This window comes from Ruegeria sp. BHSA162 (assembly GCF_059613385.1).
Map to the genome: position 1 here is coordinate 1 of NZ_JBXWSK010000008.1, position 53,815 is coordinate 53,815.

The 53,815-nt window shown below is 60.7% G+C and carries 60 protein-coding genes, 1 tRNA gene and 1 pseudogene (1 of these 62 cut by a window edge); 34 read left to right on the forward strand and 28 right to left on the reverse strand.

Translation table 11 applies throughout. The features are described from left to right. On the forward strand, positions 1-479 hold a 479-nt coding region (locus AC2FM5_RS04410; protein WP_496734104.1), incomplete at its 5' end, for a M3 family metallopeptidase. A 36-nt stretch (positions 480-515) separates the two neighbouring features. Here the strand turns inward: AC2FM5_RS04410 and AC2FM5_RS04415 are convergent. From AC2FM5_RS04415 to AC2FM5_RS04440, 6 genes are all read right to left on the reverse strand, one after another. Then, entirely contained in the window at positions 516-1,448 is a 933-nt protein-coding gene (locus tag AC2FM5_RS04415) for a 2-hydroxyacid dehydrogenase (RefSeq protein WP_496734105.1), read from the reverse strand. A 15-nt stretch (positions 1,449-1,463) separates the two neighbouring features. Beyond that, a complete protein-coding gene (gene rodA, locus AC2FM5_RS04420) occupies positions 1,464-2,603 on the reverse strand; it encodes a rod shape-determining protein RodA (protein WP_170343283.1) in 1,140 nt (379 codons plus the stop codon). Further along, entirely contained in the window at positions 2,600-4,546 is a 1,947-nt protein-coding gene (gene mrdA / locus AC2FM5_RS04425) for a penicillin-binding protein 2 (protein ID WP_170445636.1), read from the reverse strand. Before mrdA ends, rodA begins: the two co-directional genes overlap by 4 nt. Continuing rightward, entirely contained in the window at positions 4,543-5,079 is a 537-nt protein-coding gene (locus AC2FM5_RS04430) for a rod shape-determining protein MreD (protein WP_170342115.1), read from the reverse strand. Before AC2FM5_RS04430 ends, mrdA begins: the two co-directional genes overlap by 4 nt. Then, positions 5,072-5,974 (reverse strand): rod shape-determining protein MreC, encoded by a 903-nt coding sequence (gene mreC / locus AC2FM5_RS04435; protein ID WP_170365324.1) that lies wholly within the window; start codon positions 5,972-5,974, stop codon positions 5,072-5,074. The genes AC2FM5_RS04430 and mreC overlap by 8 nt, the downstream gene beginning before the upstream one ends. A gap of 61 nt (positions 5,975-6,035) precedes the next feature. After that, a complete protein-coding gene (locus AC2FM5_RS04440) occupies positions 6,036-7,082 on the reverse strand; it encodes a rod shape-determining protein (protein ID WP_093963423.1) in 1,047 nt (348 codons plus the stop codon). 156 nt (positions 7,083-7,238) lie between these two features. Between AC2FM5_RS04440 and AC2FM5_RS04445 the strand changes: the two genes are divergently transcribed. Further along, positions 7,239-8,024 carry a 23S rRNA (adenine(2030)-N(6))-methyltransferase RlmJ gene (locus AC2FM5_RS04445; RefSeq protein WP_170360211.1) on the forward strand — a complete coding sequence of 262 codons (786 nt, stop codon included), beginning with the start codon at positions 7,239-7,241 and terminating at the stop codon, positions 8,022-8,024. A 170-nt stretch (positions 8,025-8,194) separates the two neighbouring features. On the opposite strand, the gene AC2FM5_RS04450 is transcribed toward AC2FM5_RS04445, so the two are convergent. Next, positions 8,195-9,766, reverse strand: a complete 1,572-nt coding sequence (locus tag AC2FM5_RS04450; protein WP_496734106.1) for a 2-isopropylmalate synthase — start codon at positions 9,764-9,766, stop codon at positions 8,195-8,197. Between the two features lie 287 nt (positions 9,767-10,053). Between AC2FM5_RS04450 and AC2FM5_RS04455 the strand changes: the two genes are divergently transcribed. Beyond that, on the forward strand, positions 10,054-10,719 hold the full coding sequence (locus tag AC2FM5_RS04455) for an SDR family NAD(P)-dependent oxidoreductase (RefSeq protein WP_496734108.1): 666 nt from the start codon (positions 10,054-10,056) through the stop codon (positions 10,717-10,719). Between the two features lie 4 nt (positions 10,720-10,723). Here AC2FM5_RS04455 and AC2FM5_RS04460 read toward each other — a convergent pair whose 3' ends face one another. Beyond that, a complete protein-coding gene (locus AC2FM5_RS04460; RefSeq protein ID WP_496734109.1) occupies positions 10,724-12,196 on the reverse strand; it encodes an MORN repeat-containing protein in 1,473 nt (490 codons plus the stop codon). Between the two features lie 156 nt (positions 12,197-12,352). On the opposite strand from AC2FM5_RS04460, the gene AC2FM5_RS04465 reads away from it, so the two are divergent. The 3 genes from AC2FM5_RS04465 (at position 12,353) to AC2FM5_RS04475 (ending at position 16,063) form a co-directional block, all read left to right on the forward strand. Further along, positions 12,353-14,011: an NAD+ synthase gene (locus tag AC2FM5_RS04465; RefSeq protein ID WP_496734110.1), complete on the forward strand. Its 1,659-nt coding sequence runs from the start codon at positions 12,353-12,355 to the stop codon at positions 14,009-14,011. A 300-nt stretch (positions 14,012-14,311) separates the two neighbouring features. Then, positions 14,312-14,587: a hypothetical protein gene (locus tag AC2FM5_RS04470; RefSeq protein WP_496734111.1), complete on the forward strand. Its 276-nt coding sequence runs from the start codon at positions 14,312-14,314 to the stop codon at positions 14,585-14,587. A 144-nt stretch (positions 14,588-14,731) separates the two neighbouring features. Then, positions 14,732-16,063: an NAD(P)/FAD-dependent oxidoreductase gene (locus AC2FM5_RS04475; protein WP_496734112.1), complete on the forward strand. Its 1,332-nt coding sequence runs from the start codon at positions 14,732-14,734 to the stop codon at positions 16,061-16,063. Here AC2FM5_RS04475 and AC2FM5_RS04480 read toward each other — a convergent pair whose 3' ends face one another. Further along, entirely contained in the window at positions 16,064-16,996 is a 933-nt protein-coding gene (locus tag AC2FM5_RS04480) for an MBL fold metallo-hydrolase (RefSeq protein WP_496734113.1), read from the reverse strand. Between the two features lie 115 nt (positions 16,997-17,111). Between AC2FM5_RS04480 and AC2FM5_RS04485 the strand changes: the two genes are divergently transcribed. Then, positions 17,112-17,546, forward strand: a complete 435-nt coding sequence (locus tag AC2FM5_RS04485) for a DUF1801 domain-containing protein (protein WP_496734115.1) — start codon at positions 17,112-17,114, stop codon at positions 17,544-17,546. Between the two features lie 74 nt (positions 17,547-17,620). Then, on the forward strand, positions 17,621-18,946 hold the full coding sequence (gene gltX / locus AC2FM5_RS04490; RefSeq protein WP_496734117.1) for a glutamate--tRNA ligase: 1,326 nt from the start codon (positions 17,621-17,623) through the stop codon (positions 18,944-18,946). 71 nt (positions 18,947-19,017) lie between these two features. Here the strand turns inward: gltX and AC2FM5_RS04495 are convergent, their stop codons facing one another. Beyond that, complete coding sequence (locus AC2FM5_RS04495) at positions 19,018-19,587, reverse strand: gamma-glutamylcyclotransferase family protein (RefSeq protein ID WP_170601232.1); 570 nt, start codon at positions 19,585-19,587, stop codon at positions 19,018-19,020. A 97-nt stretch (positions 19,588-19,684) separates the two neighbouring features. Between AC2FM5_RS04495 and AC2FM5_RS04500 the strand changes: the two genes are divergently transcribed. Further along, a complete protein-coding gene (locus AC2FM5_RS04500) occupies positions 19,685-20,131 on the forward strand; it encodes an RrF2 family transcriptional regulator (RefSeq protein WP_170360231.1) in 447 nt (148 codons plus the stop codon). A 2-nt stretch (positions 20,132-20,133) separates the two neighbouring features. Here AC2FM5_RS04500 and AC2FM5_RS04505 read toward each other — a convergent pair whose 3' ends face one another. Further along, complete coding sequence (locus tag AC2FM5_RS04505; protein ID WP_496734120.1) at positions 20,134-22,659, reverse strand: ABC transporter permease; 2,526 nt, start codon at positions 22,657-22,659, stop codon at positions 20,134-20,136. Beyond that, positions 22,656-23,351 carry an ABC transporter ATP-binding protein gene (locus tag AC2FM5_RS04510; protein ID WP_170372157.1) on the reverse strand — a complete coding sequence of 232 codons (696 nt, stop codon included), beginning with the start codon at positions 23,349-23,351 and terminating at the stop codon, positions 22,656-22,658. Before AC2FM5_RS04510 ends, AC2FM5_RS04505 begins: the two co-directional genes overlap by 4 nt. 49 nt (positions 23,352-23,400) lie before the next feature. Between AC2FM5_RS04510 and AC2FM5_RS04515 the strand changes: the two genes are divergently transcribed. Continuing rightward, complete coding sequence (locus AC2FM5_RS04515; protein ID WP_496734123.1) at positions 23,401-24,042, forward strand: arylesterase; 642 nt, start codon at positions 23,401-23,403, stop codon at positions 24,040-24,042. Positions 24,043-24,045: 3 nt separating this feature from the next. Continuing rightward, positions 24,046-24,660 carry an SOS response-associated peptidase gene (locus AC2FM5_RS04520; RefSeq protein ID WP_496734124.1) on the forward strand — a complete coding sequence of 205 codons (615 nt, stop codon included), beginning with the start codon at positions 24,046-24,048 and terminating at the stop codon, positions 24,658-24,660. Positions 24,661-24,668: 8 nt separating this feature from the next. Here the strand turns inward: AC2FM5_RS04520 and AC2FM5_RS04525 are convergent, their stop codons facing one another. The 4 genes from AC2FM5_RS04525 to ettA all read right to left on the reverse strand — a co-directional run bounded on the left by AC2FM5_RS04525 (position 24,669) and on the right by ettA (position 28,167). After that, positions 24,669-25,229, reverse strand: a complete 561-nt coding sequence (locus tag AC2FM5_RS04525; RefSeq protein WP_496734126.1) for a L,D-transpeptidase — start codon at positions 25,227-25,229, stop codon at positions 24,669-24,671. A gap of 190 nt (positions 25,230-25,419) precedes the next feature. Beyond that, positions 25,420-25,626: a cold-shock protein gene (locus tag AC2FM5_RS04530; protein WP_170360243.1), complete on the reverse strand. Its 207-nt coding sequence runs from the start codon at positions 25,624-25,626 to the stop codon at positions 25,420-25,422. Between the two features lie 480 nt (positions 25,627-26,106). Then, on the reverse strand, positions 26,107-26,472 hold the full coding sequence (locus AC2FM5_RS04535; RefSeq protein ID WP_496734129.1) for a hypothetical protein: 366 nt from the start codon (positions 26,470-26,472) through the stop codon (positions 26,107-26,109). Between the two features lie 27 nt (positions 26,473-26,499). Continuing rightward, on the reverse strand, positions 26,500-28,167 hold the full coding sequence (gene ettA, locus AC2FM5_RS04540; RefSeq protein ID WP_496734131.1) for an energy-dependent translational throttle protein EttA: 1,668 nt from the start codon (positions 28,165-28,167) through the stop codon (positions 26,500-26,502). 136 nt (positions 28,168-28,303) lie between these two features. Between ettA and AC2FM5_RS04545 the strand changes: the two genes are divergently transcribed. The 3 genes from AC2FM5_RS04545 to dacB all read left to right on the forward strand — a co-directional run bounded on the left by AC2FM5_RS04545 (position 28,304) and on the right by dacB (position 30,972). Then, a complete protein-coding gene (locus AC2FM5_RS04545; protein ID WP_170365291.1) occupies positions 28,304-28,774 on the forward strand; it encodes an MOSC domain-containing protein in 471 nt (156 codons plus the stop codon). Between the two features lie 32 nt (positions 28,775-28,806). Beyond that, the gene (locus AC2FM5_RS04550) at positions 28,807-29,409 is read left to right on the forward strand and encodes a nicotinate-nucleotide adenylyltransferase (protein ID WP_170460865.1); all 603 of its coding nucleotides are present in this window, start codon (positions 28,807-28,809) and stop codon (positions 29,407-29,409) included. 84 nt (positions 29,410-29,493) lie between these two features. After that, positions 29,494-30,972 (forward strand): D-alanyl-D-alanine carboxypeptidase/D-alanyl-D-alanine endopeptidase, encoded by a 1,479-nt coding sequence (dacB, locus tag AC2FM5_RS04555; RefSeq protein WP_170436177.1) that lies wholly within the window; start codon positions 29,494-29,496, stop codon positions 30,970-30,972. A 6-nt stretch (positions 30,973-30,978) separates the two neighbouring features. On the opposite strand, the gene AC2FM5_RS04560 is transcribed toward dacB, so the two are convergent. Further along, on the reverse strand, positions 30,979-31,401 hold the full coding sequence (locus tag AC2FM5_RS04560; protein WP_093963405.1) for a tellurite resistance TerB family protein: 423 nt from the start codon (positions 31,399-31,401) through the stop codon (positions 30,979-30,981). A gap of 232 nt (positions 31,402-31,633) precedes the next feature. Here AC2FM5_RS04560 and AC2FM5_RS04565 point away from each other — a divergent pair, with 232 nt between their 5' ends. From AC2FM5_RS04565 to AC2FM5_RS04580, 4 genes are all read left to right on the forward strand, one after another. Further along, complete coding sequence (locus AC2FM5_RS04565; protein WP_496734134.1) at positions 31,634-32,248, forward strand: class I SAM-dependent methyltransferase; 615 nt, start codon at positions 31,634-31,636, stop codon at positions 32,246-32,248. Positions 32,249-32,363: 115 nt separating this feature from the next. Continuing rightward, the gene (locus AC2FM5_RS04570) at positions 32,364-33,938 is read left to right on the forward strand and encodes a lysine--tRNA ligase (RefSeq protein ID WP_170530034.1); all 1,575 of its coding nucleotides are present in this window, start codon (positions 32,364-32,366) and stop codon (positions 33,936-33,938) included. Positions 33,939-33,986: 48 nt separating this feature from the next. Then, positions 33,987-34,388 carry a DUF4864 domain-containing protein gene (locus tag AC2FM5_RS04575; RefSeq protein WP_170436180.1) on the forward strand — a complete coding sequence of 134 codons (402 nt, stop codon included), beginning with the start codon at positions 33,987-33,989 and terminating at the stop codon, positions 34,386-34,388. 142 nt (positions 34,389-34,530) lie between these two features. Beyond that, positions 34,531-36,816, forward strand: a complete 2,286-nt coding sequence (locus AC2FM5_RS04580) for a glycosyl hydrolase family 28-related protein (RefSeq protein ID WP_496734137.1) — start codon at positions 34,531-34,533, stop codon at positions 36,814-36,816. A 43-nt stretch (positions 36,817-36,859) separates the two neighbouring features. On the opposite strand, the gene AC2FM5_RS04585 is transcribed toward AC2FM5_RS04580, so the two are convergent. Further along, the gene (locus AC2FM5_RS04585; protein WP_496734139.1) at positions 36,860-37,525 is read right to left on the reverse strand and encodes a hypothetical protein; all 666 of its coding nucleotides are present in this window, start codon (positions 37,523-37,525) and stop codon (positions 36,860-36,862) included. 139 nt (positions 37,526-37,664) lie between these two features. Here AC2FM5_RS04585 and AC2FM5_RS04590 point away from each other — a divergent pair, with 139 nt between their 5' ends. Further along, positions 37,665-37,985, forward strand: coding sequence for an antibiotic biosynthesis monooxygenase family protein (locus AC2FM5_RS04590; RefSeq protein ID WP_093963400.1), 321 nt, complete (start codon positions 37,665-37,667; stop codon positions 37,983-37,985). Between the two features lie 72 nt (positions 37,986-38,057). Next, positions 38,058-38,465: a universal stress protein gene (locus AC2FM5_RS04595; protein ID WP_093963399.1), complete on the forward strand. Its 408-nt coding sequence runs from the start codon at positions 38,058-38,060 to the stop codon at positions 38,463-38,465. Here AC2FM5_RS04595 and AC2FM5_RS04600 read toward each other — a convergent pair. Further along, positions 38,450-38,959, reverse strand: coding sequence for a HugZ family pyridoxamine 5'-phosphate oxidase (locus tag AC2FM5_RS04600; RefSeq protein ID WP_496734142.1), 510 nt, complete (start codon positions 38,957-38,959; stop codon positions 38,450-38,452). The two genes, AC2FM5_RS04595 and AC2FM5_RS04600, sit on opposite strands and share 16 nt — an antisense overlap. Before the next feature lie 71 nt (positions 38,960-39,030). Between AC2FM5_RS04600 and AC2FM5_RS04605 the strand changes: the two genes are divergently transcribed. From AC2FM5_RS04605 to AC2FM5_RS04620, 4 genes are all read left to right on the forward strand, one after another. Next, positions 39,031-39,471: an excalibur calcium-binding domain-containing protein gene (locus tag AC2FM5_RS04605; RefSeq protein ID WP_170342067.1), complete on the forward strand. Its 441-nt coding sequence runs from the start codon at positions 39,031-39,033 to the stop codon at positions 39,469-39,471. A 160-nt stretch (positions 39,472-39,631) separates the two neighbouring features. Beyond that, on the forward strand, positions 39,632-39,922 hold the full coding sequence (locus AC2FM5_RS04610; RefSeq protein WP_170360267.1) for an NIPSNAP family protein: 291 nt from the start codon (positions 39,632-39,634) through the stop codon (positions 39,920-39,922). A 27-nt stretch (positions 39,923-39,949) separates the two neighbouring features. Beyond that, positions 39,950-40,507 (forward strand): lysozyme, encoded by a 558-nt coding sequence (locus AC2FM5_RS04615; protein ID WP_170343256.1) that lies wholly within the window; start codon positions 39,950-39,952, stop codon positions 40,505-40,507. A gap of 56 nt (positions 40,508-40,563) precedes the next feature. Continuing rightward, complete coding sequence (locus AC2FM5_RS04620; protein WP_496734145.1) at positions 40,564-40,917, forward strand: MmcQ/YjbR family DNA-binding protein; 354 nt, start codon at positions 40,564-40,566, stop codon at positions 40,915-40,917. Here the strand turns inward: AC2FM5_RS04620 and AC2FM5_RS04625 are convergent. Then, the gene (locus tag AC2FM5_RS04625; protein ID WP_496734147.1) at positions 40,914-41,621 is read right to left on the reverse strand and encodes an ORF6N domain-containing protein; all 708 of its coding nucleotides are present in this window, start codon (positions 41,619-41,621) and stop codon (positions 40,914-40,916) included. The genes AC2FM5_RS04620 and AC2FM5_RS04625 overlap by 4 nt on opposite strands. Positions 41,622-41,874: 253 nt before the next feature. Between AC2FM5_RS04625 and AC2FM5_RS04630 the strand changes: the two genes are divergently transcribed. After that, positions 41,875-42,081 carry a hypothetical protein gene (locus AC2FM5_RS04630; protein ID WP_496734149.1) on the forward strand — a complete coding sequence of 69 codons (207 nt, stop codon included), beginning with the start codon at positions 41,875-41,877 and terminating at the stop codon, positions 42,079-42,081. 479 nt (positions 42,082-42,560) lie between these two features. Here AC2FM5_RS04630 and uvrB read toward each other — a convergent pair whose 3' ends face one another. Continuing rightward, positions 42,561-44,747: an excinuclease ABC subunit UvrB gene (gene uvrB / locus AC2FM5_RS04635; protein WP_170526026.1), complete on the reverse strand. Its 2,187-nt coding sequence runs from the start codon at positions 44,745-44,747 to the stop codon at positions 42,561-42,563. A gap of 160 nt (positions 44,748-44,907) precedes the next feature. Between uvrB and AC2FM5_RS04640 the strand changes: the two genes are divergently transcribed. The 6 genes and pseudogenes from AC2FM5_RS04640 to AC2FM5_RS04665 form a co-directional block, all read left to right on the forward strand. Beyond that, positions 44,908-45,219: an ETC complex I subunit gene (locus AC2FM5_RS04640; RefSeq protein WP_093963390.1), complete on the forward strand. Its 312-nt coding sequence runs from the start codon at positions 44,908-44,910 to the stop codon at positions 45,217-45,219. Further along, on the forward strand, positions 45,220-45,696 hold the full coding sequence (locus tag AC2FM5_RS04645; RefSeq protein ID WP_170343251.1) for a GNAT family N-acetyltransferase: 477 nt from the start codon (positions 45,220-45,222) through the stop codon (positions 45,694-45,696). Positions 45,697-45,717: 21 nt separating this feature from the next. Next, positions 45,718-45,794, forward strand: a tRNA-Arg gene (locus tag AC2FM5_RS04650). 309 nt (positions 45,795-46,103) lie between these two features. Continuing rightward, complete coding sequence (locus tag AC2FM5_RS04655; protein WP_496734152.1) at positions 46,104-47,204, forward strand: AAA family ATPase; 1,101 nt, start codon at positions 46,104-46,106, stop codon at positions 47,202-47,204. A gap of 48 nt (positions 47,205-47,252) precedes the next feature. After that, positions 47,253-47,405, forward strand: coding sequence for a hypothetical protein (locus tag AC2FM5_RS04660; RefSeq protein ID WP_244952476.1), 153 nt, complete (start codon positions 47,253-47,255; stop codon positions 47,403-47,405). Then, positions 47,353-47,615, forward strand: a pseudogene (locus tag AC2FM5_RS04665) (integrase core domain-containing protein); the annotation flags it as partial. The gene AC2FM5_RS04660 and the pseudogene AC2FM5_RS04665, both read left to right, overlap by 53 nt. Here AC2FM5_RS04665 and AC2FM5_RS04670 read toward each other — a convergent pair. The 4 genes from AC2FM5_RS04670 to AC2FM5_RS04685 all read right to left on the reverse strand — a co-directional run bounded on the left by AC2FM5_RS04670 (position 47,612) and on the right by AC2FM5_RS04685 (position 50,519). Beyond that, on the reverse strand, positions 47,612-47,986 hold the full coding sequence (locus AC2FM5_RS04670) for a YidH family protein (protein ID WP_170360284.1): 375 nt from the start codon (positions 47,984-47,986) through the stop codon (positions 47,612-47,614). The pseudogene AC2FM5_RS04665 and the gene AC2FM5_RS04670 sit on opposite strands and share 4 nt — an antisense overlap. Positions 47,987-48,110: 124 nt before the next feature. Then, positions 48,111-48,611: a Dps family protein gene (locus AC2FM5_RS04675; RefSeq protein WP_496734154.1), complete on the reverse strand. Its 501-nt coding sequence runs from the start codon at positions 48,609-48,611 to the stop codon at positions 48,111-48,113. Between the two features lie 69 nt (positions 48,612-48,680). Continuing rightward, positions 48,681-50,306 carry an acetolactate synthase large subunit gene (locus AC2FM5_RS04680; protein ID WP_496734156.1) on the reverse strand — a complete coding sequence of 542 codons (1,626 nt, stop codon included), beginning with the start codon at positions 50,304-50,306 and terminating at the stop codon, positions 48,681-48,683. A gap of 51 nt (positions 50,307-50,357) precedes the next feature. Next, positions 50,358-50,519, reverse strand: coding sequence for a DUF1328 domain-containing protein (locus tag AC2FM5_RS04685; protein ID WP_170339293.1), 162 nt, complete (start codon positions 50,517-50,519; stop codon positions 50,358-50,360). 123 nt (positions 50,520-50,642) lie between these two features. Here AC2FM5_RS04685 and AC2FM5_RS04690 point away from each other — a divergent pair, with 123 nt between their 5' ends. Then, positions 50,643-50,927: a DUF883 family protein gene (locus tag AC2FM5_RS04690; RefSeq protein WP_170367725.1), complete on the forward strand. Its 285-nt coding sequence runs from the start codon at positions 50,643-50,645 to the stop codon at positions 50,925-50,927. 166 nt (positions 50,928-51,093) lie between these two features. Here the strand turns inward: AC2FM5_RS04690 and AC2FM5_RS04695 are convergent, their stop codons facing one another. Beyond that, the gene (locus AC2FM5_RS04695; RefSeq protein WP_170360292.1) at positions 51,094-51,948 is read right to left on the reverse strand and encodes a formate/nitrite transporter family protein; all 855 of its coding nucleotides are present in this window, start codon (positions 51,946-51,948) and stop codon (positions 51,094-51,096) included. Positions 51,949-52,135: 187 nt separating this feature from the next. Here AC2FM5_RS04695 and AC2FM5_RS04700 point away from each other — a divergent pair, with 187 nt between their 5' ends. After that, positions 52,136-52,327 (forward strand): PLD nuclease N-terminal domain-containing protein, encoded by a 192-nt coding sequence (locus AC2FM5_RS04700; protein WP_496734159.1) that lies wholly within the window; start codon positions 52,136-52,138, stop codon positions 52,325-52,327. Between the two features lie 95 nt (positions 52,328-52,422). Here AC2FM5_RS04700 and AC2FM5_RS04705 read toward each other — a convergent pair whose 3' ends face one another. Further along, on the reverse strand, positions 52,423-52,821 hold the full coding sequence (locus tag AC2FM5_RS04705; protein WP_496734161.1) for a hypothetical protein: 399 nt from the start codon (positions 52,819-52,821) through the stop codon (positions 52,423-52,425). Between the two features lie 63 nt (positions 52,822-52,884). On the opposite strand from AC2FM5_RS04705, the gene AC2FM5_RS04710 reads away from it, so the two are divergent. Further along, positions 52,885-53,634 (forward strand): Crp/Fnr family transcriptional regulator, encoded by a 750-nt coding sequence (locus AC2FM5_RS04710; RefSeq protein ID WP_170373029.1) that lies wholly within the window; start codon positions 52,885-52,887, stop codon positions 53,632-53,634. A gap of 86 nt (positions 53,635-53,720) precedes the next feature. Here AC2FM5_RS04710 and AC2FM5_RS04715 read toward each other — a convergent pair whose 3' ends face one another. Beyond that, positions 53,721-53,815, reverse strand: partial view of a PRC-barrel domain-containing protein gene (locus AC2FM5_RS04715; RefSeq protein ID WP_170373028.1) — the end only. The gene runs 475 nt beyond the window's last position; 95 of the gene's 570 nt are visible here — the last part of the coding sequence; the start codon falls outside the window, past its right edge — the gene reads right to left on this strand; the stop codon is at positions 53,721-53,723.

Consider the following 53,815-nt stretch of genomic DNA (forward strand, 5'->3'; position numbering starts at 1 on the left):
CCGAAACCGGAGCTCCGATGCCACCGCAACTGCTGGACAGAGTTCTGGGTGCCGCCAATTTCGATCAGGGTTTTCAGACGGTCGAATATGTCGCCTCGGCGCTGGTCGACCTGGCCTTTCACGACGGTCCGACCCCGGCGGACCCCATGGCGAAGCAGGCTGAGGTTCTGGCCGAGATCGGGATGCCGCTTGCCATCGGTATGCGCCACGCGACGCCGCATTTCGCTCATGTATTTGCAGGTGATGGCTACAGCTCGGGTTACTACAGCTACATGTGGTCCGAAGTGATGGATGCCGACGCGTTTGCTGCCTTCGAAGAGGCAGGAGGCGCGTTTGATCCCGAGCGGGCGCAGGCTCTGGAGGACAACATTCTGTCCAAAGGAGGCTCGAAGGAGGCCGAAGATCTCTATCTGGCGTTCCGGGGCCGGTTGCCGGGTGTCGAAGCCCTGCTGAAAGGTCGGGGACTGGTGGACGCATAGCGCTCGGCAAGACGGGGGCGGCGGTCCCCGATGGCCCTAGTACCCGAGTGCGCGGTCGACGAGATGCAGCAGCGGCCGTCCGGATTCGCTGCGTTGGATGTTTTCGCAGATCACCTGCGCAGCCGTTTCGGGCCGGGTTTCCGACGCGATATGCGGCGTGACGGTCACATTTGGATGCGCCCAGTACGGATGATCGGGGGGCAGCGGCTCGGCGCGGAACACATCCAGCGTGGCATGCCCCACTTGGCCGGTGTTCAGCGCTTGCAACAGCGCTTCGTCGTCAATCAGCGGGCCTCGGCCGGGGTTCAGTATGCGCGCACCTTTTGGCAGAAGTGCCAGAGTGTCCGCGTTCAGAGTGTTCTCCGTGGCTACCGTTTCAGGCAGCAGCAGGACGAGTATCTCGGCCTGGCTCAGGGCCACGCGCAGCCCGTCTGGTCCGTGCAGGCACGTGACACCAGACACGTCCTTGGCCGAACGGCTCCACCCTGTCATGTTGAAGCTCAACGCCGCCAGCGCCCGTGCCGCAGCTCGGCCCAAGGCGCCAAGTCCCAAAACGCAGACCGATCGCTGTGTGGCGAGCGGAGGCGGATCCGGGGCCCATACCCCATCCTGGACCGTGATGTGTCGATCCATGCCCAGATGGTAGCGCAGAACGTGCCCCACGACCCATTCGGTCATGCCCTGGGTAAGACCGTGATCGACCATCCGGGCCAACGGCACGGTCAGCGTGTCGTTCGAGGCTATCTTCTCGACACCGGCCCATAGGCTGAGCACGGCCTTCGCGCGCGTGTAGGACGTGAAATCAAGCAGCCCGCCATTGGGTGCATAGACGATGTAATCCACCTGATCGGGCGGCAGGTCGGTGGCGATAGTGGCTTTGATCCCCGCATCGGCCAGCCCGTTGTTCAGCAAGGGCTCGTAAACCGGCCAAAGTGTCGGGCGGGCGGAAAACAGGACGTTCACGGACATGGTCGGCCTTTCGGATCAACGAGGACGGTGAATATGCGCGCTTTGCACGATGCCGAAGGCGGCCATCAGAACCAACATGGCCGAGCCCCCATAGCTGACCATCGGCAACGGAACACCGACCACCGGCGCCAGCCCCATGACCATCGACATGTTGACGGCGAAGAACAGGAAGAAGTTCAGCGAAATGCCCAGTGTCACCAACGATGAGTACCTGTCCTTGGTCGACAGCGCCGTGACGAGGCAGAAGATCAGGATCAGTCCGTAAAGCAGCAACAAGGTTGTGCCCCCGACAAAACCGAACTCTTCGGCCAGTGTCGTGAAGATGAAGTCGGTGTGCTTTTCGGGCAGGAAGTTCAGGCGTGACTGGGTGCCTTGCATGAAGCCTCGACCGTTCCAGCCGCCGGATCCCAGGGCAATCTTGGACTGGGTGATGTGATACCCCGCGCCCAACGGATCGGTCGAGGGGTCAAGGAATGTGTCGATGCGCCGGAACTGATAGTCCTTAAGCAACTGCCAATCGGTGCCACGGCTTTTGAACACCGTTGAAACCAAGCCGACACCCGCCGCGATGACCGCTGCGAAATAGGCCCAATGCACGCCCGCCAGAAACATCAGGCCTCCTCCGGCCGCCAACAGCAGGATTGCGGTTCCCAGATCGGGCTGGCGCAGCACCATGAAGGTCGGGATCAGGATCAGGACAACCGGGATCAAGACCCAAAGCGGGCGCGAGGTTTTGTAGGAGGGAAGCCAATCGTAGTAGGCCGCCAGCAACATGACCAAAGTCACCTTTGCCAGTTCTGAGGGCTGCAGGCGCATGAACCCCAGGTCGATCCAGCGTTGCGCGCCCATGCCGATGGTGCCGAACAGTTCGACGAACAGCAGAAGCCCCAAAGAAACAAGATAGGCGACGACGGACATGTTGCGCCAGAACCAGATCGGAACCAATGCGACGATGAACATGACCGTCAGGCCCAGGCCAAACCGTTCCATCTGTGGTTCCGCCCACGGCGACCACGAGCCGCCGGCCACCGAATACAGCATCAGAAAACCGGCACTTGCGACGCTGATCAGCAAAAGCGTCAGCGGCCAGTTCATGTACAGAACCTTGCGGATCCCCGTCGGCGTGGTCTTGACCGCATATTCAAGATAGCTCATGCGCGGTCCTTTTCGTCAGGGCGCGCTTTCGGGCGGCGATCACCTTCCAGACGTTTCTGCTGTTCCTTGATGCGGTCGCGGTCGGCCACGGGATATGCTTCCAGCGGCGGGGTGCCGTTGTACAGAGCCTGCAGCATCACGTCCCGGGCCACGGGGGCTGCAGCCTTCGAACCGCCGCCGCCATGTTCGACCACGACGGCCACCGCATATTTCGGATTGTCGTAAGGGGCAAAGCTGACATACAGCGCGTGGTCCCGCCGTTCCCAGGGCAGGTCTTCGTTGCGGATGACCCCGGCGGCCCGTTCGGCCTTGGTGATGTTGCGCACCTGGCTGGTGCCCGTCTTGCCGGCCATGCGGAATTCGTCTGCGATGATCCGGCTGCGATAAGCGGTGCCGCGACGGTCGTTCGAGACCTTGTACATCGCGTTGCGCACCTGTTCCAAGTTGGCCGGATTGACGTCCAGCGGCTCGCCCGCGCCCGTAGGCTGTTCGACCCCGTCGACACTGCGGATCAGACGCGGTGTCACCGATCGGCCGGTCGCGATGCGTGCAGTCATGACGGCCAGTTGCATCGGCGAGGCCAACATGAAGCCCTGCCCAATCGAGGCATTTGCCGTGTCGCCGACCAGCCAGTCCTGTCCGTGGGTGGTCTGTTTCCATTCCTGGTTCGGCGCAAGGCCAGCCGCCACGGCGGACATCGGCAGGTCGTGTTTGATGCCGAGGCCGAATTTGCGCGCCATGTCCGAAATCTTGTCGATCCCGACCCGCAGGGCGACGTCGTAATAGTAGACGTCGCAACTGCGCTTCAACGAGGTCTCCAGATCGACCATCCCGTGTCCGCCGCGCTTCCAGCAGTGGAATCGACGGCTGCCCACCTTCAGGTAGCCGGGACAATAGACGGTGTTGCCCGGACCGACGACGCCGGCCTCGAGCGCGGCCAGCGCGGTGATCATCTTGAAGGTCGAACCGGGCGGGTAGGTGCCCTGAACCGTCTTGTTGGCCAACGGGCGGTGGTTGTCCTGGGTCAGGGCCTGGTAATCCGCCACCGAGATCCCGCGCACGAACAGGTTGGGGTCGAAGCTGGGGGTCGAACTGATGGCCCGCAGATCGCCCGTCTCACAGTCGATCACGACCGCAGCGGCGCTTTCGCCGGCCAGCCGGGCCTGCGCGTATTCCTGCAGGTCGGCATCGATGGTCAATTGCAGGTCGGCGCCGGGCTGGCCCTCGCGGCGGTCAAGTTCCCGCATCACCCGGCCAGTCGCGTTGACCTCGACCCGCTTGGCGCCCGCCTTGCCGCGCAGCAGGTCTTCCTTCTTGGCCTCAAGCCCGACCTTGCCGATCTGAAAGCGCGGGATCATCAGAACCGGCTCGGGGTCTTCCATCTTGCTCAGGTCATAGTCGCTGACAGGTCCGACATACCCGACCACATGGGCGAAATCCTCGTAGCGGGGATATTGGCGGGTCAGTCCGACTTCGGGCGTGACGCCGGGAAGGGCGGGGGCATTGATCGCCACCTTCGAGATATCTTCCCAGGTGACCTGGTCGGCCAGCGTAACCGGCAGAAACGGCGCTGTACGTTTCATCTCGGCTTTGGCCCGCTCGATCTCGTCTTCGTTCAGCGGAATCAGTTGTGACAGTTTGGCAATGACCTTGTCGACGTCGCCCGCATCCTCGCGCACGATCACGATGCGGTAGGACGGCGCATTCTGCCCGATGATCTGACCATTGCGGTCATAAATGCGCCCTCGGGTTGGCGGAATGAGCCGGATGTTGATGCGGTTTTCTTCGGCCAACAGGCGATATTGGTCGGCCTGATCGACCTGCATGTAACGCATGCGGGCCGCCAGGCCGCCGACGAATGCGAATTGCATGCCACCCAGCACCAGCGCGCGCCGGGTCAGCCTTTTGTATGCGGCACCTTGTGTTTTGGGTGTGCGTTTCATGAGCGTGTTCCCACAGTGGCAACATCTACCGCAGATGGCCTGCGGACGCCAAATATGGTTTGGCTGAATGCAACGACAAGCGGGTAGGCGAGGACCGTGAAGACCACTTGGACAAATACCGGGCCAATGCTGGCCTGACTGACGGACAGCAGCGCCAGAACTGTCCGGTTGAAGGCAAAGATTGCCGCGATGACGACGCCCACCGTCGTCCACTCGCCCACGAATCCGACGTCGCGCATTCCGGGGCCTGCCGATCGCAGATAGGCAGAACCGATGACGACGGATGCCGCCAGCAGTCCCGGCGGCCGTTGCAGCAACAGGTCGGCCATCAGCATGACCGCAGCTATGCTGAGTGTCGGTACATATTCCGGCCGCCTGAGGACCCATGCAAAGGTCAGGCAGATCAGGAAGTCAGGAAAGGGCAGACGACCCGGTTGCGTGTTCAGAGGCAACAGGTGAAAGAACATCACCGTCAGAGCGAGGAACAGGTACAGGCCCCGCATCAGCCATAGACGTGACGCGGCGCTATCCATCGGCGGCCTCCTCGGTCGGGAGAAGAGCCTCGGGGCGCGGAGGTCCGACGATGCCGCCCGGGTCTCGGATCGGGGCGGCCGAGTGGTAGCGCAGGACGCGCAGGAATTCCAAACGCTCGAAATCCGCGGACAGTCGGACGCGCAGACGCCCCCCTGGATCGGCGGCGATCTGGCCGATCAGAAGGCCCGCAGGAAATACGCCGCCGTCGCCTGAGGTCACCACACGGTCGCCGGGTCGCACCAGTTCACGGCTTTCAAGAAACTCGACGGCTGGGGCAGGGGTATTGTCACCGGTAATCAGCGCGGTCTGGCCCGAGGGCTGGATCGTGGCGGGAATCGCGCTCGAGGCGTCGGTCAACAGGATGACCCGCGCGGTATCCGGGCCAACGCCAGAAATCCGGCCCACCAGCCCGATGCCGTCCATTGCGGCCCAGCCGTCGACGATCCCGTCACGCTCGCCGACGTTCAGCAAGACAGATTGCCGAAATGGCGAGCCGCTGTCGGCCATGACGACCCCGGTAATATAAGTCAGACGCGGATCCAGTCGAACGTTGTTCAGGTCCAGAAGCCGCGCGTTTTCCTGCTCCAGCTGCAGGGCCGCCTCTTTCCAGGCGCGCATGCGGCGCAGTTCACTGCGCAGTTCCTGGTTCTGCTCGCTCAGCCTTTGGTAGCTTTGGAAATCCCGTACGAGGTTAATCGCGGCCGTGACCGGAACCATCGCCCATTCCATCGAGGGCACAACGGCATCCACCACTTGGGCCCGGAACCTTTCGACCCGCGGGCTGTCGATGCGCCAAATCAGGAATATGCCCAGCAGACACAGAACAAGGATCCCCATGAACAAGCGGCGCAAGGGGGTGGTGTAGTCGTCGCGCTGTGCTCGGTCTTTTGCCACAGGACTCCTTCCCGTGCTGCTCGTGCCCGATCTTGAATCCTCAGATCAGAGGGTGCGCGCCTTAGCTTTCGTAGTCAATCGCGTGGCGCAGCTGTTTTTCGTATTCCAGTGCCTTGCCGGTGCCCAAAGCCACACAATTCAGGCTTTCGTCGGCAATCGACACGGCCAATCCGGTCTGTTCGCGCAGGGCCAGGTCCAGATCACCCAGCAGCGCGCCGCCACCGGTCAGCATCACGCCCCGGTCCACGATGTCCGCGGCCAGATCCGGCGGGGTGGTTTCCAGCGCGGTCATCACCGCCTCGCAGATCTGCTGGACGGGTTCCGACAGCGCCTCGGCCACCTGGGCCTGGCTGATCTCGATTTCTTTGGGAACACCGTTCAGAAGGTCGCGCCCGCGGATGTGCATCGACTGCCCGCGCCCGTCATCGGGCATCCGGGCGGTGCCGATGGTGGTCTTGATCCGCTCGGCGGTGGATTCGCCCACCAGCAGGTTCTGCTGACGACGCAGGTACGAGATGATCGCCTCGTCCATGCGGTCGCCCCCCACGCGGACTGAGCGAGCATAGACGATGTCTCCCAGCGACAGGACAGCCACTTCGGTGGTTCCGCCGCCGATATCCACGACCATGTTGCCGGTGGGATCGGTGATCGGCATCCCGGCTCCGATGGCGGCGGCAATCGGCTCGGCGATCAGACCCGCGCGCCGCGCGCCTGCTGACAGAACCGATTGACGGATTGCGCGCTTTTCAACCGGCGTTGCACCATGGGGAACGCAGACGATGATCTTGGGCTTCGAGAAGGTCGAACGCTTGTGCACCTTGCGGATGAAGTGCTTGATCATCTCCTCCGCGGTGTCGAAATCGGCGATCACCCCTTCGCGCATGGGGCGGATGGCCTCGATCGAGCCGGGGGTGCGGCCCAGCATCAGCTTGGCGTCCTCGCCCACGGCCAGAACCTTCTTGACCCCATCCTTGACATGGTAGGCAACAACCGAGGGTTCCGACAGGATCACGCCACGCCCCTTGACGTAGACCAGCGTGTTGGCCGTCCCGAGGTCGATGGCCATATCCGCTGTGAACAGGCCGCCCAAACTGTCAAAGATCCCCATATTCCCCTGATCCTGTCTGTCAGATGTTTTCTACTGCCCGCGACTCGACGGTTCCGGGACGGATGACTTATAGGGTGCCATGACGCCCGGTTAAAGGCCTGATTCCGCGTAAATCAGCACCTTTCCGCCTCTTTGACAGGGACTTTAGAAGGCAACATGCTCTCATATCAACACATTTACCACGCGGGAAATCTGGCGGACGTGCAAAAGCACGCTTTGTTGGCATGGATGCTGGACTACATGACCCGCAAGGACAAGCCGATCAGCTATCTAGAGACCCATTCGGGGCGTGGTCTGTACCACCTCGATGCGGCCGAGGCCGTGCAGACCGGAGAGGCGGCGGCAGGGATCGGGCGCGCGCTGAGCAACGGGTGGTTTGCCGACGATCACCCGCTGGCACGCGCGTTGCACGCGGTCCAGGCGCAGTTTGGCGAAACGGCCTACCCGGGCTCGCCGATGATTGCGGCAAGCCTGCTGCGTCCGCAGGACAGTCTGCATTTCGCCGAGCTTCATCCGCAGGAATACGCAGCGTTGAAAAATGCGCTGACCGGGCGCGGTGCCAAGACCTACAGACAGGACGGGTTCGAGCTGGCTCAGTCGGTTCTGCCGCCCACGCCTCGGCGCGGGATGATGCTGATTGACCCTAGCTACGAGGTAAAGGCGGACTATGGCCGCCTGCCGGGGCTGATCGCCAAGTATCACCGCAAGTGGAACGTGGGTCTCATTACCCTGTGGTACCCGATACTGACGGACGATCGCCACGTTCCTATGGTGTCGGCACTGAAAGGCTTGGATCTTCCCAAGACGTTCGTGCACGAAGTTCGGTTTCCGCCCGCGCGTGAGGGTCACCGGATGATCGGTTCGGGCATGTTCGTGGTCAACGCGCCCTTCGGGATCGAAGACGAAGCGGCGCGTCTTTCCGACCTGTTCGCAAAGATCTGACGGCGCTTCGGGGGCGCGAAGGCCTCCCGCCCCGTCTGACAGCATCAAAGATGCCGCCAAACGTGTTGGGCCCGGCACCGCGCCTTGGCGCGGTGCCGGGCCCAAGTCCGTCAGGCTGCGCGGCGAAGCCGGGCTGCCGCGGGCGCGGGAGCCCTGCCTGCCATGTCTGATCAGGTCAGATCCTTGTAGCTGATCTCGCGCGCATCCGCGCCCGGGCCGGCCTTTTCGCGGCGCATGATCAGACGGTTCAGCGCGCTGATATAGGCCTTGGCCGACGCCACCACGGTATCCGTGTTCGCGGATTGGCCCGTGGCGATCATGCCGTCTTCCTCCAGGCGTACGGAAACAGTGGCCTGTGCGTCGGTGCCCTCGGTGACGGCATGCACCTGGTAGAGCTGCAGATGCGCCTTGTTCGGGTAGATGGCCCGGATCGCCTTGAAGGTCGCGTCGACCGGTCCGTCGCCGTGCTCGGTGGCGATGATATCCTTGCCGTCGACCTCCAGTTCGACCGTCGCTTCGGCCTGACCGCCGGTGCCGCAGGTGACTTTCATCGAGACCAGCTGCAGGTGGTCGTTGGCCTCGTCATCTGCACTCATCAGCGCGATCAGGTCGTCGTCGAACACCTCTTTCTTGCGGTCGGCCAGATCCTTGAACCGCACGAAGATGTCCTTGAGCTGGTTGTCCCCGATCTCATAGCCGAGTGTCTCCAGTTTGTCGCGCAGCGCGGCCCGGCCGGAATGCTTGCCCAACGGAAGCGACGTGCCTGAAAGGCCGATATCCTCGGGGCGCATGATCTCGAAATTCTCGCGGTTCTTCAGCATGCCATCCTGATGGATGCCGCTTTCATGCGCAAAGGCGTTCTTGCCGACGATCGCCTTGTTGAACTGCACCGGAAAGCCCGAAACCGTCGCCACCCGACGCGAGATGTGCATGATCTTGGTCGTGTCGATGCCCGTCTTCCACGGCATTATGTCGTTGCGGGTGCGCAGGGCCATCACAACCTCTTCCAGCGCGGTATTGCCCGCGCGTTCGCCCAGTCCGTTGATCGTACATTCGATCTGCCGGGCCCCGCCTGCAACGGCGGCCAGAGAGTTGGCGGTCGCCATTCCAAGGTCGTTGTGGCAATGGGTGGCGAAAACCACTTCGTCCGCGCCCGGAACGGTTTCGATCAGGCGTTTGATCAGGTCCGCGCTTTCAATCGGGGCAGTATAGCCCACCGTGTCGGGAATGTTGATCGTGGTCGCGCCGGCCTTGATGGCAATCTCGATCACGCGGCACAGATAGTCCCATTCGGTCCGGGTCGCATCCATCGGCGACCATTGCACATCTTCGCACAGATTGCGGGCGTGGCTGACGGTCTCGTGGATCTTTTCGGCCATCTCGTCCTGCGTCAGGTTCGGAATGGCGCGGTGCAGCGGCGAGGTGCCGATGAAGGTGTGGATCCGGTTCTTTTCGGCGTGTTTCACCGCCTCCCAGCAGCGGTCGATATCGGCGAAATTGGCGCGCGCCAGGCCGCAGATGCGGGCGTTCTTGGACCGCTGCGCGATTTCCGAAACGGCCTTGAAATCACCCTCAGAGGCGATCGGAAAGCCGGCCTCGATGATGTCGACGCCCATGTCATCCAGAAGCTCGGCGATTTCCAGCTTTTCGTCATGGGTCATGGTGGCGCCGGGGCTTTGCTCGCCGTCGCGCAAAGTGGTGTCAAAGATCAAGACGCGGTCTTGGTCGGTCACGTTGGTCATGGGAGTCACTTTCTTGTCTGTCCTAAAGCCATTGGCGCGCAGGCGTCCTCCTCTGAGCGGGCGCGCCGGATGGCACGCTCAGAGGCGGATTAGGATCAGTAGGCCACGCAGGGCAGCGCCGGCGGACGCGGCGAAAGCAAATGGGATATCTGCGCGGTTGATCATGGGTTCGAGGTTATACACCCCGAACCGGGAATGAAAAGACGGAAAATGCGCGGCTGTCCGATTTCGCGAAAGGATCGGAAACGGGGATTGATTGCGTGAGCAACTCCGCTAGCTGGAGGGCGATGAGAAACGCATTGGTCATAGGTGCAAGCGGGGGGATCGGCCGGGCCGTCTGCAATGCGCTTCTGTCGCGGTCGGTTCATGTGGTCGGTCTGTCGCGGTCGGAAAATGGGCTGGATTTGATGCAGCCGGAACTGGCCGACGAGATTCTAGGCCGGATCGAGGGGCCGTTCGACCTTGTTCTGGTCGCATCCGGCGCGCTCGAGATCGACGGGGCGGAACCGGAAAAGACCATTCGGGCGGTTTCGGCCAAGGCCATGATGGATCAGTTCGCCTTGAACGCAGTGGGGCCGGCGCTGGTTCTGAAACACGCGCATCGCCTGTTGCCGCGCAATGGTCGGGCGGTGTTTGCGGTACTGTCGGCACGGGTGGGCTCGATCGGCGACAATCGCCTGGGTGGCTGGGTCAGCTATCGCGCGGCCAAGGCGGCGGTGAACCAGATCGTGCACACGGCCGCAATTGAACTGGCCCGAACCCACAAGGATGCGATCTGCGTCGCCCTGCACCCCGGAACGGTCAAGACCCCGTTCACGCAGAAATACCTGGGCCGCCATCCCGCGGTGGAGCAGAGTGACGCCGCCCAAAACCTTCTGCGGGTTGTGGATGGTCTGACGGCTGATCAGACCGGCCAGTTTTTCGACTGGGCCGGCCAACCGGTTCCCTGGTAGCGGGCTATCCGTCCGATGGGGTGACTTCCGGGTCCAGTTCGGCCTCCGGTGCCTGCGGCTCGTTGCCCGATGGTTGCGCCGCGCCTGCTTCCGACAGGGCGCCGTTTTCCCAGGTGCCGCTTTCCTCTTCGCCATTTGCATAGCGCATTGTTCCAGAGCCCTGGCGTTTGCCGTTCACGAAGTTGCCTTCATAGACATCGCCATTTGCATATGTCGCGACACCTGAGCCGGTGATTTTGCCGTCGGTCCACTGGCCGGAATACTTGAAGCCATTCGCCATCACGACCTCGCCCTCGCCATGGCGCTGACCGTTCTGGAAGTCACCTGTGTAGACCGTTCCATCCGCGTAGGTGGCGGTGCCCTTGCCTTGACGCACGCCGTCTACCCATTCGCCATCGTAGCGAGACCCGTCGGCACGGGTCAGAACGCCGGTGCCGTGCGTTCGGGCATTCTTGAACTGTCCTTTGTAGATCGTGCCGTTCGTGTAGGTCGCGGTGCCCTGACCCTCGATCACCCCTGCAACCCAGTCGCCGTCATAGGACGACCCGTCGGGATAGGTGATCCGGCCTTTGCCATCGGCGAGGTCCGCCTTGAAGTCACCGACATAGACCGAGCCGTCGGGATAGGTCAGTTCGCCCAACCCTTCGATCTGACCGTTTTTCCAGTCTCCGGTGTAGACATAGCCGTCGGTGCCAGTGAACGTACCCTTGCCGTGTCGGCGGTCGTCGACGAAATCGCCTTCGTAGGTATCGCCGTTCGCGTAGGTCGCCTTTCCCTTGCCCTGCCGGCGCCCGTCCACCAGGGCGCCTTCGTAAACATCACCGTTGGCCTGTTTCAGTACGCCGGTTCCGGTGATCCGGTCCTCGGTCCATTCGCCGGAATAGATCATGCCGTCGGGCAAGGTCAGCGATCCGTTGCCCTGACGCTGGCCGGCAACGATATCGCCTTCGTATACCGCGCCGTCCGCATAGGTGATCTTGGCTTTGCCCTGGCGAACGCCGTCCACCCAGTCGCCATCATAGACATAGCCGCCGGGGTCGGTCATGACGCCCTTGCCGTCATGCTGGGCGTTCTTGAAGCCACCTTCGTAACGCATTCCGTTTGCGTATTGCGCGAGGCCGGTTCCGTTTATCGCGCCGTCGGTCCAGTCGCCCTCGTAGGTGCCGCCGTCGGCAAAGGTGATCTTGCCTTTGCCGTGCGGGCGACCTTTGACGAAATCGCCCTCGTAGACCGATCCATTGGCGTAACGTGCCACGCCTTTGCCCTGAATTTCTCCTTCGACCCACTCACCGGTGTATTCAAAGCCGTCGGGTAGGCGATAGGTGCCGGTTCCGTGACGCAGCCCGTTTTCAAAGGTGCCTTCGTAGACCCCGCCCACATCGTCATCTGCGGTGATGATCTGGCCCTGCTGCGCGGACGCGCTCTGTGCGGCGATGCCCATTGCGGCAACGGCAATCGTTGTACGAAAAGCGTTCATGGTAGTCCCTGCCTGCCCGATTGTCCCGTGGTGCATTGGTTCGTGCAAAACTATGACACTGATGAAGGTCGGGCAACGGGTTTTGCTGCATTGGCCTTTCACTTGCGGCCTGATCTGCTAAATGCCTTTTCAGGTGACGAGGGCAAGAGGGCAAAGATGGCCGACCATTTCCGCATCACGCTGGCGCAGCTGAACCCGACGGTGGGTGACATTGCAGGCAACGCCAAAAAAGCCCGTTCCGCATGGGAGCAGGGCCGCGCTGCGGGGGCCGATCTGGTCGCTCTGCCCGAGATGTTCATCACTGGCTACAACACTCAGGACCTGGTTCTGAAGCCGTCGTTTCACAAGGCTGCCATGGCGGCTGTGCAGCAGTTGGCGGAATCCTGCGCGGATGGTCCGGCGATGGCCATCGGTGGGCCTTGGGTCGAGGGTGGCAACCTCTACAACGCCTATCTGATCCTCAGCCGGGGGCGGATCGTCAGCAAGGTGTTGAAACACCATTTGCCCAACGAAACTGTGTTCGACGAGGTTCGGTTGTTCGACGCCGGGCCGTTGGGTGGCCCCTATGCGGTGGGCAACACTCGCATCGGCAGTCCGATCTGCGAGGATGGTTGGCACGAGGATGTTGCCGAGACGTTGCAGGAGACGGGCGCCGAGTTTCTTCTGATCCCCAACGGATCACCCTATTTCCGCGACAAGCACGATGTGCGCCTGAACCAGATGGTGGCCCGTGTGGTCGAAACCGGGCTGCCGGTGATCTACCTCAACATGGTGGGCGGGCAGGATGATCAGGTTTTCGATGGCGGGACATTTGGCCTGAATCCCGGCGGCGAACTGGCCTTTCGAATGCCGGTCTTCGACGAGGCGGTGATGCAGATCGATCTGCGGCGCGGTGATGAAGGATGGGCCATCGTCCCCGCCGAAATCGCCGAGCAGCCTGACGCGTGGGAGCAGGACTATCGCGCCATGGTGCAGGCGTTGCGCGACTATATGGGCAAGACCGGATTTTCCAAAGCACTGCTGGGACTGTCCGGAGGGGTCGATTCCGCGCTTGTTGCGGCCATCGCGGTTGACGCTCTCGGGGCCGAAAATGTGCGTTGCGTGATGCTGCCGTCGGAATACACCAGCGCCGAGTCGCTGGAGGATGCCGAAGCCGTCGCCAAGGCGCTGGGTGTGCGATACGACTATGTTCCGATCAGCCAGTCCCGCGCCGCCGTCACCGAGACCCTGGCGCCGCTGTTTGATGGTCTTCAGGCCGACATTACCGAGGAGAACATCCAGTCCCGTCTGCGCGGTCTGCTGTTGATGGCGATGTCCAACAAGTTTGGCGAGATGCTGCTGACCACCGGCAACAAATCCGAAGTGGCGGTCGGGTATGCCACGATCTATGGCGACATGAATGGCGGCTACAACCCGATCAAGGATCTGTACAAGACCCGGGTGTTCGAAACCTGCCGCTGGCGCAATGTCAATCACCGCGACTGGATGAAAGGACCGGCCGGCGAGGTCATTCGCCCCTCGGTCATCGACAAACCACCCAGTGCCGAGCTGCGCGAGGATCAGAAGGACAGCGACAGCCTTCCCGATTACCCGGTCCTGGACGGCATTCTCGACATCCTGGTTGATCAGGATGGCTCGATCGCGGATTGTGTTGCAGCCGGGTACGACGAGGCTGATGCCCGCCGGGTCGAGCACCTGATCTATATCAGCGAATACAAACGCTTTCAGTCCGCGCCGGGCACGCGCCTGACACCTCGGGCCTTCTGGTTGGACCGGCGCTATCCGATCGTGAATCGTTGGCGCGATCCGAGCTGACGGAAACTGCGGCTGAGCGCCCCGTGCCCGGGTCCGGGTGTTTGTTTACAAATGGGCGGCAATGAGGGGGGTCTCATGCTAACTGTTCCGCAGGTGGGGCGGAATTGCTGACAGCGCTTGGCCGCATCCTTGTTTTTTGGACATTTTTTTGCCATAGTTTAGGGCCGATCTTGCCACATATTTTGAAAGATCGGCGCGCGGGGGCCGGGCATTGATCTGTCGGCCGAAGCGCAGTTGAAGACCAAGTTTTCTGGTGACGCATCCATGGTGGGGTGCCGGTTATAAGGTTTAGGTGGTCCGATGGTTGATGGATATGACAAACCGCTGCATGCGCCGTTGAGGTACAAGACAATGGAGACACCGGCGCGCGAATTGGATGAGGCGCGTCTGGAAGCGGCAATCGCCGGTGTGTTGGCCGAGGCTGATGCAGAGAGCGAGGAGCCGTCCGAGGAGTTTTCAGCCAAACACCTGGAATTGCCCGAGCTTCAACCCGAAGAGACCGAGACAGAGACCCAAAACTCGGGTGTCGCAGCTTTGTTGCGTCAGAAATGGGCCGAGTTCTCGGGCGCGGCCTGAACCGGGTGCCGGTCTAATTGCATTGTGGCGTTTGCATCGACGCCACACAGCCGAACAAAGTGATGCTTTTTCCGTTATTCAGGATTGCCGGATGACGTTTGCCAAGGCTCGATGAAGCTCGTGTCTGACTAACAAGATCCGTTGATGCCCGGCCCCAAGCCCAACCCTGTAGAATCCGATCTTTGCCTGCCCAAATCCGTTGACGTCGTGATCGTCGGCGGAGGGATTATCGGTGTCTCAACCGCGCTGGAACTGGCGGAACGTGGCAATTCCGTCCTCTTGTGTGAAAAGGGCCAGATCGGCGCTGAACAGAGTTCACGGAATTGGGGCTGGGTTCGCCTGGGGCTGCGCGACCCGCGCGAAATACCGTTGATGACCGAATCGCTCAGGATCTGGCAATCGCTTGATGAGCGGATCGGGCGCAAAACCGGCTATGTGCAATCCGGCATTCTGTTCGGTGCGCGGACCGACCGGTCCGCAGCTGATATGGAACGCTGGTTGCGAAACCTCGAAGGCTACCAGACCGGCGCGCGCATGGTTTCCGGACCCGAGTTGGAACAGCACATGCCCGGCCTCAAGACCAAGCTGAAGGCCGCGCTTTTCACGCCGCAGGACGGGCGGGCCGAGCCGCAATGGGTTGCTCCGGCGTTGGCCGAGGCGGCGCGTGACCAAGGCGCGGTCATCATGACGAATTGCGCGGTACGCTGCCTCGACCTGCAAGCTGGTCGTGTTGCCGGGGTTTACACGGAACGGGGGCGGGTCGCTTGCGATCAAGTGGTTCTGGCCGGGGGGGCTTGGTCGCGGTTGTTTGCCGGTAACGAAGGAATCGCCCTGCCACAGCTGAAGGTGCTGAACACGGTTCTGCGGACCTCGCCTGTGGAACCAGGCCCGGAAACAGCTCTTTGGTCGGATGATTTTGCCATCCGCAAACGCGCCGACGGCGGGTACACGATCGCCTCGGGCCATGAAAACACGGTGGATATCGTTCCTGACAGTTTTCGGTTGGCTGCGAAATTCCTGCCGGCATTCGCGCAGGAATGGAAATCGCTCAGATTCCGCCTGTCGCACCGCTGGACCATTGAGGCGCGTCAGCGCCGGTCATGGGCGCCCACCGACGTAACCCCGTTCGAACTCTGTCGGATACTGGACCCGGAGCCGTCGCAGAAGGCGCTCCGCAAGTCATGGGCCAAGGCCCGTCAGGCGCTTCCGGCACTGGTTGGTGCCGAAATCGTGCAGAGCTGGGCAGGGATGATCGATGTGACCCCGGATGCAATCCCGGTCATCTCAAACGTGCAGGAAATCCCGGGACTGGTGATCGCAACCGGATTTTCGGGACATGGATTTGGTATAGGCCCCGGTGCTGGCCGCCTGGTGGCCGATCTGGTGATGAACACAGCGCCTTGTGTGGACCCGGCCGCCTTTCGACTGTCGCGGTTTTCGGACGGTACGAAAGTACGGCCGGACCCGGGGTATTGATCAGCCCATCATCTGATAGCTGACAGGCACAAATCGGAAGCCTCCGCCGCGCGGCTCGACATAGCCGGCGGCCGGGAAAGGCATGTGGTACCCGATCATCGGGACCTTGTCCGCGGCCAGCATACCCAACACGTTCCGACGCGATGCGGTGGCCGCTGCCTTGTCCATGTCAAACCGGACTTCCCATTCCGGATGCGCGAAGGACCATACATAGTGATTGGCAAGATCGGCGGTCAGGATCAGCCGCTGACCGATGCTTTCGAGATGATAGACCATATGGCCAGGCGTATGCCCGAAGGCCGCCATGGCGGTCACGCCGGATGCGACCTCGCCACCGTCTTCGATGAACGACATCTTTTCGGCCATCGGAGTGACCTTGGCTGCCACAAGATCGCCGACGCGGTTGCCGGCCTCCTGTGCTGACCAGAAATCATACTCGGCCGCGGCGGTCACATAGCGTGCGTTCGGAAAGGTCGCGGCATCGTTGGTCGTCATGCCGCCAATGTGGTCGGGGTGCATGTGGGTCAGGACCACAACGTTGATCGCCTCGGGGCCAACGCCCGCATCGGCCAGAGCCTTCTGGATACCGCCTTGGCCCAATCCCGTGTCAAACAGGATCAGTTCGGATCCGGTATTGACGAGCGTTGGCGTGAAGAAGAACTGGGCAATGTCGGGCGAGATGAAATTGTCGGCCGATACCTTGGCAAACTCCTCGTCTGACGCGCCACCGCCGAAAATCTCTTGGGCGCCGTCTCGCGGCAAGCTGCCATCCAACAGGGTCGTGACCGTGAAATTGCCCAGTTGAAAGCTGCGGGCGACGGTCGAGTTGGCCTTGGTTTCGGCCCCGGCAGCCAGTGACTGTGTCGCGATAGATGCAAAAGGTAGCGCAGCAGCGGTGCCCAAAGCGGCCCGGCGGGTCAGTTTCATGGTCATTTCAAAGTCTCCCTGTCAGATTACGTGCGACGAATTAGAACGCTTTCGGATAATTGCCACTTTCCACTCTACCATATGGGCTGCGCGCTGGCCGAACGCATGTTAAATCTTGTTCATGTCCCGCTCAGAAAACAAAACCGTTCCGACCGATCAAAGCGTCCAGGAATTCTTGGCAGCGATCCTGCCGGCCGCGCGCGCCGCGGAGGCGCAGAGGCTGAACACCCTGTTTGAAACCGTCACCGGGTTTCGGCCGGTCATGTGGGGGCCATCCATCGTTGGATACGGGCGGTATGACTACCGCTACAAGTCCGGGCGGGAAGGCACGTTTCTGGCCACCGGGTTTTCCCCACGCAAGGCCGCGTTTTCGATCTATATCATGCCGGGCTACTCCGATTTCGGCAGTATTCTGGCGCGCCTGGGCAAGCACAAGACCGGCAAATCATGTCTGTACGTGAACAAGCTGTCGGACATTGACGAGGACGTGCTGGCCGAATTGATCCGCGCAGGGTTGGATGACCTGTCATCACGTTGGCCCATCAAGTCCGAGTAAACGGCAAGCATTCGCACCGCCTTCTGGACAAAAACGCGCTCATGTGACATGAGCCGCGCCAACAGGAGACATCCATGACAACCACCCGTTTTGCCCCTTCGCCCACCGGTTATATTCATGTGGGCAACCTGCGCACCGCGCTGATGAACTATCTGATCGCCCGCAAGGCCGGCGGCACGTTCATCCTGCGTATCGACGACACCGACCCCGAGCGGTCGAAGGAAGAATATGTTGATGCGATCAAGCAGGATCTCGAGTGGCTGGGTCTGCACTGGGATCGGGTCGAACGGCAGTCGGACCGGCTGGACCGCTATGCGGAAGCAGCCGACAAGCTGCGCGAGATCGGCCGGTTCTACGAAGCCTTTGAGACCCCGACCGAGCTGGACCTCAAGCGCAAGAAGCAGCTGAACATGGGCAAGCCGCCGGTCTATGACCGCGCCGCCCTGAACCTGTCGGAGGCTGAGAAAGAGGCGCTGCGGTCTGAACGCGGCAACGGCGTGTGGCGGTTCAAGCTGGATCATGAGCGCATCGAGTGGACGGACGGCATTCTGGGTGACGTGTCGATCGATGCGGCCTCGGTGTCGGATCCGGTGCTGATCCGCGGCGACGGGCAGGTGCTGTACACGCTGGCCTCGGTGGTGGACGACACCGAGATGGGCGTGACCGACGTGGTGCGCGGCGCCGACCACGTGACCAACACAGCGACCCAGATTCAGATCATCAAGGCGCTGGGCGGAACCGTCCCGCGTTTTGCCCATCACTCGTTGCTGACCGGCCCGCAGGGTGAGGCGCTGTCCAAGCGCCTTGGAACGCTGGCGCTGCGCGATCTGCGCGAGCAGGGCGTGCAGCCGATGGCGCTGTTGAGCCTGATGGCGCGGTTGGGGTCTTCGGATCCGGTGGAGCTGCGCAGTGACATGGCCGAGTTGATCGAAGGTTTCGACGTGACCCGGTTCGGCTCGGCGCCGACCAAGTTCGACGTTCAGGACCTGTTTCCGCTGACGGCCCGATATCTGCAGACGCTGCCGCTCGAGAAGGTTTCCGACGCGGTGGCCGCGGCCGGTGTACCCGATGAACTGGCCGAGCCGTTCTGGATGATGGCGCGCGAGAACATCACCACGCTGAACGACCTGAAGGGCTGGTGGGAACTGTGCCGCGATGGGGCCGAGCCGCTGATCGACGACGAAGACCGCGAATTCGTCGCGCAGGCGATGGAACTGCTGCCCGAGGGGCCGTTTGACGGCGAGACCTGGGGCAAGTGGACGGCGGTCGTGAAAGAGGCGACCGGCCGCAAGGGCAAGGGCCTGTTCATGCCGTTGCGCAAGGCGCTGACCGGGATGGAGCGTGGCCCCGAGATGGCGACCTTTCTGCCGTTGCTGCAGGTCGTGCGGGCGCGAAAATAAGACACCGCGGGGCGGTGTCGCCTTTGATCTGAACAAGAACCAGAGGCGGGTGCTGCAGGCGCCCGCCTTCGTCACGCGGTTTGAACGATCCGGGCCGAAACCCGGGACAGGTGCTCATCGACCAAGGCTGTTTCGTCGGGGTGAAGCTGTTGGTGGCGCGGATAACGCGGCGCGTTCCGGTCATTCAGGATCGGCGCGTCCCACCCGTCGGTCGTGGCGAAGAAACGCTCGACACCCGGCAAGCCGAATGCGCGCAAATACCCCTGCACCACAACGTCCACATAGCTGAGCAAAACGGGGTGGCTGTGCGTCGGGTCCTTGCGGTGCTGTTCCGGAACCGCATAGACCGCAATCTCGACCTCTGTCTTCAGAGAATGAGTTATGGCGTGGGTGGCGGGGATCCGATCATAGGCCCACTCCCGTTCATCCAGTGCCGCCCAGTCGTTTTTGGGGACATGTGCGATCATGCCGTCGATCTCGCAGTCGGGATCCGGCACTGCGGTCAAGAAGGCGACCGGACGCAGATCGGTATGCCGCCACGCCCGGCGCCAGCCCTTGAGTCGCGCCGGGCGCGGGTCGGGAAAGTCATGCGTGGCAAGGTTTACGAGGCTGCCATAGCCAAAGAAATAGGGCTCTGCCATGTCGCGTGCTGTCCTTCTTGACGATTGATGTATGTCAAACCGTTTTTTTGCGGTCTGTGCAATAAGGCTGCATCTTGAAATTCGGGGGGAGGATCTGATGCGGATCACCAAACGAACAAATATCGCCGTGCGGCTGTTGATGTATTGCGCTGCACATCCGGATCGGCTCGTGACGAAATCCGAGATTGCGGATGTCTGCAACATCTCGGAAAACCATCTGGCGCAAGTCATCAACCAGCTGGGTCAGCTAGGGTATCTGAGCACGCAGCGCGGTCGCAACGGTGGAATGACACTGGGGCGGCCGGCGGACCAGATCCGGATCGGATCCGTCTTTCGCCATGTCGAGGGCAGTTTGCCGATCGCCGAGTGTTTTGCGGATGCCGACAACACCTGTCCGTTGACCGATGCCTGCCGCCTGCGTCTGGCGCTGCAGGACGCGGCCGAGGTCTTCTTTGCGTCGCTGGATGAAATATCGTTGGATGCTTTGGTTTGTGACAACGATCCGCTGCTGAAAATTCTGCAACCCGTTACCTGCGTGCGTTGAATTCAATCGCTGGCCCGCAGGACGCGGGCTGGGCTGACGGATAGGGGGCGGAGGGCGAAGAACAGCCCTGCCAGCAGCGTGACGGCCAGCCCGGCAGCGACGATACCCAATGCCGAAGGCCATATCACCGCAAAGCTGGTATCGAAAATGAATGTCGCCACCGCCCAGCCGCCAAGGATGCCGGCCAGCAGCGCCACGCAGCCCGCAGCCGCACCCAGAAGCGCCGAGCGCAAGCCAAAACTGAGAAGTATCCGTCGGCGATCTGCGCCGATCGTCTTGAGGATTGCGGCCTCGTAGCGACGTGCGGGCTCTCCCGCGGCCGCTGCGCCGATCAGGACCAGAAAACCGGTCAGCAAAGAGACACCGGCGCCGTAGGAGGTGGCCGAGGCCAAACCGGCAAGCAGGCCCGAGACACGGTCGATCGCGTCCCGAACCCGGATCGCGGTGATGTTGGGGAACTGGGTCGCAAGGTCTTGAAGGATGGCTGCCTCGGCCTCTTCCTCGGCATAAACCGTTGCAATGAAGCTATGAGGCGCGCCGGCCAGTGCGGACGGATTCATCGACATGATGAATCCCATGCCCGCGTTCGAGAAATCCACCTCGCGCAGCGATGTTATGGTCGCGGTGATATCACGCCCGAGAATGTTCACAGTCAGTTCGTCACCAAGCTTGAGACCCATTTCCTCGGCCTCTTCCGCGGCGAAGCTGATCTGAGGCGGGCCTGAATAGTCCTCTGGCCACCATTCCCCGGCGGTGATGCGGGCGTTTTGTGGCGCGTTGTCCGAATAGGTCACGCCGCGATCGCCTTCCAGAACCCAATGATCGCCCGCAACCTGATGTGCTGGCTGGCCGTTGATCTGCGAGATGATTCCGCGCAGCATTGGTGCGCTTTCTACACGTGTGACACCGGGGTCGTTTTCAAGCCGGCTGCTGAAGCCGGGCATCTGGTCTTTTTGAATGTCCACGAAAAAGTACGACGGCGCCACGTCCGGCAGGTTCCCGGATATCGCATTGCGCAGAGTGCCGTCGATCTGTCCGACCGCAGCCAGAACCGACAGGCCCAATCCCAGAGACAGGACCACCGATGCGGCACCTTCACGGGGGTCGGAAATTGCGGCAAGTGCCCAACGCAACGCCGGGCGGCCACGGGCGCGTGTGGCGGCCCTTTTTGCCACATAGCGGATGCCTTGGGCCGACAGCGCCAACAGCACCAATGCGCCGACAAATCCACCTCCGGTCCAGAGGGTCAGCCAGGGGGATCCGCTGAACCAAGCGGCGGTGGCGATCAGTGTCGCCAGGGCAAGGCCCGTCGCCAACAGGTAAGCGGCGCGGGGCAACCTGCGGGCACTGCTCAGCGCATCGCGGAACAGGGTCGCTGCCCGGACGTCCTCCGCCCGGGCAAGGGGCCACAGGGTGAAAAGCAAGGCGGTCAGCAGGCCATACAATGCCGCCTCGAACAGCGGTTGCGGATAGACAGAGAAAACGGCCGGTACGGGAAGCCGGCTTTCAATCAGGGGTGCCAGGAGAATCGGGGCCAGCCCGCCAAGGGCTACACCAGCGGCGATCCCGACAACCGAAAGAACGCCGATCTGGATCAGATAGGTCTGAAAGATCGTGGCGCGGTCAGCGCCGAGGGTGCGCAATGTGGCGATGGTTTCGGTCTTTCGGGCGAGATAGGCGCGTACGGCCGCGGACACGCCGATGCCGCCCACAGCCAGACCGGAGAGACCCACCAGCACCAGGAACGCGCCGAGGCGCGAAACGAATTCGGCAATTCCGGGTGCGCCGTTGCGCGCATCGGTCCAGCGCAGCCCCGAACCCTGCAGAACGCTCTCTGCCTGTTCCGAGACTTCTGTGAGGTCGGCTCCGACCGGCAGGTCCATACGGTATTTAGTCGAAAACAGCGTGCCGGGCTGCAATAGGCCCGAGTCTTTCAGATCGGCTGTGCGAACCAATGTGCGCGGGCCCAAGGTGAACCCATCTCCGGCCGCGTCGGGTTCGGATATCAGGGCGGCGGACAGCACAAAGTCCTGGGTGCCCAGTGCAAGACTGTCGCCGATGTCCAGCCCCAGACGCTCGATCAGAACCGGGTCCATCACTGCCCCGGGAAGAGTGGCATTTCCGTCCAACGCCTCGGACAGCGAGATTTCGGGGTCCAGTTGGACGGTGCCGATCAGAGGATAGGCGTCATCGATGGCCTTGACCTGAGTAAGTCCGCGTTGCGGTGCGTCGCTGCGGGTTACGGCCATCGAGCGGAAATCGACGACTTCGGACACGCGATCGGCGTTCTGCTCCATCCATGCGGTTTCTGCTTCGTTTGCGAAGCGGTAGGTCAGCTCGATCTGGGCATCGCCGCCCAGCAAGGCTGCCCCCTCCTGTGCAAGGCCAGTCATGATTGCTTGCCGCACCGATCCAACCGCAGCAATGGCGGCAACCCCCAGGGTCAGACAGGCCAGAAAAACCCGAAAGCCGCGTAAGCCGCCCCTGAGTTCACGTCGGGCCAGGCGCGTCGCCAGGCGCAAGCTCATTCCGCTGCCTCTTGGCTGGCCTCTTCGGTGATGCGGCCGTCGCGCAATCGGACGACCCGGTCGCAACTGCGGGCCAGCGAGTGGCTGTGTGTGACCAGAACCAGCGTTGCCCCGTGCCGGTCACGCAGGCCGAACAGCAAATCAACGATAGCCGCGCCATTCGCCTCATCCAGATTGCCGGTCGGTTCGTCCGCCAACAGGATCCGAGGCCGCGGGGCCGAAGCGCGGGCCAGCGCGACCCGCTGTTGTTCGCCGCCCGACAGTTGCGCCGGGTAGTGATCACGCCGATGCGAAAGCCCCACCGCCGCCAATTCGGCCTCGGCCCGATCGAAGGCATCGCGGTGACCGGCCAGTTCCAGCGGGGTGGCCACGTTTTCAAGCGCCGTCATCGTTGGGATCAGATGGAAATTCTGGAAAACGACGCCCATCGCATCACGACGAAAGCGGGCAAGCGCGTCCTCACTCATCAAGGTCAGGTCCTGCCCCAGTGCGGTGATGCGACCCGCGGTCGTCTGCTCCAGCCCACCCATCAGCATCAACAGCGAGGATTTGCCCGAACCGGATGGGCCGACGAGGCCCAGCGTCTCTCCCTCTTTGACGGTCAGATTGATGTCCCGCAAGATTTCAACGGGTCCGGCATTGCCATCCAGCGACAAAGCGGCATTTTGGAGTGTCAGAACGGGTTCAGTCATAAGTCTTTCCGAAAGGGGCAGTCATTTGGGATATGGAGCGGTCAGGAATTTGCGCAAGGCTCTGGCGGCGGGGCTGTTGTCGCTCTGCGGCATTGCTGCCACAGCCGAGCCGGTGGTCCTGGCCGCTCTCGGAGACTCGCTGACTCAAGGCTACGGCCTTGTTGAGAAGGATGGGTTCGTCCCTCAACTGAACCGGTGGCTGGATGCGCAAGGCGTCGAGGTGAAGATAATCAACGCCGGTGTTTCCGGGGACACAACGGCCGGTGGTGCGGCGCGTGTGGGCTGGACCCTGACACCAGAGGTGGACGGGATGATCGTGGCGCTGGGCGGAAACGACGTTCTTCGTGGGATCGACCCGGCGGTCTCGAAGTCGAATCTGGAAAAAATTCTGACCGAGGCGCAAACGGCCAAGGTTCCGGTTCTGCTGATCGGCATGCAGGCTCCGGGCAATTATGGCGCGGACTACAAACAGGCGTTTGATGCGATGTATCCGGATTTGGCCACCCAGTTCGGCACACTTTATTCCCCCAGCTTTTTTTCCGGGTTGCAGGCGGGTGGCGACCCCGGAGCCGTGCAGACCTACATGCAACCTGACGGGATCCACCCCAATGCGCGCGGCGTTGTGTTGATCGTGGATGAATTGGGACCAGCTGTCCTTGATCTGATCGCCGCCGCAAAACAGCGGCAGTAAACCGTGCCCGGGCGGTTCTTTCTGACGCGGCCGTTTTCCCAGATTTCCGAATTCCTAGGTCGAGAAACTGCTTGGCCGGATGAACAGCCGCGCCAGAACATACAGCCCGGTCAGGAAGTGATCGTTCTGACTGCTGAAGGCGTCGGGCCCATGCGGTGGGGCATGATCCCCGTAGGGCGCGTCAATGCCCGGGGGCGACCGGTCATGGAAACGATCATCAATGCGCGGTCGGAAACGGTTTTTGACAAATCTGCTTTCGAAGGTGTCGGTCGCGCGGTTGTTCCGGTTGATGGCTGGTACGAGTGGACTGGCGAAAAGCGCCGCAAAACCGCGTGGCGGATTGAATCGGCCGACGGAACCCCTTTGTTGTTTGCCGCGATTACGGACAGATGGATTGCGCCCGGTGGTCAGCATGTTGATCAGTTCGCTGCTGTGACCTGCGAACCGAACGATGATATGCGGCCGATCCACCACCGCATGGGTGTCCTGTTGCGGCCCGAAGACGTCCGAACCTGGCTGACCGGATCGGACAAGCAAGCAGCAAGCCTTTGTGTTCCGTGGCCAAACGGACGACTGAAGATTGAAAAAGCCGAAGGAGTGGATTGGTCGGGGCCTTGACCGCTGCCTTAGACGACGGTGACGACTGTTCCGATCGGGACGCGGTTGTACAGGTCGATCACGTGCTCATTCAGCATTCTGATGCACCCGTTCGACACGGCTCGTCCGATGGTCTGCGGCTGGGTCGTTCCATGGATGCGGAAATACGTGTCGACGCCGTTCTGAAACAGATACAAGGCACGGGCGCCCAGCGGGTTGTCTCCTCCACCGGGCTGGACATAGTCATTGTCCTTGAATTTGGCATAGGCAACGGGGTCCCGCTCGATCATCTCTTCGGTCGGGCGCCAGGTGGGCCATTCCTTTTTCACGTCGATCGTCGCAGTTCCGGTAAATTCCAGCCCGGCCTTGCCGACGCCACAGCCATAACGGATGGCTTTGCGGGGCTCGGTCACGAAATACAGGTAGAACGAACGTGGCGCGACCAACAATTGCCCGGGCAAAAACTGCTTCTTGATCCGAACGAATTGCGGGGTCGGGTCGTATTCGACCGGCTTCTTTTTCGCGTGGGCCGTGCCAGGCACGGCGCTGATAGCAGCGGCGGAGATCAGAAAATTGCGGCGTGAGAACATGGCAATACTCGGCTAATCAACAAAGAAAACAGGGTAGCAGTCTGTTCAGAATAGCCGATCCGGTCAATTCCCGCGCGGGTTTCACCGGAAAGTGATGTTGTTTTCCTGCCCCACTGGGGCCGGAAAGCGCGATCAGAAACCGCGCAAAAAAATGGGGGCGACGGTCATCCGTCGCCCCCAGAGACCTGGTTTAGGCCAGTTCGATGTTGTCGGCGCTTTCGCGACCGTCACGACCCGAACGCAGTTCGTAGGTGACTTTCTGGTTGTCGGCCAGGCCGGTAAGGCCCGAACGCTCGACGGACGAAATGTGCACGAACACGTCTTTGCCGCCCTCTTCGGGTGCGATGAAGCCGTAGCCTTTGGTGGTGTTGAACCATTTTACGGTGCCTGCAGGCATATCCGTATCTCCTGTTTTTAGTGCTGCCCACGGAATTGCGGCAGCCCGGCGTCGTTGTCTGGATCGATAGACTGAACGCCGAAAACGGAGACAGTAGGTCGAAGTAGAAAAACGTAAGCTCTTTGCATATGGCACTGAGAACGCCATGTGGCAAGGGCTGGTTGGGCAGAATGTGCTGCGCTTTCAGGGGTCAACGGGCGTTGTGAACGTAAATCCGCCGAACTGAATTCGAACCTGCCTCGGGCTTTTTTGTTGTCAGATTATCGCGCCCTACGCGGGCCGAACGGGCGCGGGGCCAGCAGCGGCACAACTAAGAAAGAGGATCGGTCACCTGTCTGATAGTCGACCCCATTCAATGGCATTCGGACGCCCGAAAGCCTCGATAGGCACAAGCAATCACCCGGATGCCGGGATGTCGTTTTCTAAATGAGTGCCGAGATGATGTCGAAAATCGCGAATGCAGCGACCCAAAGGAACACGTTAAAAAATCAAGGTCGCATATGCCAGGAGGAGCATGCGAAAAAGGTTGCGATTTGGAGTGGTTTTGAGTGCACCCGGTGCAGGTGACTCGTACCCCCAATCAATCTTAAAGAAATAGCTGTTAGCCCTGTAAACCGTCAGAAGCAGACGAAGACGGGTGGGCGGTGCGCCGCTTACCCTCAACAGATACTCGGTATACTCATTCTTGAAGTTGAAGAATGGAAACACAGACGCCAAGATCAGCGAAGACAACCACACCGAAGTGCTTGCGATCATAAAGAAACCAAGCAAGGGTAGCGCTTCCGCCATACCGTTTTCCAACTGTCCATCATCCCGTTGATAGTATGGGCTGATTTCTGCCCACACTATCCATCCGGAGATGTGTCAGGAGTGTTATCGCGCAAACTTCTTATGCTTCAACCGCTTGGGCTCCAACGCGTCCGGTCCCAGGCGGCGCTTCTTGTCTTCTTCGTAGTCTTCGAAGTTGCCCTCGAACCATTCGACATGCGCATCACCTTCAAAGGCCAGGATGTGCGTACAGATCCGGTCGAGGAAGAAACGGTCGTGCGAGATGACCACGGCGCAGCCGGCGAAATCGACCAGCGCGTCTTCCAGCGCGCGCAGGGTTTCTACGTCCAGGTCGTTGGTCGGTTCGTCCAGCAGCAGGACGTTGCCGCCCTCTTTCAGCAGGCGGGCCATGTGGACGCGGTTGCGCTCACCTCCTGACAGCAGCGAGACCTTTTTCTGCTGGTCGCCGCCCTTGAAGTTGAAGGACGAGCAATAGGCGCGGGAATTGACCTGCGCGTCACCCAGTTGGATGATCTCGGCGCCGCCGGTGATCGCCTCCCACACGGTGTCGTTGTCGTTGAGGTCGTCGCGCGACTGATCGACATAGGACAGTTGCACCGTGTCGCCGTATTCGATGGTGCCGGCATCAGGTTTTTCCTGGCCGGTGAGCATTTTGAACAGGGTCGATTTACCGGCGCCGTTGGGGCCGATCACACCGACGATGCCGCCCGGCGGCAGGCTGAAGGACAGGTTCTCGATCAGTTGCTTGTCGCCCATATGCTTGGCCAGACCGTTGACCTCGATCACCTTGCTGCCCAGGCGCGGGCCGTTGGGGATGACGATCTGGGCTCGGGTCAGCTTCTCGCGCTCGGACTGTTCCGCCAACTCGTTGTAGGCGTTGATCCGGGCCTTGGATTTGGCCTGACGGGCCTTTTGACCCTGACGCATCCATTCCAGTTCGCGTTGCAGGGTCTTCTGCTTGGATTTGTCCTCGCGGGCTTCCTGCTCAAGCCGCTTGGCTTTCTGCTCCAGCCACGAGGAATAGTTGCCCTCGTACGGGATGCCACGGCCGCGGTCCAACTCGAGGATCCAGCCGGTGATGTCATCCAGGAAGTAGCGGTCGTGCGTGACGATCAGGATCGTGCCCTTGTAGTCGATCAGGTGCTGTTGCAGCCAGGCGATGGTCTCGGCGTCCAGGTGGTTGGTCGGTTCGTCCAAGAGCAGCATGTCGGGCGCTTCCAGCAGCAGCTTGCAGAGCGCCACGCGGCGTTTCTCGCCGCCCGAGAGGTTGCCGATGTTGGCATCGTCCGGCGGGCAGCGCAGCGCCTCCATCGAAACGTCGATCTGGCTGTCGAGGTCCCACAGGTTTTCCGCGTCGATCGCGTCCTGCAGGGCGGTCATCTCTTCCATCAACTCGTCCGAGTAGTTCTCGGCAATCTCCATCGCGATCTCGTTGAAACGGTCGACCTTGGCCTTTTTCTCGGCCACGCCCAGCATGACGTTTTCACGGACGGTCAGGGATTCGTCCAACTGAGGTTCCTGTGGCAGATAGCCGACCTTTGCGCCCTCGGCGGCCCACGCCTCGCCTGTGAAATCGGTATCGAGGCCGGCCATGATCTTCATCAGGGTCGACTTACCGGCGCCGTTCACGCCGACGACACCGATCTTTACGCCGGGCAGAAAGCTCAGGTGAATGTTTTCAAAGCACTTCTTGCCACCGGGATAGGTCTTTGAGACACCCTGCATGTGGTAGACATATTGATAGGCGGCCATGTCGCGTCCTCTGGGTCGGGGAATTCAGGTTGACCCGCTTGATAGCCAAGCGGGACGGGCGGGGCAAGCTGGTGCTTTGGCGAATTTCTGGCTGGCCTTATGCGCCGGCCTGACCGGACTGGGAAGGATGCTGGGAATGCCGGAACTTGCGCAATTGGTATCAGGTTGGGCCAAGGCCGGGCGGATCGAATGGATCGGCGTCAGACCGGGGCGACGATTGGATATGATCGCACTGGGTCAGGCCATGATCCGGGAAGACGGGGTTGAGGGCGATCGCGGTCGCTCGGGGAAGCGTGCGGTGACCCTGGTTCAGCACGAGCATCTTGCCGCGATCGGCAGCTATTTGGGGCAAGGTCCGGTCGCACCGGACGTGCTGCGGCGCAATCTGGTGGTTTCCGGCATCAATCTGGGCGCTCTCAAAGGGCGCGAGGTTCAGGTCGGCACCGCCATCTTGCGGATCACGGTTATCTGCGCGCCTTGCAGCAGGATGGAAGAGGCGTTGGGCAACGGGGGGTACTCTGCCGTGCGTGGGCATGGCGGCTGGTGTGCCGAAGTGGTGCGATCGGGGGCGGTCGGTTTGGGCGATGCTGTGCAACCTGTTGATTGACAAGGTCGGCGAGTTCTGGACTACAGCAGGGGATGTTGCGAAGCGCGATACCATATGCGCGGCCCGGTCAGGTCGTGGGACTGTTCGGGGGATCGTTCGATCCACCGCATCAGGGGCATGTGCACGTTACACTGGAGGCGATGAAGGCCTTTGGATTGGATCGGGTCTGGTGGTTGGTGTCGCCGGGGAACCCGCTGAAGTCTCGCGGCCCGGCTCCGATCGATCAGCGAGTTGAGGCCGCACGGTCCATCATGCAGCATCCCAAGGTTGAGGTGACTGACATTGAGGATCTGACCGGCACCCGCGCCACGGCTGACACACTTGCTGCATTGCGGCGGCTCTATCCGCAGGTTCGGTTCGTTTGGCTGATGGGGGCTGACAACCTGGCCCAGTTTCACAAATGGAAGGACTGGCGGTTGATCATGGACACCGTTCCTGTGGGCGTGGTGGCGCGCCCCGGAGATCGGATTTCAGCCCGCATGTCACCGGCGGCGCGTGTCTATGCCAAATACCGGATTGACGGAACGGCGCGGCATCTTTTGGGTCGGGCCGATGCGCCGGCCTGGTGTTTCGTGAACGTGCCGATGGTCGATGTCAGCTCGACTCAGATACGCTCCAAAGGCGGCTGGACCTGACAGGTGTTGCCTGAACAGCCCCGATGGGCACATAATTCAGGTGCATGGTTGTTTGCCTGTGATCTCTGGGATTTTATTTGACCCATGACTGATCGTATTTCGAGACGTTTCTTTCTGGCCGGCGCCGGTTCGCTTCTGATCCCCACCGCGGGTCTTGCCGGGGCGCCAACTGTCTCATTGCGGCCTGTTGCCCGTGGCGCCGAGTTGAGCGGTGCCGAACGCATCATTCAGGCGGCGCGATTGAACGGCGAAGTGGTCTTCGCTGTGGCAGACGTAAAAACCGGCGCGCAACTGGAGGAATTCGGCGGGGCCCGCGGCTTGCCGCCGGCCAGCGTCGCCAAAGCCCTGACCGCGCTTTACGCGCTGGACGTTCTGGGGCCGGACCATCGGTTCGAAACAAAGCTGATCGCAGATGGTCCGATTGAAAACGGGATCCTCAAGGGTGATCTGATACTGGTCGGAGGCGCCGATCCGGTATTGGATACCGATGCTCTGGCCACGATGGCCGCCAACCTGCGCAAGGCCGGACTGACCGAGGTTCGGGGGGCGTTCAAAGTGTACAGCGGCGCATTGCCCTATGTATTCAGCATAGACCCCGGTCAGCCTGATCATGTGGGCTATAGCCCTGCGATCAGTGGAATTTCCCTGAACTTCAACCGTGTGCATTTCGAGTGGAAACGCCAAGGGTCCAGCTATGACGTGACCATGGACGCACGCAGTGCCAGTTATACGCCGTCGGTGGACATGGCCGCGATGCGGATCGAAAATCGCAACCTTCCGGTCTACAGCTATCAACCCAGCGCGCGGCAGGACCGCTGGACAGTTGCCAAGGGCGCGCTGGGTAATGGTGGCGCCAGGTGGTTGCCCGTGCGCAAACCGGGTTTGTATGCCGGGGATGTGTTCCGCACTCTGGCCCGGGTGAACGGCATCGTCCTGGGGCGGGTTCAAGTCACACGCGAGGCCCCCAGCGGCACCGTTCTGGTCACGCATCAGAGCGATGAACTTACCAGCATAGTGAAAGGGATGCTGAAATATTCGACCAACCTCACGGCCGAGATGGTGGGGCTGGCTGCGACCGTCGCGCGGGGTAGGCGGCCGCAAACACTGGCAGAGTCCGCGGATGAGATGAATCGCTGGTCGGCTCAGACCTATGGCGCGTCCGGTATTGCTATGGTGGATCATTCGGGGTTGGGCGATGCTTCGCGAATGGTGCCGTCTGGCCTGGTCAAAGTTCTGGTGGCCGCTCAGCAACATGAAACGCTGCGACATCTGTTGAAGCCGTTTACCCTGACCGACGCCAAAGGCCAGCGGATCCAAGGGCACCCGATCAAGGTCGACGCCAAGACCGGAACCCTGAACTTTGTATCTGGCTTGGGCGGGTATCTGACCACCGCCGAAGGATCCGAGTTGGCCTTTGCGATATTCACTGCCGATCTTCCGCATCGGGCGACCATCGCGCGTGAAAGCCGCGAACGCCCTGAAGGCGCGCGCAGCTGGAATCGCAGGTCTCGCAAACTGCAGCAGGCCCTCATCGAGCGCTGGGGCGCGCTTTATGGCAGCTGAATCCGATCAGACGGTGTGACGCGCCCGTGCGCCGCGCTCGATCGCTGCGGCGTGCAGCCGATCGATCTCCAACTCATACCGGATCTCTTCCAGCAGCCGCAGTTCGGTTTCGGCCAGCGAGCCGTCGGCGGCGGCGACATCGCAGGCCAGAGCATAGGCCGTTTCGTTCAACCGCTCAGGCAGGTTGTCCCGGATCAGACCAAACAGTGCGTCCAGACCATCTTCCTGCTCGAACAGATCAAACACGATCTGCGAAACCCGGCGCATACGGTCGATATCGTAGTCGGCAAACACAGGCAGCATATTCACGGCTGTCTCGATCTTGACCAGTTCGACGGTGCGGATGTTCTCGTCCGAGGCTGAGACGGCCACCATGATCGCCACAAGGCAATCCTGCGGCGACATCGGGTGGGAAACGGGTTGGGTCATGGGAACGTCCTGCTTGGCTGTCTTTGATCGCGCACGATATGGGGCAGGGCCCGCGGGTTCAACACCTTGTTTCGCCGGCGACCGTAGTCTGGAATTGCAAGTACGGCGAACGTTTACCAGCAGAGTTGCGCGTTTGCCGCCCATCGGTCACAACGTGGTATGTGTTTCGTAGTTGGTCCGCGCAGGGGCCAATTCACCCTGAACAACAGATCTGACGGAAACGGTTGAACGAATGTCATTGAGCAGCAGAAAAATCAGGAAACTCTTTGGAAAGACGCCGACGGACCCAAGGCAGTTTTTGACTCACTATACGACTACCAATTCCGCGGGCGCTGAAATCGGCGTCTGGATGGGCGATTTTTCGGAGATGGTTCTGAGTACGGGCAGCATCGCGAAGTATTACCTGATTGATCCCTACGAGTTCATGCCGCAATTCCCGAACAGGATGTATGGGGGGAAAGTCGCGCAAAATCAGGGCGACATGGACGAAATTTTTGAGCGGGCGCAGTCTAGACTGGCACATTTGCCTGGCGAAAAGATCTTTGTTCGGAAGAGATCCGCGGAAGCGGCATCCGCGGTGCCCGACGAAAGCCTGGATTTTGTCTACGTTGACGGCGACCACTACTATGACGGTGTTCAGGCGGATATATTGTCGTACCTAGGCAAGCTGAAAACCGGTGGTTTTCTTATCTTCGATGACTGGAACTGGCATGATGACGAGGGGAAAGCCTCGGTGAAGCAGGCCGTCTGCGATTTTATTGCAGCCAATCCTGGTTGTTTGCAATTGGTTGATCTGCAAGCGGGTCAGGCCGTGTTCCTGGTCACGAGCAACCGTCTGAAATCGTAGCAGGGGCGGCGTTTCTCGCCTGCGGTCATTGACTCACGCTGCATCTGCACAATAGGAGATGCCGGTCGGTCGCATTGAGCGACCGTCGCTGATTTCCCGATGGAGAACGAACGAAATGTCTGAACTGCGTGAAACCGCCATGACGTCAAAGGCCTGGCCTTTCGAAGAGGCGCGCCGGTTGCTCAAACGCTATCAGAAGTCTCCACCGGAGAAGGGCTTCGTTCTGTTCGAAACGGGATATGGCCCGTCGGGCCTGCCGCATATCGGCACTTTCGGTGAGGTGGCACGGACCACGATGGTCAAGCGCGCCTTCGAGGCCCTGTCGGACATTCCCACCAAGCTGATCTGCTTTTCGGATGATCTGGACGGGATGCGCAAGGTTCCCAGCAACGTGCCGAACCCCGAGGCCCTTGAAGCCTATCTGCAGCAGCCGCTGACTTCGGTTCCTGACCCGTTCGGCGAGTATCCCAGCTTTGGTGAACACAACAACGCCATGCTGCGTCGGTTCCTTGATACGTTCGGGTTCGAATACGAGTTCTATTCGGCGCGCGACTTTTATCGTTCGGGTCAGTTCGACGAAATCCTGAAGCGTGCAGTCGAACGATATGACGACATCATGGCCATCATGCTGAAAAGCCTGCGCGAGGAGCGTCAGCAGACCTATTCGATCTTCCTGCCGATCCATCCGGAAACGGGTCGGGTCCTTTATGTGCCGATGAAAAAGGTGTGCGCCGAGACCTACACCGTCACCTTCGATGATGAAGATGGCAAGGAGTGGACGCTGCCCGTGACCGGCGGCAATGTGAAGTTGCAGTGGAAGCCGGATTTCGGGGCGCGCTGGGCGGCGTTGGGCGTCGACTTCGAGATGTATGGCAAGGAACATGCGACCAACGAAAAGATCTATGACGCGATCTGCCGCGCGCTGGGTGGCCGTGCGCCCGAGCATTTCTCGTATGAGCTGTTCCTTGATGAAAACGGGCAGAAAATCTCGAAGTCGTCCGGAAACGGAGTGTCGATCGACGAGTGGCTGACCTATGCGCCGACCGAGAGTCTGGCCTATTTCATGTATCAAAAGCCGAAGACGGCAAAGCGGATGCATTTTGACGTCATCCCCAAGGCGTATGATGAATACCATCAGCAGTTGCGTGCCTACCCCGGGCAGGACCTGAAGGCTCAGTTGAACAATCCGGTCTGGCACATTCACGGCGGTGACGTGCCGGAATCGACTTTGATCGTGCCCTTTGCAATGCTGCTGAACCTCGCGTCGGTTTCAGGTGCCGAGGACAAGGAGACTCTGTGGGGCTTCATCCGCCGCTATGCGCCCGAAGCCACGGCCGAAAGCCACCCGGACCTCGACAAGGCCGCCGGTTTTGCAGTGCGCTACTTCAACGACTTCGTGAAACCGACCCGCAAGCATCGGGCGCCGACGGAGCAAGAGCGCGAGGCGCTTGAGGCCCTGAAGTCGGCGCTTGAAGCCTATGACGGTCCGGTCGAGGACGAAGCTTTGCAATCGGTGGTCTATTCCATCGGCCGCGAGCGCTTTGACCCGATGCGCGGCTGGTTCACAGCCCTTTACGAGGTGTTGTTGGGCGCCAGCCAAGGCCCTCGGTTCGGCGGGTTCATCGCCCTTTATGGCGTCCCCGAAACGATTGCACTGATCGACAAGGCTTTGGCCGGAGACCTGGTCTGATTTGACCCGATACTGCATGGGGCTACCTTTCCGGCAGGAGGTGGCCCCATGCGTCAACTTTTGCTTGCAGTTTCCCTGAGCGCCGGTCTGGCAACAGCCGCAGTTGCCCAAAGTGGCGACATCGAAGCCAATATCGCGGCGCAGATTGAAGCCTTCAAGGCCGATGACTTCGCCACGGCCTTCACCTTCGCCAGCCCCAACATCCAGACAATGTTCCGCACGCCCGAGAATTTTGGCGCGATGGTGCGCAACGGCTATCCAATGGTCTGGCGCCCGGCTGAGATCCGATTTCTGGAATTGCGGCAGATTTCCGGGTTCTGGTGGCAGAAAGTGATGGTGGTGGATGCGAACGGCCGGGTCCACATCCTGGACTATCAGATGGTCCAGCTGGAAAACGGCTGGAAGATCAACGGGGTGCAGCTGCTTGGCAACTCCGACCCATCCGCCTGACGCAACACCCACCGTCACGATGATATGAGCGACGGTTAATCCCTTTTCGATACTCAGACCAGCGTGTCCGGGCGGCTTCCGGATCCGAAATCTGGCATGCGCCATAGCCTGAAGAGTGGGCGCGTTTGGGAAAGGGTATTCAATGAACAAGGCAATCACCGACGGAATCGTTTTCACGCCGCCGCAATTCGCGAATGGTCTGGATGTGTGGTCCAGCGGCGACGGCACTCCGGGCTCACCGACCTATGACGGATCGGGAACGGGAGTGTTCGTGCCTGCAGATGCGGAGTTTGGCGGTTGTCTTGAGATACTGAAGGTCAAACCCACGCAGCAACTGCGGTACATGGGGCAGACGCCGCTTCTGTCGGGCTGCTATTTGCAGATCAAGGCGCGGGTCAAAGCGATCAGCGGGCCATTGCCGCAGGTCCGGATCGCTGGATGGGCCGGAGGGGCCGGCGACGTGCACCTTTCCGGACTGACCGAACAGGGCCCGGCCATTCAGCTGTCGGCCTATGGCGTGGTGCACGAGGTCACCGCCATCGTCGGGATTGGACAGCGGCCGGGCGTGGACATGCCTTGGGGCATTTCGGCGCTATACGGGCATTTCGGCCTCGATATCGAGGGGGCAAACGGCGCGCTCGTTCGGATCGATGATATCGAAATTACCGATGTCACCGGGATCTTCTTGCGCGACATGATCAGCCTTGTGGACGTGCGGGACTATGGCGCGTTAGGAGATGGTGTGGCCGACGACTCGGCCGCGTTCGAGGCGGCAGACCAAGCCGCGGGAGGTCGCCGCATCTATGTGCCGCAGGGAACCTACCACCTGGCACAGGATGTTGGGCTGGACGCGGAGGTCGACTTTGAGGGCACGGTCACGATGCCTGATGACAAGATGCTTCTTCTGACCAAGAATTTCGATCTGCCGACTTACATCTCCGCCTTCGGCGATGAAGCCCTGGCCTTCAAAAAGGCGTTTCAGGCGCTGTTGAACAACTCGGATCATGAATCGCTGGACCTGGGCGGCCGCAAGATCTCGGTGTCCGAGCCGATCGACATGCAGGCCGCCGTACCCAATCGCGGCAGCTACTCCACTCGCCGCGTGATCCGCAACGGGCAGTTCGACGTCAAGAGCAGCGCCTCATGGGACACCGAGACCTTTACCTCTGTCGCAACATACGATCCGGCGGATCCTTACAAGTTGTCCGGTGTGGCCAACGTGGCCAATATCCCGCTCGGGTCGTTGGTTCAGGGCAGCGGCGTTGGACGTGAGATCTATGTTCGGTCCAAGGATGAAGGTGCCGGTGAGATCACCTTGAACGCACCTATCTATGATGCGGCTGGCACGCAGACATTCACGTTCGTTGCTTTCAAGTACCTGTTGGATTTCTCGGGCTTCAGTGCGCTCCAGAAATTCGCCATGGAAGACATCGAGTTTCAATGCAACGGGCGCTGCAGCGCGATCCGCCTGTCGCCGGGCGGGAACACGTTCGTTTTGAAGAACTGCTTTGTCAGCCGTCCGTTGGATCGCGGCATCACTTCAATCGGGGTGGGGTGCCAGGGCATGTTGATCGACGGTTGCCAGTTCCTGTCCAGTGAAGAGTCTCTGGACGTGCCCGACCGCAGTTCGATTGCCATCAACGCCAATGCCAACGACGTCAAGCTGCGCCACAACCGCGCCGTTCGTTTCCACCACTTCGCGGTTCTGGGCGGAGACAACAACCTGGTTCTGGGCAACCACTTCTTTCAGGGCGACAGCGTGCCGAACGGTGTGCGCAATGCGGGTTTGGTGATGATCGGGGCCTACAACAGTTCTTCGATCGCCGACAATTATATCGACAACTGTTTCATCGAGTGGAGCAATGAGCGCGATGCCGAACCCGACTACACCTCGGGCTATTCCTTCAGCGCCATGAGCATCACCGACAACATCTTCTATTCAAGTGACGTTGCCCCGTGGTTCGCCTATATCGTCGTGCGCCCGCATGGCGTCGGGCATTTCCTGAACGGAATGACGGTCACGGGCAACAAGTTCCGAACGGCGAACGGGTCAATCGACCGCGTGGACAAGGTTGATACAACTTTTGCCGATCTGAATCCTGATCGGCATGTGAATGTCACGTTCGCAGACAACACGTATCACAACGTGACACTCAAGACCGCGAACCCGCTGCGGGTCCGACACGAACAGAATACGGCGGCCTCTGCCTGGACGGTGGACTCGGATGGTGCATTCCCCTTTGGTGGGCAGGCCCGCAGCTGTGACAGCGTCGTCGTGCTGGACGGGCTGAGAACCGCCTTTGGAACTCTGCGCTATTCGGCCCCCTATGTTCAGTTGCAGCAAGGGACGAACCAGGACCAGATCAAGTTGCGTTGGTCCGAGGCCTTGAGTGGTGAAGTTTCGGTGATCATGCGGATCGAGGTCTGATCCGTGTCGGCCGGTCGCTTTTGGGGCGGCCGGCGCGCAGCATTCAGAACTCGCGCCACAGCGCGAATCTCAGGCCTGGCCTGTCCCGGGCGGCGTTGCGCTCGACCCCGATTATCCAGGTGTTGGGGCCGCTTTCGGATCGAAACATCGCCGAGGGTCGCGCGCTCCAATAGAGCGGGCGGCCAGGTACATAGGACGTTTCGATCTGGAGCAGGGGATTGACCCGACGGTGCGACGACAAACCCACTGTCAGGTCCAGTTTTCGGATCAGAGCGTCATGGCTTCGGTACTCCAGCGCGGCATCAGCCGCCAGCCAGCCACTGCCATATCGGGCCTGAAATCCTTTGCCCCAAGACAGGGTTGCCTTGTACATCGCCCATGCGCGGGTTTCACGGTGATGCGCGCCGACACCCAACTCGGCCGCCAGACGCCCACCGTTGGAAAATTCGGCAACCGGTAGGCGCGCAAACACCACGACGTGACCGTAGAGTTCTTGATGCTCTTCCGCGTCCAAACCCAGCGTCAGATTTGGGCGCATTCCCCATTCCCCATAGAGCGAGGACTTGAAGCGGATGCGCTTCCCGGGCTCGGAAAACGCCGTCAGGGCCAACGATGTGAACGAGGCGCCTTCTTCACGAAGCCATGCCCCGGCCAAGGCCGGAGTCGAAAACACAAGACTTGCACACAGGAAGGCGATCAGGCGGTCCATTTGCGCAGGATCATCAACCTTGGTTAACGGAAGGTTAGCGCTCGGTTCATTTTTCGGAAACTTTTTCGCGCCAGCTCAACGAAAGGCAGGACGTTTGAATAACCTGTGCTAGGCTTGGGTCAGACAAGGGAGATGACCGATGCCGAAGATATCAAAAGACGCCAGTGTTCAGACCGTTATCACCACTTTCGAAATGACCCCCGGAACCTGCCAGGACCTGCTAGAAGCGTTGACCGACGCCTATGCGAACTTCATTTCCAAGCAGCCCGGTTTTGTCGCAGCCGGACTGCATGTCAACGATGCCCAGACCCGCATCGCGAACTATTCGCAGTGGGAGCGGCGGGAGGACTTTCTGGCCATGCTGCGAACGCCTGAAATGCGCGAGCGCAACCGCAAGATCAACGAATTGTGCAAAAGCTTCGAGCCGGTGATGTACGACGTGGCCGAAACATTTGACTGATCCTGACCTGAATCAAGGTCAGAAGACTTTGGCTACTGCTATCTGAACGCGAAACTCAAGGAGGCGCCAGCCATGTATCACAATATTCTTGTCCCGATTTCCTTCGATGCCGAGCGTGACACGTCGGGGCCGCTGAAACTGGCCAAGCTGTTGGCGACGCCAGATGCCAAAGTGACCCTGTTGCATGTTGTCGAGCATATTCCGGACTACGCAATCTCTTACATGCCGGCCGAATACCTGACCGAAGCGCGGCGCGCGATCCAGGATGAGCTGAACATTCTGGCCGCCAAGCTACCGAACGCCAAGGGCGTTGTGGTCGAGGGCCATTCGGGGCGCACGATTCTGGATTGGGCGGAAACCAACAAACCTGACCTGATCATCATGGCGTCGCACCGACCGGGGATGCAGGATCTGTTGCTCGGCTCGACCGCGACACATGTGGTGCGCCACGCCAGTTGCGCAGTTCACGTCGTTCGCTGATTTGATGGCGGGCAAAGGTCTTCGCGTGTCATCTTCCACGCTTTGCCGAACCCGCCATTGAGAAGCCCATCGACAATCTCGAAACGCACAAAACGGAAATCTGCGAAGTCGATATATAGTCCGGCCTTCGGACGCTGTGACAAGTAGCTTGCCCGAAGCGCGGTATGCTCCTCGGTCGCCCGTGGGATCGGGCGCGCCGTGCAGTGCAGGGTCAGCCGGGGATGGGTCAGTGGATCACCTTTGTCAGCGGGCTCGCCGATCAGCAACGCGCAGGCCGGATTTGCCTCCAACGCGCGTGAGTGCTCCGCCAGATCCGAGATCAGGGTCAGCGGCCATCCAGCACTGTCGGTGGCCAGTGCGATGCGGCTGATCGACGGCAGTCCGTTGTCCGGATGCACCACGGCAAGCGCGGCAAAACGGGCCTGCGCGATGAGATCAAGGGCCAGTTCCCGTGCAGTCTCGTCGACCGGTTGAAATGGGTTTCGAGTGTTCACGTGGCGCCCTCGCTGGATTGCGTCATTCCGATGCCTCGGCTTTGCCACATAGTTGGTGTATCGCCAAGCTTATGAAGCTGAAGACAACCGTATACAACGAACCCGCACCAGACCCGCGCTTGGCACGTCGACAGCGCAAGGCTGATGCCCTGCGCCGACATGCGCTGTCCCCGCTGCGCATTCTGCTGATGGTGCTGGCCCTGCCGCTGACGACGGGGATGATCGCGCTGGGCGTATATCTCCGGACCTCGGATCTGGAGCGGACCGAAGCCGTGATGCACCTTGTGGCGCTGGCTGGTTGCGACGCGGCGCGCTCCGTTGGTCTTGGGCCGATGCGCGAGGGACAGCTTGGATACCACAAACGCAACGACCCTGACGGCGACGGGATCGCATGCGAGTCCAGTGTCCGCGCCGCAACGCGGTCGGCTGTGCCGGTCCAGGCTCCTGCGTCCACGCAAAGCGCGGCGCCCAAACCGCGGGCTGTCGGAAACGCCAAATTTGTCCGCCCCTGACGGCCATGGAAGACACCTATCTTCATGGTTGAACCTTTTCTCGCACATGATCGCGTTGCCTGTGTCCCTGCGTGATTTGGTCAGGACGTGGTAGGATCATACCGTCCGCTGGCAGTTTGCCGCGGTTCGGGGTCTGGACCCCAAGCGAGGGAGGACAACCATGTTTGCACGCGTTACCCAGTTCAAGATGAAGCCCGGCACCCGCGAGGCCGCCACGGCCCGAATGAACGATCTGAAGGATCAGATCATGGGCATGCCCGGTATGCACTGCTTTACGAATGTGATGAACGAGGACGGCAGCGGCTATGTGATCTCGGTCGTCGAAAGCGAGGCGACATCAAACGCAAACGCCCCCAAGGTTGCCGAGTTGTGGGGCCAGTTTGCCGAGTATCTTGAAGGACCTCCGACGCCGATGGGGTATGATGTCATTGCCCACTGGGACAAGGGGTGACATCGGCCGCCACTCGGGGATGGCCTGATGCCTTACAAGATCACACCGCGTATTGCCGCCGAGCTTATCTCGCACGAAGCGATCGTGCGCGAGGCCTATCTGGATTCCGTTGATGTCTGGACCTGGAGTGTGGGGATCACGTCGGCCTCGGGCCACACGGTCTGGCCGCGTTATCTGGATAACCCCCAGACCTTGCGACGCTGTTTTGAAGTGTATGAGTGGGCTATCCGCACCAACTATCTGCCTGCGGTGGAAACGGCCTTTGCCGGCCACGCCTTGACCGAGGCGCAGTTGGGCGCGGCCTTGTCCTTTCACTACAACACTGGGGCCATAGACCGGGCCGTTTGGGTGCGCAGATGGAAGGCAGGGGATGTGGCCGGTGCTCGACGCGCGATCATGTATTGGCGGCGGCCGCCTGAAATACGCCCGCGGCGGCGCAAGGAGCGCGCTCTGTTCTTCGATGGCGTCTGGTCGGGCACGGGCACCGGAACCGAGTACCAGGTGCGAAAACCGTCCTATCGGCCAGACTGGTCCAGCGCGGCGACGGTTCAAATCGGCGACGTTCTGCAAGACCTGTTCGGTTAGGCCCGACAGGTCATGCTTGCTTGCGAAATCCTTGCCGGCCCGTCAGGATCGGCGTCATGACCCGGGACGAATTCAACACCTTCTGCGCCTCTCTCAAGGCCACGAGCCACGTCGTGCAGTGGGGCAATGCGGATGTGTGGAAGGTGGGTGGCAAGGTGTTCGCGATCTGCGGCTGGAACAACGGCAAGGACGCCTTTACCTTCAAGGCCACCGACCTGGCCTATGAGGTGCTGCAGGATCAGCCCGGCATCCGGCCCGCGCCCTACCTGGCCTCGCGCGGCATGAAATGGCTGCAGGTTTACGACGAACGCGGAATGAGCGACGCGTCCCTGCGCGACCACATCGTGACGTCCTACGAGATGGTCGTGGCCAAGCTGACGAAAAAGATGCGGGCCGAGCTGGGGCTTTAGCCCTTCATCGCCTGCAGCAGCTCGATCAGCCGCTTGCGATCATCGTCATCGGCATAGTCGCCCGCGGCCAACCGTTCGGCGATGCGCAGGCGCAGGCGCTCGTGCTGGGTGCGCACTTCCTCGCCTGCGGTTTCGGCCAGCGTCTTCATGATCACCGCCACCGCCTGCTGCCGCTTGGTGGTGGGGTTGGCGATGTAATCGACAAGGCTCTGCTGCCCGGAATCGAGGATGTTTTCGGCCAGCGCCCGCAACTGCTCGCCATTCGGCAGCAGCGGGACGGGGGCGTCTTGGGGCGGCAGGATCTCGGGCGCGCTGCGTGGGGTTTCAGCCAGGGCGTTGGCGCCGTCGACGAAGGCCTCGGTGATCATGCGGGTGATCTTGATCGCGCGCGGGTCTTTGAACAGGGTCGAGGCGATGGCCACGCCGTAATCGGTATAGACCCACGGATTGACCCGCCGCCCGCCGCGGCCTTTGGGCTTTGAAATCACATTCCGTGATATCAAATCGGCCACCTCGGCGTCGGTCAGCTGAAACCGGTAGCCCTCGAACAGGTCGGTGTTGCGCGAGACGGCCTGATTGAAGGCGCTGACGGATTTTCCGTAGAACCGCGCCAGATCCTCGGCCAGCACCACGCGGGTTCCGCGCACCCGGTGAATGGCGTTTTGGACCTCATACGTGCTGGGCAGGGTGTTCGGGTTCGTCATGGCAGCCGTTTGGAATCACAATTTGTGATTTCAAACGTGGAGGAGGGGGAGGTGGGTGGCAAGGGTGGATTTTGGAGCGGTGGGCAGGACGGGGTACGTAGGAAAGGTGACTTCATCCATCATTGTGAGACCGTCAGAAAAGATGGTGCGAGCACCCATCTATGCTTGCTTGACTGTAGACACAGTTTCTTGAAGTGTATTGATTTTCATGCATAACTCGTAGCTGTTGATATTGCTAGAACTGCGCATTTGTATGTCCCAAAAAGAATTGGCGTTTGAGATTGCATACTCTCAACTGCGTTCGCAAAAGGAAGATTTGAGATATGCTCGAAACCAAGCGGGTATGGCCGCCGCCATGACAGGTTTGGTTGGAACTGTTTTTGCCGGATTGGTTGACGTTAAGAGTTTGTTGGGAGTGATGATTTCTCCTTTTTGTCGATACGCGCCGAATTTTGGTTAGTAATAGTCACGTTCTCTTTGTCACTGTACTTTGCTGCGATGGTTAGTGTCGCTCAAAGAACGTGCCACTTTGAGCTTAATCCCAATTGGGTGCTAAATCGTGAAACAAAAATGGAGTCGTTAGAAGACACAAAAGCTCAGTTAGCCAAAGACTGCGATGCATATTTTGACGAAAATGAAAAAGTTATCTTGGAAGCACGAGTAAATCTTTGGCGTGCAGTTGTTTTAGGATGTGCGCAGATTCCAGCTTGGTTGCTAAATCTTGTATAGGGAAAAATGGCAAAGAAACCATCTTCGGGAAAACCCAGCGTATCAACAGGCGGCGCGTCAAAACGTGGTTCTTCTTCACCACAGTCGACTTACAAGGGTGGTAGAACACAGGGCGGGAATTCCAGCCAAAACACTGGCTCGGGAAAACCTACGACAAGGGGCAAAGAAAAGTAATCGCTCGCCGATTATCCGCTATATAGTTGCGTGCACTCACCGCTTCCGTCTTTTCACATTCCCACCCCGCTGCCCCGGCCGTCCGGCCGTTGACCGCCCCTGCGAGCGAACCGCGTCTTCCGAGGCTTTCTCAACCGCCCATTGGCGCGCCATGGGGTCGTCGGCGACGGCCAGATCGACCGCTTCCAGCCGCTTGATCTCATCCCGGATGCGGGCGGCTTCTTCGAATTCCAGGTTCTCGGCCGCCTTGCGCATCTGCTCGCGCAACCCGTCCAGATGCGCCTCGAGGTTGGCGCCGTGCATCGGTTTGTCGATGGTGGCGGTGACGCGGTTCATGTCCACGTCGCCTGCATAGAGACCGGCCAGAACGTCCTCGACATTCTTCTTCACCGTCTCGGGGGTGATGCCGTGCTCCTCGTTATAGGCGATCTGCTTGGCGCGGCGGCGGTTGGTTTCCTCCAGCGCGCGCTCCATGCTGCCGGTGATGCGGTCGGCATACATGATCACGCGGCCCTCGGCGTTGCGGGCGGCGCGGCCGATGGTCTGGATCAGCGAGGTTTCCGAGCGCAAGAAGCCCTCTTTGTCGGCGTCCAGAATGGCGACCAGACCGCATTCGGGAATGTCGAGCCCCTCGCGCAGCAGGTTGATGCCCACCAGCACGTCGAAGGCCCCCAGCCGCAGGTCGCGCAGGATCTCGATCCGCTCGATCGTGTCGATGTCGGAATGCATGTACCGGACCTTGATGCCCTGTTCGTGCATGTATTCGGTCAGGTCTTCGGCCATGCGTTTGGTCAGCGTGGTGACCAGCGTGCGGAACCCCTTGGCCGAAACCTTGCGCACCTCGTCCAGCAGGTCGTCGACCTGCATCTCGACGGGGCGGATTTCAACCTCGGGGTCCAAGAGGCCCGTGGGACGGATCACCTGTTCGGTGAAGACGCCGCCGGTCTGCTCCAGTTCCCACTTGGCCGGGGTGGCGCTGACGAAGACCGACTGCGGGCGCATGGCGTCCCATTCCTCGAACTTGAGGGGACGGTTGTCCATGCAGGAGGGCAGGCGGAACCCGTGTTCGGCCAGCGTGAATTTCCGCCGGTAGTCGCCCCGGTACATGCCGCCGATCTGCGGTACGCTGACGTGGGATTCATCGGCGAAAACGATGGCGTTGTCGGGGATGAATTCGAACAGGGTCGGGGGCGGCTCGCCCGGTGCGCGGCCGGTCAGATAGCGCGAGTAGTTCTCGATCCCGTTGCAGACGCCGGTGGCTTCGAGCATTTCCAGGTCGAAATTGGTGCGCTGTTCCAGCCGCTGCGCTTCCAGCAGTTTGCCCTCGCCCACCAGCTGGTCGAGGCGCTGGCGCAGCTCCTTTTTGATGCCGAGGATCGCCTGCTGCATCGTCGGTTTCGGCGTGACGTAGTGCGAGTTCGCATAGACGCGGATCTGCTCCATCGTGTCGGTGCGCTCGCCGGTCAGGGGGTCGAATTCGGTGATGGCCTCCAGTTCTTCGCCGAAGAACGAGAGTTTCCAGGCCCGGTCTTCCAGGTGGGCGGGCCAGATTTCCAGGGAATCGCCCCGCACCCGGAAGCTGCCGCGCTGGAAGGCCTGATCGTTGCGGCGGTATTGCTGAGCCACCAGATCGGCCATCACCTGCCGCTGGTCGTATTCGTTCCCGACCTTCAGATCCTGCGTCATCGCCCCGTAGGTCTCGACCGAGCCGATGCCGTAGATGCACGAGACCGAGGCCACGATGATGACGTCGTCACGCTCGAGCAGCGCCCGGGTGGCCGAGTGGCGCATCCGGTCGATCTGTTCGTTGATCTGCGATTCCTTCTCGATATAGGTGTCGCTGCGCGGCACATAGGCTTCGGGCTGGTAGTAGTCGTAGTACGAGACGAAATACTCGACCGCGTTGTCCGGGAAGAAGCCTTTGAACTCGCCGTAAAGCTGGGCCGCCAGCGTCTTGTTGGGGGCCAGGATGATGGCGGGGCGCTGGGTTTCCTCGATCACCTTGGCCATGGTGAAGGTCTTGCCGGTGCCCGTGGCACCCAGCAGCACCTGATCGCGCTCGCCGTCCAGGACACCGGCGGCGAGTTCCTTGATGGCCGTTGGCTGATCCCCGGCCGGCGCAAACTCCGTATGCATGACGAACCGCTTGCCGCCCTCGAGCTTCAGGCGGGCGCGGACATCGTCGACGGTCAGCTGGGTTTTGTCAGAATGTGCATAGGGCATCGGCAGGCTCCGCTTGGGCTTCTTACATTTGTTCTTATTTTGTCCGCATGCAACCCCTGCAGCGCCGGTCATTTGCATGGCCCTGCGGCATTTGCAATCTTGTCCCCGCCCGCACTCTGACGCATAAACGGTCGCGACCAACCGAGTATGGAGAGGCGACATGCGCGCACGGATTTACCAGCCTGCAAGAAATGCGATGACGTCGGGTATGGCCAAGACCCGCAAATGGGTTTTGGAATTCGCGCCTGCGTCGGCGCGCGAGGTTGATCCGCTGATGGGCTGGACATCGTCTTCTGACACGCAATCCCAGGTTCGCCTGAAGTTCGACACCAAGGAAGAAGCGTTGGACTATGCCAAGGATCATGGCATCGAAGTTCTGGTCAGCGAACCGCACAAGCGCAAACCCAACCTGCGCCAGCGCGGGTATGGCGAGAATTTTGCAACAGACCGCCGCGGTCCCTGGACCCACTGAATGATTGACATCCGCGAAGCGGATCCGACTTCGGCTGCCCTGCGGCCGGTGGTCGAGGCGCATTTCGCGCACAGCGAAACCGCGGGACCCGCCGAAAGCAATCACACGATGGATGCCGAGGCGCTCTCTGGGCCGGGTATTCGGTTCTGGGCCCTGTTTGACGACGACGAGCCTGTGGGGTGCGGCGCATTGAAGGCTTTGCCGGACGGGACGGCCGAGGTGAAGTCGGTCCATATCCTGGCCAAAGCACGTGGGCGCGGTTTGGCGCGGACGATGATGAACCACCTGGCCGAATGCGCACGCGCCGACGGAATCTCTGCTCTGGTTCTGGAAACCGGCGCTGCCCATCTGGCCGAGTACGACGCCGCACGCAAACTCTATGAAGCGTTGCGATACAGCTATTGCGGTCCGATCTTTGGGTATCGGGACGATCCCAACAGCGCGTTCATGCGCTTGGCTCTTGAACCCCGGCCCTAAACCGATCAAGAAGGGCCCAGCGGTCCCGTAGCTCAACTGGATAGAGCAGCTGACTTCTAATCAGCAGGTTGAGGGTTCGAGTCCTTCCGGGATCGCCAGTTCCTGATCCTAGTGACGTTCGACATCCAAAGTCCGTTTTTGCGACAAAAAACGGTTTTTTGAATTGAACTCGAATCTGCTTTGTTTTTAGCGCAGTTCTTTCAACAACTTGTGCGCCGTGTAGCGGTTCGTTCATTCCGGCCGGGTTCGATGGCGCAACCCAATCAGGATGCATTGACACGCAGCATGTTAGATGTTCCCTAATCGTTCCACAGGTTCCGGAACCTTTCACACCCATCAGCCCCGCCCGCCCCGGCGGTGTGGACACCAGCGCGGCAAGCCCTGTCGCGCCACGAAAGGATTCTGCGATGCCCCGTGCCACGACCACGATTCCATTCCATGCGCTGCGGTTCGAAGACGACCTGCCGACGCTGCACGAGGTCGAGCGGCGCCTGAAGACATTTCTGCGCGGCCTCCGCAGGCAACGCCAGGCGGCCCAGACCGGTGACGATGAAGACGGCCGTGACAAGATGGATCAGTTCTTCGACTATCTGAATGAGGCCGATCGGCGGAAGATCCGGCGTCGCGCGCACCGCTACGTGCAGCGGCTGGACGCCCTGTCCGGCCTGTCTCATCTCAGCGAGGAGAACCGTGCGAAGCTGACGCCCTTGCGTGGCGGGCTGCCGGTCACCCGCATCACCACCGAACACGAGGCGGATGAGATCGCCGCCGCGCTCCACGCCGAGATGCCCTGGATGGCGCCCGCCAGCGAAGCCGTCTGGCACGGGCTGCGGGCCTCGGCGCGCGAGGGCCTGCCGGGTGTCCGGTTCACCCCGCTCGTCCTGATCGGCCCGCCCGGCATCGGCAAGAGCTTTTGGGCCCGGCGGCTGGCCCATCATCTGGAGGTGCCCGCGACCAAGATTGACGCAACGGGCGAGCCGGCGTCCTTCGCGCTCACCGGATCCCAGCGCGGCTGGGGCAGCGCCCACGCGGGCAAGCTGGTCACCACGGTCCTGAACAGCCGGCATGCCGGGCCGCTGGTCATCATCGACGAGATCGAGAAGGCCGACGAGGTCCACTCCAACAAAGGCACGCGGCACACGCTGACGGATGCGCTCCTGCCGCTGCTGGAGCGGATGACGGCGGCGACCTGGGAATGCCCTTTCTTCCAGGTCAAGATGGACATGTCTTGGGTCAACTGGGTGATGACGGCGAACAACCGGCAGGGCCTGCCGGAACCGTTTCAGAGCCGCTGCGTGGTGCTGGACCTGCCGGATCTGACCACGGGGCAGCTAAGGGACTTCGCCATGACCGAAGCCGCGCGGCGGAACCTTCCCGCGCCTGCTGTCGACGCCCTTGCCGCCATCTTCGAGACCGGTGCCGTCAGGCAGAGCCGCCCAAGCCTGCGCTCCGTCGCCCGGATGCTCGACCGCGCCGAGACGCTGGCGATGCGCCCCTTGCTGCATTGAAGACACCGCCCTGACCCATGTGACCATTCCGTACCAGACCGGCCCCCCGTGGTTCTTGGCGACCTGCATTTCGCCCGCTATCAGCGCCATGGGCTCGATCCGATCAAGGCCTGGGGGCTTGAGGACATCCTGTGGGAGGCCGATGTGCTCACCTTGGGAAAACGGCTGCTGCGAAAGCTTCAACGCACGGTTCCGCGATGAACTGCACAACGGCGAGCTATTCTACGGCCTAAGGAAGCCAGAATTCTGATCGAGTAATGGCGTGTCCACTACAACGCCGTCAGGCCACACAGCTCACTGGGCTACTGTCCGCTCGCGCCAGAATGCATCGTGCCGGTGGACCAGAGGCCGATAATGTACCAACAATCAAACCCCACCACCCGACGGGGGCACGCCAAGTGCCTCAATTAGACAAGCCACAAAACAAGGCAACATGCGATTGATCCGAGGGACAGGCTCCCAACAACCAACTGCAAGTGGAAGCGAGATGCCGGTTGGGCGCTGTGTGCTTCCAATCGGGAATACACGCGGCGGGCGTTCATCCAGGCTCCCCAATAGATCAGCAGCGAGATCAACACAAAAAGAGTGGCTGCGGCTTTCGCCAGCCACTCGGGCTCGACGGCGGAAAATACGGCCTTGAGCCCAAGGGCGATGGCTACGCATGCCATTCCGGTTCTCATCCAGCCTGCAAATGTGCGCTCATTTGCCAAAATCGTGCGGTCTTCGGCCCAGTCGGTCCGCTCCTCGGCCAAGTTTTGGCTTTTCGTGTTTTTTCCAGACATTGCCGCCCTTTGGACTGGTCACCAGATTGAAATGTGCAGGCTTGCCGGTTTTTCGGCAAGCCTGCGCAAGACCTTAAACGCGCACGGTTGGGTCGCAAAACGACACACGCGCCCGGGCACCCCGTCAGCTTGATTTGGAGATCGCCCGCAGCATCCACGCTGCCCGCTCATGAAAAGCCGAACGTTCGGTCGCCAGATCTTCGGTCACGACGTCTTTGCGGCTTCCTGCAAGCTCGGTCAGGGCGTGCAGGCGGTGCGCCACTCGTTCGTGGTCAGCAGCCAGATCTTCGATCATGTCGGCGGCGGACAGGTCCCCTTCGCGATCTTTGATGGCCGAGAAATCGAGGATGTCGGACATACGCGAGGGTGCCAGATGACCCAGCGCGCGGATGCGTTCCGCGATCTCATCAGCGGCGGCGAACATGTTTTCGTACTGTTCTTCGGTCAGCTTGTGAATCGAATAGAACAGCGGGCCTTCCACGTTCCAGTGATACGCATGTGTCTTGAAGGTCAGCCGGTAGGTATCGGCCAGAACATCAGCCAGACCCTTGGCCAAGGGCGCGGTGTCGCGCACGCCAGTGGAAACGGGGTTTTCGTTCGGGACAACGTTCAATGCGTCGGTCATGACAACTCCTTTTTTCTACTGGGGAAGAAACGCCCAAAGGCGGATTTGGTTCCACTTTTGGCGGAAAAATCAGGTGACGGTGGGCATCCCGCCATCAGCCGAATAGTCGACCGACACCCGCAGCAAGGTCGGAACGGCGACGTCAGCCGCCACCTGCAGCGCAGGAGCAAGTTTGCTGTGACTTTCGATATCGTGGTAGATCCAGCCAAAGGATCGGGCCAGTGACTCCCAATCGGGGTTGCCGAAGGAAAACTCGCGCGCACCTGGCTGTTTTTCGTCGATCAGACCATAGCCGTTGTCTTCCCAGATCAGAACGGTAACAGGCACGCACAACCGGGCCGCCGTCTCCATCTCCTGAACGTTCATCAGGAAGTCCCCATCACCACATACGGCGATCACCCGACCCTCGTCCAACAGACGGGCAGCCTCGATCGCTCCGGGCAGCGCAAGGCCCATACCGGCCAGGCCGTTCGGAATGATGATTTGGCCCGCCCGGCGCGCTTGAACCTTGCTGGCGACCCAAAGTTTGTGCAGGCCAACGCCAGACAATAGAACGTCGCTTTCGCGAAGCGTTTCGGAAATCGCCTGACAAATGGCAGACGGCGCGACGCAGGCGGCATCGGAAGCTGTTGGTCCGCCTTCCAGCGAGGCGTCAATCCTCCGCTGGAGATCTTTGAACCAGCTTTGCGGGGGACGTTCGGCCGTGGCCTTCGCCAGAACGTCGATGCAGTGCGGAAGGTCGCCTGTCAGAGCGGCCTTTACCGGCCAGTCCACATCAACAGTCGAGGCCACGTCCGAGATCTCGAGAACCGGCTTCTTACCGCCTATCGAAATGTTCGAGGGTGGATATTCAACCGGGTCAAACCCGATGGCAATGATCAGGTCGCACAGGTCGAAGGCTTCAGACGCCAACTCCTTGCCCGGCTGACCGATCGAATGCAGCGAGAGCGGGTGCCCCGGAGGCAAAACGCCTTTGGCCATGAATGTCGTGACGACCGGGGCAGAAAGGCTTTCTGCAAGTGCCCGAACGTCGCTTGCGGTGCCGGATCGGATCACCCCGTGTCCCGCAAGGATCAAGGGCTTTTTCGCCTCGGCCAGCAGGCGCGCGGAACGGATGACCGCATCGGCCGCCGGTCGCACCTCGGCTGGCGGCGGCGCCACGAAAGGTTCGGCCAGAATCGGGACCTCGGCCAGATCTTCGGGCAGGGAAAGATGGACGGCTCCGGGTTTGTCGAGCTTGCTCAATCGCACGGCCTCGGCCACGACTTGGGGGATTTCATCCGCAACCATCAGCGTTCGGCTCAACTTGGTGACTGGCGCGAAGAGTGCTTCGAGATCGATGATCTGATGGCTTTCGCGGCCCAGCCTGGACCGCGCCCCCTGTCCCGTGAGGGCGATCAGCGGCACATGGTCAAGCGTAGCGTCAGCCACACCGGTGACAAGGTTGGTCGCTCCAGGTCCAAGCGTCGAAAGGCAAACCGCCGGGTTCCCCGTCAATCGACCGTGAACCGATGCCATGAACGCCGCCGACTGCTCGTGCCGGCACAGGACGAAGTCGATGCTCGACTGGTCGATTGCGGCGATCAGATCGATTGTTTCCTCACCCGGAACACCGAATGCACAGGTCACGCCGTTGGCCTCGAGGCAGGCAATCAGCAATTCGGCGGCGGTTTGGGTATGGACGGCATCTTTCATGGGGCTTTGAACCTCGGGGTACTGTTTCAGGGAGTGCGGATGCGCCGGAGTTTACCCACGGATCAGCCGCAAGATCAGCGAACCGATGAACAGGACCAGAAAGATCACGAAAAGGACCTGTGCGATACCGGCCGAGGCCGATGCGATGCCGCCAAACCCGAAGATGCCAGCAACGATAGCAAGTGCGAAAAAGATCAGCGCCCAAGACAACATGGGATTTCCTTTCATTTTTGTGACTACTGACGGGTCAACGCTTGGAACCCCAGATTCGTTCCGGATCATTTTGGTGGAACCTTTGGCGACCGCCCGCGTTGGGTCGATGAAAGGAGATCTGACATGACACAGAAAACGGCGAAGAAGGCCCCTCAGGACACTCCGCATGTCGAGATGGCGGCGCGGATCGACGAAGTGGCCAAGGAGGCAAAATCAGCGTTGGAAGATGGCGTAACCGCAACGCGTGACACGTTGAAGACGGCGCGCGACGAGGCGCAAAAGCAGCTGACACAGACATCCGAGAAAAGTGCCGCATTCGTGCGCGAGAACCCGGGCTTGGCAATGGTCGGAGCGTTGGGCGTGGGTGTCCTGCTGGGCCTCGCGTTGCGCAAGGCGGACCGCGGTTAGAACACGCGGTACACCGCGACCGATATGGGCATCGAATACGTATTGCCGGCCATGCTCGGCTTGGGTTTGGCCGGTCTACTGATCTGGTTTTTCATCAGGAATCGCTGACAGCGCTATTCGTCACTGCCACGCCAACCAGCCCGCCATCCCAACGACCCAAAGCGCCTCAGCCGCGCTTTGGGTCTTCTTCTATTTCGGGTTTGATCTGGGCGTAGGCCAGCATCGTGAAGACAGCGGTTCCTCCGATGATGTTGCCGGCGAGAACGGGTAGGAAAAAGCTGAAAACGGCTGCGCCTACTGGCAACTGCCCCTGAAGCATCAGAACCGCCATTTCCACCGATCCGGCAACGACGTGGGTAAAGTCACCGGCCGCAATCATCCAAGTGAAGATGACGATGACCAGCACCTCGTTGTTCTGTGCCGAAGGCAGCATCCAAACGATCGCCGCAATTAGGATTCCCGCCGGTATTCCGCGCAGAAAGCCAACCCAGGCGCCCATGCCGGTGGCGTGGTGGCTCAGGTCGTTGATGACCGAGACGAGCTGGGGCGACAACACCGGCGTATGGATCAGGAAGGCAGATATCGCAAACGCCCCCAGCACATTGGCACCCAGTACGATTGCCCACAGCCTCGCGGTTTTGGTGAAGCAGGCAACGGACGGATTTATCATGGCTGGAACAACAGTCGTAATCGTGTTTTCGGTGAATAGCTGCATCCGCCCCAAAATGACCAGGACAAAGCCGAGGGAATAACCCAGGTTCTCGATCAGAAAGCGCCCGCTGGTTTCGGGGAGATGTGCTCGCAAGATCGCTTCGCCGAGCACCGAAAAGCTGATCAGCACGCCTGCGGCAATCCCGGACCAGAACAACGCTTTGGTCGGGCGGTCCAGTTCCTCCTCGCCGTTTTGGCGGATGGTCTCGAATATCAGGCGCGGAGACAGGCCGGACGCTTCTTCGACCGCTTCGCGCTCACTTTCTTTCTCGACAAGATCTTTTCGCGGCGCTTTGATTTTATCGGACATTTTGACCCCATGTATCGACCTTCAAACCCAACGTTCTGCCGGTCGTTTTGGTTCCGTCAGGTACAAAGTTCCTCAAACCTTCTGAAAGAACTGGGATCACGCCCAGATCTTTGTCGGGAACTTTCGGCCACCTATCGCGTTGTTTCCTCGTAGGAACAACGACACGTAATTCGAAAGGAACTTCGGTATGGTGGAAGTATATGGCATTGGCGGTCTGATCGTCCTGATTTTGTCGATCTGGGCCATAATCTCGATCATCGGTTCGCCTGCGACGACCGGTGCGAAAATCCTGTGGGTCCTTTTCGTTCTGTTGCTTCCGGTCATCGGATTCATCTGCTGGCTGATCTTTGGCCCGAAGGCCGCGCGCAGCGCGATCTGATCAGTTCGGAAATTGTCAGTACAAAATCAAAGCGCGGCATCGGCCGCGCTTTTTTCGTTCAAGGATATTGGGGGCACAATGCGCCCTGCGCCGACTCACCCAGGATCTGAACCGACCTTCAACCCGTTCCCACTGAAATCAATGGCTGCGATCTTGCGGGCAAGATCTGCGGCCGTGAAAGGCCGTATCAGAGCCGCGCATTCAAATTGCGCTTGCACCTCGGGGGACGGGTCCAGCAGCAACAGTGCACTGCCGCGTTCAACCAACAGCCGCGCGACGGCGTCAAATGACGTCTCACTTCTGCGATAGCTCAGAACGCTCAGGGCCGGGGCGAATTCGGGGTCCTGCCAGAAATGCCCGCCCGCGTGCAGCTCGCGGATATGGACAATGCGATCGGGCGAAACTCCGGGGATGGCGTCACTGATGTCCGCTGCTTCGATAAAGTTTTCCGTAACAATAAAAACATCTGCTACGCTGCGGGAAGAGGCTTCCATAAATACCATCCTGAAATCTGTTCGATGCCACCGTAGGGCAATCCCGCAGCGCCGCAATAAACTATGACACAGAAACGAAAAATTTCTCTGATCGCATGTGCGGACTGTCCGCTGAGGCAGATGGATGTCTTCCTGCCGTTCTCGGGAGACGACCTGCGGTTCATGCAGGGGTTCAAAACCGGCGAGATGCAGGCCGAACCCGGAACACAGCTGTTCATCGAGGGTGCGAAATCCGCGCATCTGTTCACGGTTCTGAGCGGGATGGGCGTTCGTTACAAAACGCTGGAAAACGGTCGCAGGCAGGTCATCGGCTTTGTGCTTCCAGGCGATCTGGTCGGGTTGCAGGCTGGGGTCATGGGCGAGATGCGGCACTCGGTCGAAGCGACAACCGCGATGCGGCTGTGCGTTTTCAATCGCTCTCGGCTGTTCGAGTTATATCAGAACCAGCCTGATCGGGCCTTTGACCTTACATTCCTGGCAGCCGTCGAAGAGCATTTCCTGGGCGACGCCCTGACAACCGTTGGCCAGCGCGGCGCGATCGAGAAGATCGCGTGGAGCCTGCACCGCTTCTACACAAGGTCGCAGGCCGTCGGATTGGCCAAAGGCTTGCGGTGTCCGCTGCCCTACCGGCAGCAGGATCTTGCGGATGCGTTGGGCTTGTCGCTGGTTCACACGAACAAGACCCTGCGCCGGCTGAAGGATCTGGGCCTTGCCGAGTGGTCCAACAATGTGCTGCAGATCAACGATCTTGAGGGTCTGGCCGAGCTTGGCTTGGTCGAAATCACCGAGGCCGTTCCACGACCGCTGATCTGATCGCGGCGGATGGACGGGAATTAAAGAACCGCCGACCGAAAAATCGGCCGGCGGCTTGATCACATGCTTTGCGACTGAGGAGCCGTTTACGACCCTTCGTAGGCCGGCATGTCCTTCAGCATCTCCTTGTCCGCGTGAACGAAGGCATAGGTGGTATCACCATCGACTTCACGCATCAGCG

Excerpts from the sequence above, each read along its gene's own strand:
- mrdA (WP_170445636.1), bottom strand. The coding sequence starts at position 4,546 with ATGAAACGCACACCCAAAACACAAGGTGCCGCATACAAAAGGCTGACC.
- AC2FM5_RS04565 (WP_496734134.1), top strand. The coding sequence starts at position 31,634 with ATGTCATTGAGCAGCAGAAAAATCAGGAAACTCTTTGGAAAGACGCCG.
- AC2FM5_RS04680 (WP_496734156.1), bottom strand. The coding sequence starts at position 50,306 with ATGAAAGATGCCGTCCATACCCAAACCGCCGCCGAATTGCTGATTGCC.
- AC2FM5_RS04505 (WP_496734120.1), bottom strand. The coding sequence starts at position 22,659 with ATGAGCTTGCGCCTGGCGACGCGCCTGGCCCGACGTGAACTCAGGGGC.
- AC2FM5_RS04705 (WP_496734161.1), bottom strand. The coding sequence starts at position 52,821 with ATGGAAGCCTCTTCCCGCAGCGTAGCAGATGTTTTTATTGTTACGGAA.
- AC2FM5_RS04695 (WP_170360292.1), bottom strand. The coding sequence starts at position 51,948 with ATGTCCGATAAAATCAAAGCGCCGCGAAAAGATCTTGTCGAGAAAGAA.
- AC2FM5_RS04615 (WP_170343256.1), top strand. The coding sequence starts at position 39,950 with ATGCCTTACAAGATCACACCGCGTATTGCCGCCGAGCTTATCTCGCAC.
- rodA (WP_170343283.1), bottom strand. The coding sequence starts at position 2,603 with ATGAGCTATCTTGAATATGCGGTCAAGACCACGCCGACGGGGATCCGC.
- AC2FM5_RS04570 (WP_170530034.1), top strand. The coding sequence starts at position 32,364 with ATGTCTGAACTGCGTGAAACCGCCATGACGTCAAAGGCCTGGCCTTTC.
- ettA (WP_496734131.1), bottom strand. The coding sequence starts at position 28,167 with ATGGCCGCCTATCAATATGTCTACCACATGCAGGGTGTCTCAAAGACC.
- AC2FM5_RS04630 (WP_496734149.1), top strand. The coding sequence starts at position 41,875 with ATGTCCCAAAAAGAATTGGCGTTTGAGATTGCATACTCTCAACTGCGT.
- AC2FM5_RS04710 (WP_170373029.1), top strand. The coding sequence starts at position 52,885 with ATGACACAGAAACGAAAAATTTCTCTGATCGCATGTGCGGACTGTCCG.
- AC2FM5_RS04460 (WP_496734109.1), bottom strand. The coding sequence starts at position 12,196 with ATGAACGCTTTTCGTACAACGATTGCCGTTGCCGCAATGGGCATCGCC.
- AC2FM5_RS04415 (WP_496734105.1), bottom strand. The coding sequence starts at position 1,448 with ATGTCCGTGAACGTCCTGTTTTCCGCCCGCCCGACACTTTGGCCGGTT.
- AC2FM5_RS04445 (WP_170360211.1), top strand. The coding sequence starts at position 7,239 with ATGCTCTCATATCAACACATTTACCACGCGGGAAATCTGGCGGACGTG.
- AC2FM5_RS04480 (WP_496734113.1), bottom strand. The coding sequence starts at position 16,996 with ATGACCATGAAACTGACCCGCCGGGCCGCTTTGGGCACCGCTGCTGCG.
- AC2FM5_RS04590 (WP_093963400.1), top strand. The coding sequence starts at position 37,665 with ATGCCGAAGATATCAAAAGACGCCAGTGTTCAGACCGTTATCACCACT.
- AC2FM5_RS04510 (WP_170372157.1), bottom strand. The coding sequence starts at position 23,351 with ATGACTGAACCCGTTCTGACACTCCAAAATGCCGCTTTGTCGCTGGAT.
- AC2FM5_RS04690 (WP_170367725.1), top strand. The coding sequence starts at position 50,643 with ATGACACAGAAAACGGCGAAGAAGGCCCCTCAGGACACTCCGCATGTC.
- AC2FM5_RS04500 (WP_170360231.1), top strand. The coding sequence starts at position 19,685 with ATGCGGATCACCAAACGAACAAATATCGCCGTGCGGCTGTTGATGTAT.
- dacB (WP_170436177.1), top strand. The coding sequence starts at position 29,494 with ATGACTGATCGTATTTCGAGACGTTTCTTTCTGGCCGGCGCCGGTTCG.
- AC2FM5_RS04430 (WP_170342115.1), bottom strand. The coding sequence starts at position 5,079 with ATGGATAGCGCCGCGTCACGTCTATGGCTGATGCGGGGCCTGTACCTG.
- AC2FM5_RS04525 (WP_496734126.1), bottom strand. The coding sequence starts at position 25,229 with ATGTTCTCACGCCGCAATTTTCTGATCTCCGCCGCTGCTATCAGCGCC.
- AC2FM5_RS04465 (WP_496734110.1), top strand. The coding sequence starts at position 12,353 with ATGGCCGACCATTTCCGCATCACGCTGGCGCAGCTGAACCCGACGGTG.
- AC2FM5_RS04475 (WP_496734112.1), top strand. The coding sequence starts at position 14,732 with ATGCCCGGCCCCAAGCCCAACCCTGTAGAATCCGATCTTTGCCTGCCC.
- AC2FM5_RS04575 (WP_170436180.1), top strand. The coding sequence starts at position 33,987 with ATGCGTCAACTTTTGCTTGCAGTTTCCCTGAGCGCCGGTCTGGCAACA.
- AC2FM5_RS04670 (WP_170360284.1), bottom strand. The coding sequence starts at position 47,986 with ATGTCTGGAAAAAACACGAAAAGCCAAAACTTGGCCGAGGAGCGGACC.
- AC2FM5_RS04550 (WP_170460865.1), top strand. The coding sequence starts at position 28,807 with ATGTTGCGAAGCGCGATACCATATGCGCGGCCCGGTCAGGTCGTGGGA.
- AC2FM5_RS04675 (WP_496734154.1), bottom strand. The coding sequence starts at position 48,611 with ATGACCGACGCATTGAACGTTGTCCCGAACGAAAACCCCGTTTCCACT.
- AC2FM5_RS04645 (WP_170343251.1), top strand. The coding sequence starts at position 45,220 with ATGATTGACATCCGCGAAGCGGATCCGACTTCGGCTGCCCTGCGGCCG.
- AC2FM5_RS04605 (WP_170342067.1), top strand. The coding sequence starts at position 39,031 with ATGAAGCTGAAGACAACCGTATACAACGAACCCGCACCAGACCCGCGC.
- AC2FM5_RS04440 (WP_093963423.1), bottom strand. The coding sequence starts at position 7,082 with ATGGGGATCTTTGACAGTTTGGGCGGCCTGTTCACAGCGGATATGGCC.
- AC2FM5_RS04470 (WP_496734111.1), top strand. The coding sequence starts at position 14,312 with ATGGTTGATGGATATGACAAACCGCTGCATGCGCCGTTGAGGTACAAG.
- AC2FM5_RS04545 (WP_170365291.1), top strand. The coding sequence starts at position 28,304 with ATGCCGGAACTTGCGCAATTGGTATCAGGTTGGGCCAAGGCCGGGCGG.
- AC2FM5_RS04625 (WP_496734147.1), bottom strand. The coding sequence starts at position 41,621 with ATGACGAACCCGAACACCCTGCCCAGCACGTATGAGGTCCAAAACGCC.
- AC2FM5_RS04485 (WP_496734115.1), top strand. The coding sequence starts at position 17,112 with ATGTCCCGCTCAGAAAACAAAACCGTTCCGACCGATCAAAGCGTCCAG.
- AC2FM5_RS04560 (WP_093963405.1), bottom strand. The coding sequence starts at position 31,401 with ATGACCCAACCCGTTTCCCACCCGATGTCGCCGCAGGATTGCCTTGTG.
- AC2FM5_RS04685 (WP_170339293.1), bottom strand. The coding sequence starts at position 50,519 with ATGTTGTCTTGGGCGCTGATCTTTTTCGCACTTGCTATCGTTGCTGGC.
- AC2FM5_RS04655 (WP_496734152.1), top strand. The coding sequence starts at position 46,104 with ATGCCCCGTGCCACGACCACGATTCCATTCCATGCGCTGCGGTTCGAA.
- AC2FM5_RS04700 (WP_496734159.1), top strand. The coding sequence starts at position 52,136 with ATGGTGGAAGTATATGGCATTGGCGGTCTGATCGTCCTGATTTTGTCG.
- AC2FM5_RS04610 (WP_170360267.1), top strand. The coding sequence starts at position 39,632 with ATGTTTGCACGCGTTACCCAGTTCAAGATGAAGCCCGGCACCCGCGAG.
- AC2FM5_RS04530 (WP_170360243.1), bottom strand. The coding sequence starts at position 25,626 with ATGCCTGCAGGCACCGTAAAATGGTTCAACACCACCAAAGGCTACGGC.
- gltX (WP_496734117.1), top strand. The coding sequence starts at position 17,621 with ATGACAACCACCCGTTTTGCCCCTTCGCCCACCGGTTATATTCATGTG.
- AC2FM5_RS04620 (WP_496734145.1), top strand. The coding sequence starts at position 40,564 with ATGACCCGGGACGAATTCAACACCTTCTGCGCCTCTCTCAAGGCCACG.
- AC2FM5_RS04595 (WP_093963399.1), top strand. The coding sequence starts at position 38,058 with ATGTATCACAATATTCTTGTCCCGATTTCCTTCGATGCCGAGCGTGAC.
- AC2FM5_RS04495 (WP_170601232.1), bottom strand. The coding sequence starts at position 19,587 with ATGGCAGAGCCCTATTTCTTTGGCTATGGCAGCCTCGTAAACCTTGCC.
- AC2FM5_RS04455 (WP_496734108.1), top strand. The coding sequence starts at position 10,054 with ATGAGAAACGCATTGGTCATAGGTGCAAGCGGGGGGATCGGCCGGGCC.
- AC2FM5_RS04580 (WP_496734137.1), top strand. The coding sequence starts at position 34,531 with ATGAACAAGGCAATCACCGACGGAATCGTTTTCACGCCGCCGCAATTC.
- AC2FM5_RS04585 (WP_496734139.1), bottom strand. The coding sequence starts at position 37,525 with ATGGACCGCCTGATCGCCTTCCTGTGTGCAAGTCTTGTGTTTTCGACT.
- uvrB (WP_170526026.1), bottom strand. The coding sequence starts at position 44,747 with ATGCCCTATGCACATTCTGACAAAACCCAGCTGACCGTCGACGATGTC.
- AC2FM5_RS04450 (WP_496734106.1), bottom strand. The coding sequence starts at position 9,766 with ATGACCAACGTGACCGACCAAGACCGCGTCTTGATCTTTGACACCACT.
- AC2FM5_RS04640 (WP_093963390.1), top strand. The coding sequence starts at position 44,908 with ATGCGCGCACGGATTTACCAGCCTGCAAGAAATGCGATGACGTCGGGT.